The organism is Pseudomonas sp. ICMP 8385 (assembly GCF_002699915.1).
GTDB classification, from domain to species: domain Bacteria; phylum Pseudomonadota; class Gammaproteobacteria; order Pseudomonadales; family Pseudomonadaceae; genus Aquipseudomonas; species Aquipseudomonas gessardii.
The window spans coordinates 1-57671 of the sequence record NZ_LKBY01000107.1; the positions used below are offsets into that span (position 1 = coordinate 1).

Below are 57671 nucleotides of genomic sequence, written 5' to 3' on the forward strand. Positions count from 1 at the left end.
CGAAGCCGTCAATCGGACAGTAGCGAGGATCAATCTACGCCCGCGCAAGCGCTTGGGCTGGAAGACGCCGTACGAAGTGCATACAGGGGTGAGCGTTGCACTTATGTGTTGAATTCAGGCCGGACCAGCGGCTGGCACTCAAGTCCGCCATACTGTTGGCGGCATGCCCGCCAAGACTTACGCCACTGACCAAGATGTCGTTGCCCGTCAATCCATTTGCCTGGGCATAACGCGCAACACTGCCCAGCAACGTGTCAAACGCTTCCCCCACATAGTTCTTTGCAAGACCTTCCACATTTGTGAGCAAGCCCAGGTTATAGACCCAGTCAGCAGGATCATTAGTGCCATGAAACATCACACCCAACCCGGTCAACTTACCTGAAGCATCATACTTCCCAAGTACCTCAGCTTCAGCCGTTGCGTAACCGGCTTTTTCCCCGGTGAACGCGCCCCTTGAACTTAAGGAGCCATCGTAGCCCAAGGTACTACCACTCAACGGCGTCCACCCGGCTTCTCGCACTACACTTGCGATTATCTCATTACTCTGCTCGGATATACCGGAGGTGCTTATAAGGGCAAGTGCATCAACACTCAATGCTCTTGATTCATCATCACCAAGATCTTTGTAATTATAAACGCCCATAGGTCCAGCCTCTTTTTTCGCTTTATGAAGAGAGTACAAACGTAAAGTAGCGCTAAAAAAACAAATCAAGCTTGGCGTAAGGATAATCAGCGCCACCCACTACAGAACGGATTGCCGTCGCATCGGCACACCTGCGCAAAAGCACAGCAGAATTGTTAATCAATCAATGCGGCTGTTACTTTCAGTATTTCTGTAGCGGATATTAAAAAGACTTCAGTGCTGGGTACACCATCAAAAATGAGAAGCACATTCACAGGGTTGAGCGTCTTGTCACGCGGGCTGTCACTGGATTTCAGTGGCTCATAAAAGAAGCCAGGGCGTCTATTGCGTAAATGACAGGCAAAAAAAAGCCACTCTATTGAGTGGCTTTTTCTTTGAATTGGAGCGGGAAACGAGACTCGAACTCGCGACCCCGACCTTGGCAAGGTCGTGCTCTACCAACTGAGCTATTCCCGCAAATGGCGTCCCCTAGGGGACTCGAACCCCTGTTACCGCCGTGAAAGGGCGGTGTCCTAGGCCACTAGACGAAGGGGACACGCTAACTGAAACACATGGTGTGTATTCCAGTGCCCAGACCCTTATCCGAAGACTTGGTCCTGGTTTCACTCAGTGCCGCCCGAAAGCCACACTGTTTAAAAATGGAGCGGGAAACGAGACTCGAACTCGCGACCCCGACCTTGGCAAGGTCGTGCTCTACCAACTGAGCTATTCCCGCAATGGCGTCCCCTAGGGGACTCGAACCCCTGTTACCGCCGTGAAAGGGCGGTGTCCTAGGCCACTAGACGAAGGGGACACACGTACAACATTCACTCCCTACCGCGTTTCGCTGTGTGCTTTACGCTGTAAGTGGCGCGCATTCTATGGATGGATTGAAAGGTCGTCAACCCCCAAGGATAAATTTATTTAAATCAATGACTTCGCCCTGCTTTAGAGGCCTTGCCCAGGTTTCTCGCCGTCCAGGCTTTGGCGCCTATATTCTGACACCCGACAAGGCGTTATAGTCCCCACCGGCAAATGATGGCAATGTGCATCTACACAGACAAAGCCTACATATAAAGATGAAAGCACTGACTCATCTTGTCGAAGAGTCCTATCCGCAGCATGCGCCAATCACTACACTTCAACGTACATCCCATAAAGAGGTCACACCGGTGACACCACTCATGATCACCCTGCTGGTAATAGCCGGGATCGTAATACTGATCGCCATTGGCTACATGAACCACGTGGTGGAAAACAACAAACTGGAAAAGGCCCGGGCCCAGATTGAGCTCAACGATCGGCTGCGCCGCTGTGGCGAGATCACCGAGACGTTCCCCGGCCAACTGATGACGCCGCCGCTCAAGCTGCTGCTGACCCGCCTGGAACTGAACGTCAACCAACGCATGCTCCACCTCAACAAGTCCAGCTCAACCATCAAGGCCCGTATTGCCGAGTTGGAAGCCCTGGTGGGCCAGGGCGAATCGATCCCGGTGAATAACCCCCCAGGACCGATCCTGACCGAAGCCAAGGCCAAGGATGTGCGCTTCCTATTGGAAGCCCTGCACGGCCAAGTCACCCGTGCCGCCCAGGACGGTTTTTTGCCGACCAATGAAGCCAAGTACTGGATCAAGGAAATCCGTCACCTGCTGGTGCTGCTGCACATCGAGTTCTTCAACAACCTTGGCCAGCACGCGTTGCAACAGGCACAACCCGGCCAGGCACGCCTGGCGTTCGAGCGCGGCGTTCAGTACCTGCGCAAGCAGCCTGAGCCAGCCGCCTATAGCCAACACTTGCAACTGCTGGAGAAACAATTGGCGCGCGCCAACTCCATGGTGCTGACTAACAGCCAGCAAACTGCAGAAGAGGCCAGTGAGCTGACTGAAGGCTTGAAAGCCGATGACGCTGATGCCGAGTGGAAAAAGAAGGCCATCTACGATTAACCCCCTCCTGCCTTGAGTCACCGGGTGCAGCTTTGCACCCGGAGCCATCATCCTGCCTCTACCTCCCGCCGCTGTAATTCGCGTACAAAAGTGCACTTCATTCCTTTCACGAAAGAGGCCCCCATGCCAACTGTCGTCATTGATGACCAGCCCTTGCACTACGTGGACCAGGGCGCAGGCCCGGTTGTCCTGCTCGGCCAGAGCTACCTGTGGGACCGGCAGATGTGGGCCCCGCAGATTGCCGCCCTGTCGCAAAAATACCGGGTCATCGTGCCCGAGCTGTGGGGCCACGGCGAGTCTGGCCCGCTGCCGGCGCAGACCAGGACCCTGGACGACCTGGCACGCCAGGCCCTGGCGCTGCTGGACCACCTGGAGATTGCCAAGGTCAACCTGGTGGGTTTATCCGTCGGCGGCATGTGGGGCGCGCCGCTAGCGCTGCTGGCGCCTGAGCGGGTCAACAGCCTGGTGCTGATGGACACCTACCTGGGCGCAGAACCCGAGGCGACCCGCGAAAAATATTTCGCCCTGCTCAGCGCGATCGAGGCTACGGGGACTATCTCTGATCCGCTGCTGGATATCATCGTGCCGATCTTCTTCCGCCCTGGCATCGACCGCGAATCGGCGCTGTATCAGGACTTCCGCCAGTCCCTGCGCAACCTCCCCAAGGATCGCCTGCTGCAAAGCATCGTGCCCCTGGGGCGCCTGATTTTCGGTCGAAGCGATGCGATGGAAGGCTTATCCGACCTGAACGCCGAGACAACATTGGTGATGTGCGGTCGCGAGGACCAACCGCGCCCACCCGCAGAGGCGCAGGAAATGGCTGATCGGATCGGCTGCGATCTGATCTTGATCCCGGATGCAGGGCATATCTCCAGCCGGGAAAACCCGGATTTCGTCAATGAGGCGCTGCTTACCTTTTTGGCTAATCACGCTTGATCACGGCTTGAGTATCGCCAATGCTCCTGGGGGCCAATGCCGAGGCGTGGAGCTACACTCCCACAGGGCCTGAATAGGATCACAGGCGAAAATGCCCCACCATCCCCTTGAGCTGCACCCCCAGTTGCGCCAACTCGATACTCGACGCGGCGTTACCTTGCATGCTCAGTGCCGATTGATCGGCACTGGCGCGAATGCTGGTGACGCTGCGGTTGATCTCTTCGGCCACCGAGCTCTGCTGCTCGGCCGCCGCCGCGATCTGCTGGTTCATCTGCTGGATCAGCGAGACCGCCGCAGCAATGCTGCCCAAGGCGCTTTCGGTTTCCAGGGCATCGCTGACGGCCAGTTTCACCAGCTCGCCACTGTGCTGGATATCCCGGACTGAAGACTGCGCGGCACTGCGCAAGGTGTTGACCAGGCGTTCGATTTCCTCCGTCGATTGCTGGGTGCGCCTGGCCAGGGCGCGCACTTCATCGGCGACCACCGCAAAGCCGCGCCCTTGCTCGCCGGCGCGTGCCGCCTCGATGGCCGCGTTGAGCGCCAGCAGGTTGGTCTGCTCGGCGACGCTTTTGATCACGTCCAATACGCTGCCGATATTCTGGATTTCGGCGCTCAGGCTCTCGATGCTGGTGCTGGCGGAGGTCGCCGAACTGGCCAGCAACTCGATGCGTTGCAGGCTCTGGCGGACCACCTGCTGGCCGCTGTCGACCTTGCCGTCGGCGGTCTGCGCCGCTTGTGCGGCCTGCTCGGCATTGCGCGCCACATCGTGCACCGTGGCGGCCATCTGGTTCATGGCCGTGGCGACTTGCTCGGTTTCTTCTTTCTGGCTGCTGACTTCGAAATGGGTCTGCTCGGTCACGCTGGACAACGACTGGGCCGAGCTGGCCAATTGCTCAATACCCGCCTGCAACCCGCTGACCATGCTGCTCAGGCCGCTGCCCATCTGCTGCATCGCCTGCATCAACTGGCCCATCTCGTCCTGTCGGCTTACGTCCATGCGCCCACTGAGGTCCCCGGCGGCAATCTGCCGGGCCACAGTGATCACACTGCGCAGCGGCAGGACGATCAAGCGAGTGATAAGCCACGCGGCAATCACCCCGACCAACAAGGCCAGGGCCGAGGAAACCATGATCAGCCAGCTGCTCTTGGCCAACTGCGCCTGCATCGACTGGTCCTGCGCGGCATAGGCCTGGTTGACCTGCGCCACCACCTGCGCCGCCCGCGCATGCAACTGCTGGTAGACGACCTTCTCCTGGGCCAGCAGGCCCGTGTATTCGGTGAGTTTTTCGCTGAAGGCGCCGATATGCCCGACCACTTCATTGAGCACGGTCTGATAACCAGGGTCCTTGACCAGGGTCTTCAGTTGCTCGGCCTGGGCCAGGGCCTGATCGGCCTGTTCGATGCGGCCTTGCCCGGCACTGTCTTCATCGCCCTTGCGGCTTTGATCCAGGCGCACCCGCGCTTCGTTCATGGCCTGCAACATCAGGCGCGAGACCTGCGCCACCTGCCCGGCCTGCTCGATAAACTCGGCCCCCTCCCGACCCTGGCTTTCCTTGAGGCCATAGGCCCCGTCGTCGGCCAGGCCGGCCTGCAATACATCAAGGTTATTGGCCACGCTGGACACCGACCAGCTGGCCATTTCCAGCGCCAGATCCTTGGCCTGGGTCAGCTCGACGAACTCGTCAAACGCCTTGCGATAGGCGCCCAGCGCCTGTTCGACCTCGCTCATGTTCAGCGCCTGGGCCTCGGCCAACAGGCTATCGACCCGTTGGTGCAGGGCCTCGACCGACTTGGCGTCGGTGCGCAACGCATACGCCTGCTCGATCAGGCGCACGTTCAGCAGCCCTTCATTGAGCGAAGACATGCCCTTGAGCCCCACAAAGCGCTGGCCAACGGTTTGCAGGGACCACACGCCAATCGCCGCCACCAGGGCCGTCAACAGCAATACCAGGGCAAACCCCAGCCCCAGTTTCCTGGCCAGCCCAAGGTTGGCAAATCGTCGTTGCACGGCCCAAATCATTGCGCAAAATCCTCTTGGCGTGGCGAATGCCAGCAAGCCCGGTATCCATGCAACGAGATTCGCAACGACAGGCCCCAGAACACAAGTCGTTGCCAGCACAATACTGGCAAAAAGCTACACGCCCGTCGTTTTCAGAATGGTGGAGGTCGATCCTGCAGGCCCCATGGCCTTGAACAACGCCAGGGCCCGATGATCGCAGGCATAAGCCACATTGATCCGCAGCCAGTCAGCGTGTTCGCCGGTCGGGCTGAACAACTCCCCCGAAGACAGCAAGACCCCGAGCTGTCGAGCCCTGGCGTGCAGCCTTGAGCCATCCCCTGCCCCCGGGCGCGCCCAAATGAACATGCCACCTGCCGGCACTGCAAACACCTCCCACTCTTCGTCCTCCAGCACCTGCAGGGTCTTGGCCATCTCCGCGCTCAAGCGGCGGCGCAGGCGTTGCACCCATTTGCGGTAGGTGCCGTTGGCCAGCAGGCTGGCCACCATCGCTTCGGCGAAGCGTGAGGTGCCCATGCCGGTGAAGGTCTTGAGCTTGAGCACTTGGTTGATAAGGGCCGTGCTGGCGGTGAGGTAGCCGACCCGCAGGGCGCTGCTCAGGGTCTTGGAAAAACTCGAGATATAGATGACCCGATCATCATGGGCCAACGCCGCCAGCCGGATACAGGAGGCATGTTGCAGGTCACCGTAGACATCCTCCTCGACAATCAGGAAGTCCTGGGTACGGGCCAGGTGCAACAGGCGCTCGGCCACCCCCCGCGAGAGGCTGCTCCCGGTCGGGTTGTGGTAGAGACTGTTGATGAACAGGCATTTGGGCCGGTGGTTGGCCAGCAGCGTTTCCAGCGCCTGGATGTCCGGGCCACTGCGGGTCCTGGGGACCTCCAGCAACGTAACGCCGTGGAAGGCCAATTGACGATAAAGGTTGCCGTAGCCAGGCGTTTCCACCAGCACGGTGTCGCCGGCCTTGAGCAAGGTGCGGATCAGCAGGTCCTGGGCATGGCTGGCCCCATGGGTGGTGAGAATCCGCTCGGCACTGCTGCCCACCTGGATCTGCATCAGGCGCTTGTGCAATTGCTCACGCAATGCCGGCAGCCCCAGGGGCGTGCTGTAGTTGAAGACCCCAGCGGTGTCGGTACGGCTGATTTCGCGAATCGCGTAGCTGATGTCATCGCTTTCACGCCAGGAATCGGGCAACCAGCCGCACCCCAGCTTCAATTCTCCCAACTGGTTATCGGTAAAGGCCCCCCACCTGAGTTCCGCGCCCTCATACCACTGGCACTCCGCCAATGGGCTGCTGGCCACCGTTTGCGCCGCGACAACAAACCCCGAGCCGGCCCTGGAGGCCAGCACCCCGTCGGCCACCATGCGCTCAAGGGCCTCGATCACACTGGATTGGCTGAGCAGGTTGTCATGGGCCAGTTGCCGGATGGAAGGCAGGCGCGTTCCAGGGCTGGCCCCACTCTCCCGGATCCATGCGGCAATGGCGCTGACAATTTGCTGAACCACCGGTACAAGGGCTTGTCGATTGATCCCTAAATCCATGAGCCACCCCCTTCAACTGTTTGGCATTTAACTCAAAACAGTTAAGCACAGAAGGCCGGGATCGCCCTGTTCATAAATTTATTAAATCATTGATTTTATTGAATTATTTACCTATTGAAACACAATAGCCTAGGGCATCTTGCCACCTGCGGAAACGCCCCACAGCACTTGAAATCACTTTCTCAGGGAGCACGGAAACAGGTCCTAAATAGCCGTCGCACCACCGTCCACGGCCAATGCATGGCCGGTGGTGAACGCGGCGCCATCGCTACACAGGTAAAGGACCGCACTGGCGATTTCCGCGACCGTGCCAATGCGCCCGACCGGATGCATGGCCGCAGCAAACTCGGCCTTGCGCGGGTCGGCCTCATAGGCGCGGCGGAACATGTCGGTGTCGATCACCGCCGGGCACACCGCGTTGACGCGGATTTTCTTTTTCGCGTACTCGATGGCCGCCGACTTGGTCAGGCCAATCACCGCATGCTTGGACGCCGCATAAATACTCATCTTCGGCGCAGCCCCCAACCCGGCCACCGACGCGGTATTGACGATCGCCCCACCGCCCTGGGCCAGCAGCAATGGCAACTGGTACTTCATGCACAACCACACGCCCTTGACGTTGACGCCCATGATCGCGTCGAACTCATCCAGGGTGCCGTCGGCCAGCCTGCCCTGTTCAATCTCGATGCCGGCATTGTTGAACGCATAGTCCAGGCGGCCATAACTGTTCAACACCTGCTGCATCAGATTCTTTACATCCGCCTCCAGGGTGACGTTGCAGCGCACGAACACCGCCTCACCGCCCACCTCGCGGATCAGCGCGACCGTGCCCTCGCCGCCCGCCACATCCAGGTCGGCGACCACCACCTTCAAGCCTTCTCCGGCGAATGCCAGTGCCGTGGCGCGGCCAATGCCGTTGGCGGCACCGGTGACCAGGGCGACCTGGCCGGAAAACGTCATGCTCATAGCTTTTATCCTTGGATGAATACCCGTGCGTCCAGCATAGCCAGTGCCCGGCGCCGCGCGTCAGCACTATCAGAAGGCCGGTTGAGCGCCCATGCACGGCAGTGATAAGTGTGCCGGGCCCACTATCAACCCGGCCTATCGACGGGCATTCGCAGGCATCGGCCGAACTTGCTCCAGGCGCCTGGAAGGTCTATCACTTGAGGTTCATTTACCCAGAGTCCTTGCCATGACTGCCCAGACCAACCGCCAATTCCTGCTTGCCAAACGCCCGGTCGGCGCGGCCACGCGGGACACCTTTACCTATCAGGAAATGCCAGTGGGCAATCTGGCGGACGGCCAGGTACTGGTGCGTAATGAGTACCTGTCCCTCGACCCGGCCATGCGTGGCTGGATGAATGAAGGCAAGTCCTACATCCCGCCGGTGGGCATCGGCGAAGTCATGCGCGCCCTGGGCGTAGGCCAGGTCATCGCCTCGAACACCCCGAACTTCGCCGTAGGCGATTACGTGAATGGCGCCCTGGGCGTGCAGGATTACTTCCTCGGCGAGCCCCGTGGTTTCTACAAGGTCGACCCGAAACTGGCGCCATTGCCGCGCTATCTATCGGCGCTGGGCATGACCGGCATGACCGCCTATTTCGCCCTGCTCGACACCGGCGCGCCCAAGGCCGGCGAAACCGTGGTGATTTCCGGCGCCGCTGGGGCGGTGGGCAGCATTGCCGGGCAGATTGCCAAGATCAAGGGCTGCCGCGTGGTGGGAATTGCCGGCGGCGCCGACAAGTGCAAGTTTTTGCTGGATGAGCTGGGGTTCGACGCGGCCATCGACTACAAGCACGAAGATGTGCCGGCGGCCCTCAAGCGCGAATGCCCGAAAGGCGTGGACGTGTATTTCGATAACGTCGGCGGCGATATTCTCGACGCCGTGCTCAGCCGCCTCGCGCTGAAGGCCCGGGTGGTGATCTGCGGGGCAATCAGCCAGTACAACAACAAAGAAGCCGTGAAGGGACCGGCCAACTACTTGTCGCTGCTGGTCAATCGGGCGCGCATGGAAGGGTTTGTGGTGATGGACCATGCGGCGAACTTTGCCGCCGCCGGGCAGGAAATGGCTGGCTGGATGGCGCAGGGCAAGCTCAAGAGCAAGGAAGATATTGTCGAGGGGTTGCAGACATTCCCGGAGACGCTGATGAAGCTGTTCAATGGCGAGAACTTTGGCAAGTTGGTGCTGAAGGTCAACTGACACACCACACACCAATGTAGGAGCTGGCTTGCCTGCGATGCAGACGCCTCGGTTTTGCAGTAACGCCGAGGTGATGCTATCGCAGGCAAGCCAGCTCCTACATTTTTAGCGCCAGGGCATCAGGCGATTTCAGCGACCACCGCCGCCAGGGCCTTGGCCGGGTCAGCCGCCTGGCTGATCGGGCGACCAATCACCAGGTAATCAGAACCGGCATCCAGCGCCTGACGCGGCGTGAGGATACGGCGCTGGTCGTCCTGGGCACTGCCCGCCGGACGAATCCCCGGGGTCACCAGTTGCAGTGCCGGATGGGCGGCCTTCAACGCCTGGGCTTCCAGCGCCGAGCACACCAGGCCATCGAGGCCGGCCTTCTGCGCCAGGGCCGCCAGGCGCAGCACTTGTTCCTGGGGTTCGATATCCAGGCCGATAGCGGCCAGGTCTTCACGTTCCATGCTGGTCAGCACGGTCACGCCGATCAGCAACGGCTTGGGACCGCTGCGTTGCTCCAACACTTCACGGCACGCAGCCATCATGCGCAGGCCGCCGGAACAATGAACGTTGACCATCCACACGCCCATCTCGGCGGCGGCCTTGACCGCCATCGCGGTGGTGTTGGGGATATCGTGGAATTTCAGGTCGAGGAACACCTCGAAGCCCTTGTCACGCAGGGTGCCGACGATTTCAGCAGCGCAACTGGTGAACAGTTCCTTGCCGACCTTGACCCGGCAGAGCCTGGGGTCCAACTGGTCAGCCAGCTTCAGTGCGGCGTCACGGGTGGGGTAATCCAGGGCGACGATGATAGGAGTCTGGCAGACGGACATTGGAATGGGCTCTCAGGCAAGTCGAAATCGGCGCGGATTGTAGCGCAAGCAGCGGCTTTGCGGGATCCGATGATCGGTAAATCCTCGGCAAGCGCCTCTTTTTCTGGGAGAACCGGCTAATATTTCAAAGTCGATACATTTACGACACGCCTGCAACATACCCCGGCAGTAGCCTCGTCCACACGCCCCGACACGGCGCCGATGCTCAACGCAATAACCCCGCCGCCGCCCCTGGGCCTGGCGGCCAACCAGGCAGATGACCGCCCCATGCATACTCCTTGCGCCCTGCACCCTGAGCCCGACACCGAGGACAAGCGCTGGAACACCCGCGCGCTGATCGTCGACGACGATGTGCCGATCCGCGAACTGCTGATTGATTACCTGGCACGTTTCAATATCCGCGCCATTGGCGTGACCGATGGCGCGGCCATGCGCCAGGCCATGCTGGCCGAAACCTTTGATGTGGTGGTGCTCGACCTGATGTTGCCCGGCGAAGACGGTTTGTCGATTTGCCGCTGGCTGCGGGCTGAATCGGATATCCCGATCCTGATGCTGACCGCCCGCTGCGAGCCCACCGACCGCATTATCGGCCTGGAACTGGGAGCTGACGATTACATGTCCAAACCGTTCGAGCCCCGGGAACTGGTGGCGCGGATCCAGACCATCCTGCGCCGGGTACGCGATGACCGCAACGAGCAACGCACCCAAATCCGCTTCGATAATTGGCGCCTTAACAGCGTGCTGCGCCAGCTGGTGGCCGACAATGGCCTGGTAGTGCCGCTGTCCAACGCCGAATTCCGTTTGCTGTGGGTCTTTATCGAACGCCCGCGAAGGGTTCTGAGCCGTGAACAACTGCTGGATGCCGCCCGTGGGCGCTCGATCGAAGCCTTTGATCGCAGCATCGACCTGCTGGTCTCGCGCCTGCGCCAGAAACTGGGAGACGACCCCAGGGCCCCGCAACTGATCAAGACCGTGCGCGGCGAAGGCTACCTGTTCGATGCGCGGGATATCGGCTGATGCGCAACGCCTTCAACACGTTGTTTGGCCGCCTGTTCGGGGTATTGCTGGTGGCCATTGTGCTGGCCCATGTGCTGGCGGTCCTGTGGTTCCTGCATTACGGCCCGCCGCCGCCACCGCCTGTCGCAACGCTGACCGAACAATCGGACGGCACCTTGCAGCCGGCAGAGCCCCAGGCCTATAGCCGTCCCAGGCTCAGAGGCGCGGTGGTACTGCTGTCCTTCCAATGTATCTCGCTGATCATCGCCGCGTGGTTCGGCGCCAAGCTGCTCAGCCGCCCGATCCAGCGCTTGAGCGCGGCTGCTGAGCGCCTGAGCCTGGACCTGGACAGCCCGCCCCTGGACGAATCCGGCCCACGCGAAGCCCGCCAGGCCGCCTCCACCTTCAACCTGATGCAGCGGCGCATCCGCGAACAAGTCAGCCAACGCGCCCGCATGCTCGGCGCCGTGTCCCACGACCTGCGTACCCCGCTGTCGCGGCTCAAACTGCGCCTGGAGCAGATCGACGACATGCGCTTGCAGGGCCAGATGCGCCAGGACCTGGACGACATGATCGGCATGCTCGACGCCACCTTGAGCTACCTGCACGAACAACGCACCGGCGAAAGCCGGCAGTGGCTGGACGTACAGGCGCTGGTGCAGTCCTTGAGCGAAAACGCCCAGGACCAGGGCACGGATGTACAGTGCCAGGGCCAAAGCGCCCCACTGCAGGTGCAACCCATGGCCTTGCGCTCGTGCCTGAACAACCTGATCGACAACGCCCTGCGCTATGCCGGCACGGCGCGCATTGAACTGCAGGACAGCCCCCAGGCGCTGCTGATCAGGGTGATCGACCATGGCCCGGGGATTGCTGCCGAGCAGCGTGAGGCGGTGTTCGAGCCGTTTTTCCGCCTGGAAGGCTCGCGCAACCGCAATTCCGGGGGCGTGGGGTTGGGGATGACCATTGCCAAGGAGGCGGTGGAGCGGTTGGGGGGCCGGTTGAGCCTGGAGGAAACACCAGGCGGTGGGTTGACGGCGAAAATATGGCTCCCCAGGGCTTCGTCGTAACTACCAACCCCTCACTGCAGAATCGGAGCGTGCCAGAGCTAGCTGGCCTTATCCTCGCGACGCACCTGCGCCTGGCTCGCACTCCAATCCGTCAACAGGCTATACGCCACCGCCAGCAATGTCGGCCCGATAAACAAGCCGATAAAGCCAAACGCAATCAACCCACCGAACACCCCCAGCAACACGATCACCAGCGGCAAGTTGCCGCCGCGGCTGATCAGGTAGGGCTTGAGCACGTTGTCCACGCCGCTGATGATGAATGTGCCCCACACGCCGAGGAACACCGCGTAGGTGTAATCGCCCTTCCACGCCAGCCAGGCCGTGGCCGGGATCCAGACCAGGGGCGGGCCCATGGGGATCAGGCTGAGCAGGAAGGTGACCACCCCCAGCACCAGTGCCCCGGGCACGCCGGCGATCAGGAAGCCAATCAGTGCCAGCAATGCCTGGGCGGCGGCGGTGCCGATCACGCCGTTGACCACCCGCTGCACCGTTCCGGCCACCAGGTCGATGTAGTAGCCGGCACGCTCGCCGATCAAGCGCTCCAGCAAGCGGTGGACGAACATCGCCAGGCGCGGGCCGTCGCGGTAGAAAAAGAACACAAACACCAGGCTCAGGGTCAGTTCCAGGATGCCGCCGCCAATCTGTGCGCTGCGGGCCAGTAACCAGTTGCCAACCTGCCCCAGGTACGGCTTGAGAGTGACCATCAAGGCCGCACCTTGCTGGTCGATGCTGTCCCACATGCCTACCAGCCGTTCCCCTACAAACGGGATGGAGCCCAGCCAGTTGGGCGCCTCGGGCAGGCCGTCGACCTGGATGTCCTTGATCAACGCCACGGCGTCGCGCACATGGTCGGCCAGGTTGAAGCCCAGCCACACCAATGGCACCGCCACCAGCAACATCCAGCCCAAGGTCAGGATCCCCGCCGCCAGGGACTCGCGGCCACCCAGGGCACGGGTCAACAGGCGCATCAGCGGCCAACTGGCAAACGCCAGCACCGCGCCCCAGAACAGCGCCGACCAGAACGGCGCCATCACCCAGAAACTGGCACCAAACAGCACCAGGAGCAGGATCTGCACCAGCAGGCGATCATTGTTGAGCATGTGGTTTCTCGAAAAGAAGTCTGTTGAAGGAGAGCTTAGGCGAACGGCACGGGTCCGTTCGCCCTGGAACGATCAGCGGATCACTTGCAGGTGCAGGCCCTTGGCCTCGGCGCTGCCGGTTTCCAGGCGCGCCCCACGCACGCCCTTATCGATCAGGCCCTGGCGCCAGGCTTCGGCGTTGGGGCCGCTCACACTGACCCGCAAGGTGGTGTCGAGGTTCAATCCACGGGAAATCAGGGTCAACCACGTGGCGTCGGGGGCAGCGCTCAGCGAGGGGAGATCCAGCTCATCGGTGCTTTTCAGTTCGCGCAGCAGCGTGGCCGAGGTCGGCAGCAACTGCCCCAAGGGCGCGCTGGCGTCCATTTGCTCCACATGCAGGTAGGCCCGGCGATTGCCGCGAGTGATGCCGTACAGCGCCACCAGGGAGTTGTCCTGGGGGGCGGCCAGGCGCAGCAAGAGGAATTCCTGCTGGCCATCGGCGCCGACCAGCTTGGCATTGCCCAGCACTTCGTTGGCCCAGAGGCTGCTTTCGCCGCAATCGCGGGCCTGGCACCAGAACAGCAACTGCGCGCCCTGCCCTTGCAGCGCCTCGCGCGTGGCTTTGAAGGCCGCGCTGGAGCTGTGCTCGGCGGGCAGTTCATAGGTGATGGCGGTCACTTGGCCACGGGCCGTGGCCTGGCCTTCGTAGCGCAACTGGCCGCTGATCTTGCGGATCGCGCCCATGGGGTAGATGCGTTCTTTATCTTCGGCGGGGCGGTAATCGACAATCTGCGCATCCACCTGGCGGGCGACGCTTGGCAGGTCCTGGCTTCCCGGTACATCAGCGGCGAAAACCAACGGGCTGATACAGCACAGCCCAAGCACACGGATAATTCCCTTGGCACTGCTCATCGGATCGGTGCGCCTTGGCCGGTGGATGCCTGCGCGGTATTCGGATTGTTCATGGTTGACTCCCGTTCAATCCGCCCAGCCTCGACAGTTGCCCCCGCCAAGTCAAGGCGCGGTGAAGAACCGATTGAAACAGTCTGCAACAAGAACCGCCCCCGACTCGTCGTTCAAGTGCAAATGATGGCCACCTGCAAGGGTCGTCACGGTGAATGGCAGCTGGGAAAGCAGCTCGGGATGTTTGGCCAGCATGCCCTCCTGCGCGACCACCAACTGCGTAGGGCAAGCCACCCGCCGTACGAAGGCCATGGCCTGGTCTTGCGTCAGGCGCATCGGCGAGGCCAGGGTCAGGCGACTGTCGCTGCGCCAGGTGTACCCCCCCGGCACCGGCATCAAGCCGCGCTGGGCCAGGAGTTCCGCGGCTTCACGGCTGACGGCGACCACGCCTTTCATCCGCGCCTCGACCGCCCGGTCGAGGCTGCCGTACACCGGCTTGCGCTTGTCTTGCAGGTTGATTTGCGCCTGCAAGGCCATGCCCAGGCGCTCGGCGGCGTTCTCGCCGGTGGCGGTTGGCGGGATCACGCCGTCGATCAACCCAAGGTGGGTCACACGCTCCGGCAAGGCCCCGGCCAATACGGTGGAGACAATCGCGCCGAGGGAGTGGCCAAGTAATGCAAAACGTTTCCAGCCCAGTTGTTCGGCCACCTGCAGCACATCAAACACGTAATCCCACAAGGCGTACCCTGCCCCGGGCGGGCGATGAGCCGAGTGACCGTGGCCGGCCAGGTCCAGGGCGACAATGCGCAAGCCGTGCAGCCTGGGCGCCAGGCGCGCAAAGCTGTTGGCGTTATCCAACCAGCCATGCAGGGCGATCACCGGCAGGCCGTCTTCCGGGCCGAACAGATGGGCCGCCAGCTCAATGTGCGGCAGGCTCAGGCGCACTTCTTCGACAGGCGTGCTCATGCGCAACTGCGCTCGCGGGCTTCCCAGCGGGTGAACAGGTTCTTGAGCAGGGTCGCCGTGTCCTGCGGGCGCTCCAGGGGGAACATGTGGCCGCCGGGCATGGTCAGCATCTCGCCCATGGGCAGGCGCGCGACGCCGCTGGCGTGATGGCGCATTACCACCCGGCTCTGGCGGCCGCGCACCACGGCCAATGGCACTTTGAGCTGGCGGGTCTGGCCCGGGCTGGTGTGCGGCACGCCCCGGTAGATGCTGATTTCTGTGGCCGGGTCGAACCGCAGGCGCAGGCGGTCGCCGACCTGGTGCAAACCGTGTTGCAGGTAGGCTTCCAGGCAGTCCGGGTCAAACCCGCGGAACAACGTTTTGCCGGAAAAATACTGGCGCGCCGCGTCCAGGTCGCTGAACTCTTCACGGCGGCCCAGGGTGCGACCGGCGGGGGTCAGGCGATCGATCAGGCCAAAGCGCTTGGCTGCGCGGATCACCCAGCGGTCGGCCAGGGTCAGCACCGGCGAATCGAGCATCACCACCCCGCGATACAACTGCGGGCAGCGCAGGGCTGCGTGCAAATGCAACACCCCGCCCAGTGAGTGGCCGACGCCCCACACCGGCTGCGGCTGCTGCTCCAGGTGGTGGATCAGTTCGTCCACCAGGTTCTGCCAATTGTCATCCACCGGAAACCGCGGATCGTGGCCGTGCTGCGACAGGTGCGCCACTGCGTACTCCGGCGCCAGGGCCTCGAACAATTTGCCGTAGGTCGCCGAAGGGAAGCCATTGGCATGGGTGAAAAACACATGTTGCGACATAACCTGCCCATCTTCAAAAACAGAAATCGATTGTCCTCACCCCCGGCCGCCACAGCAATGACTGTAACTGCCAGGAATGATGACACTCACGCCACGCCTATCGCGCCGGCGGGTTCTCGCCCAGCGGCACCACGGCCATGGTCAGGCGCGACACACAACTGGCCTTGCCTTCGTCACTGCTCAGGCGAATGTCCCAGACATGGGTGGTGCGCCCGATATGGATCGCCCGGGCCACCGCCGTCACCCGCCCCGAACGCAGGCCGCGCAGGTGGTTGGCGTTGATTTCCAGGCCCACGCAGTAGAACTTGCTGGCGTCGATGCACAGGTAGCTGGCCATGGAGCCGACCGTTTCGGCCAACACCACCGAGGCCCCGCCGTGCAACAGCCCATAGGGTTGATGGGTGCGGTGGTCGATCACCATGCTGGCGGTCAGGGATTGCTCGTCGAAGCGCTCGAAACGGATGTCCAGCACTTCACCAATGGTGTTTTTCTGGATGGCATTGAGTTGCTCGATATTGGGAACGGTGCGCCACAGGCTCATTGCAGTGTCCTTGTTGATTTTATTGAAGGCTCAATCCTGCCACAGCACGGCCTCGGCGCGCGCGCTCCAGGCCTGGAACTGTGGGCCGTAGGTTGACTCGATCACGTTGCGCTTGATCTTCAGGGTCGGTGTCAGAAAGCCGTTTTCCACAGCCCAACTGTCTTTCACCACCACCAGTTGACGCAAGCGCTCATGTTTATCCAGCACCTGGTTGACCTCTTCCAGCAGGCGTTCCAGGCTGCCGTGCAAGGCTTGCCGGGCCTCGCTGGCGGCCTCCTGCAGGCCCACCGCAGACAGCACGCACAAGCCCATCGGCGCGCTTAGGCCATCGCCGACCACGCACACCTGCTCGATGCGCCCGTGCACCGCCAGGCGGTTTTCGATGGGAGCCGGGGCGACGTACTTGCCCTTGCTGGTCTTGAAGATCTCCTTGAGCCGCCCAGTCAGGCGCAAGCGGCCTTCGGTATCCTGCTCACCCTTGTCGCCGGTCCGCAGGAAGCCGTCCTCGGTGAGGGTCTCGGCGGTCTTCTGCGGGTCCTTGAAGTAGCCGAGCATGGTCGCGCCGCTGCGCACCTGGACTTCGCCGGCCGGATCGATGCGCACCTCCACGTCCGGGCACGCCAGGCCGATCCAGCCGATCTTCTGCTGGCCGGGGCGACAGATATGGGAATAGCCACAACTTTCGGTCATGCCATACACCTCCAACACATCCAGGCCCAGGCGCAGGTACCAGTGCAGCAACGCCTCGGGCACCGGCGCGGCGCCAGACAGGGCCACGCGCACCGCATCCAGCCCAAGCCCGGCGAGGACTTTGCGCCCGACGCGCTTGCCGATAAACGGCAGGCGCAGCAACAAGTCCAGGCGTTTTTCCGGGATTTTGCCGTACACCCCCATCTGGAACTTGGTCCAGATCCGCGGCACACCGAACAAGGCCGTGGGCCGGGCACGTTGCAGGTCGGTGAGGAAAGTGTCGAGGCTTTCGGCAAAAAATACCGTTTGCCCGGTATAGATCGCGGCCATTTCGACAAACATGCGCTCGGCCACATGGCACAGCGGCAGGTAGGACAGCAGGCGATCGCCCTCCCCCAGGCCAAACAGCTCGGTGGCCCGTGTGGCCGCAAACGCCATGGCGCCGAAGCTGTGCATCACGCCTTTGGGCAGGCCGGTGGTGCCTGAGGTATAGATGATCGTCGCCAGGTCTGTCGGCGCAGGTGCAGGGGTGTCCTGGATCGGCGAGCAGGCTTGCAGGTCGGCCCAGGTGAAGTCGAATGGGCCTTCGGGGCACAACGGCAGGCTGATGGTCGCAAGCCCGGCCTTGACCCCCGGCGCCATGGCCGGCCAGTCGTCGAGCTTGCCGATAAACACCAACGCCGCCTCGGAGTGCTCCAGCACATGGGCCACGGAGTCGGCGGTGAGGTTGGGATACAGCGGGACCGAGACATGCCCGGCCATCCAGATCGCCAGGTCGGCGATGATCCAGTGCGCGCAGTTTTTCGAGATCAGGGCAATGTGCGAGCCCGGGGGCAGTTCCCGTGCGCGCAGCCAATGGGCGGCGCAGCGGACCTGGTGGCCGACCTCGCCCCAGGTGAGGGTCTGCACCTCGCCGCCCCCTATGGGTTGGACCAGGAAGCGCTGGCGCGGATGGCGCGCCTCACGTTCAAAGAAAACCTGCAGCGGCAAACGAAAAGCGTCAGACATGGGGCGCGCTCCTGAGTGTTTTTATTGGGAACCAACCAAGCACTTGCTTGGTAGACTATTCCATGCACAAAGGGCGCTGCAAGTTACTTGCAGGCACAACACAAATAAGTGTGGGAGCGGGCTTGCCCGCGATTGCGGTGGGTCAGTCAATAGAAATGTCGACTGTTACACCGCTATCGCGGGCAAGCCCGCTCCCACAGTTGATTGTGTTGTGCCTGAAAAATCAGGGGTTTTTGACGTTATTGAGGCTCATCAACCCCGCCAACGGAAAGTCCCCTTCCAGCTCCGCCAGGCTGGCGGTGTGCATCGGTTGGGGCTGGCGCTGGTGCCCGTGCTGCAAAAAGCTGATCAGGTTGCCCACCAAAGGTTGATGGCTAACCAGCAGCACATTGTCATCGGTGTTGAGTTTCTCCAGTACTTGCAACGGATTGCCATCCGGCGTCAGCCACGCAACCGTGCGAATGTCTGGGGCAAAACCCAACGCCTCACGCACCAGTTGCGCGGTCTGCTGCGCCCGCGCGTAGGGGCTGGCGATGATGGCCTTGATATCCGCGCCGATCAGGTGGGCAGCACTGTGCAGCACCTCCTGGCGACCGCGCTCGGTCAGATTGCGCTCGGCATCGCAGGCAGCATGGGACTCGGCTTCACCGTGGCGCAACACCCACAGTTTCATAACTTGGGCTCTTCATCGCGCACCGGGTGCGCGGCGGGCGGCACGCTGTGGGCGGCCTCGCCTTCCGGGGCGCGCGGGGCTGGCCAATCGGCGAAGGGCCAGGGCTTCTGCTCGCTGTGGAAGCTGCCAAAACGGCCAATCTGCGCGAGGAACTGGCTGAGGCTGTCGCCAACGTTCATCAGGCTCAGGTTCGGCGCGCCATAGATCAGGCGGTAGATCAATTGCACCACCACCAGCGCCCCAAGGATGAACTGCGCCACTTGCCAGACCAGGGCAAATACCAGCATCCACAGGATGCGCAGGGCAATGGATTCATATTGGGGGGCTGTTTTCGGATCGTTCATCGCGCGTTCCTCAGTTGAAACCACTGGTGGAAATAAAGTCGACATCGGTCTTGGGCTCGGCACGCATCAGCAACTCGATGACCTGATTCAAGGTGCGCCCTTCAAACAGGATAGCGTGCAGCCCGGCAACCAGCGGCATATAGACCCCAGTTTCCTGGGCCTTGGCCTTCAGCACTTTGAGGGTATTGACCCCTTCGGCCACTTCCCCCAGGCGGGTGACGGCGTCTTCCAGGCTCAGGCCCTGGCCCAGGGCAAACCCCACCTGGTAGTTGCGACTTTTCGGCGACGAACAGGTGACGATCAGGTCGCCCACCCCGGCCAGGCCGAGGAAGGTCATGGGGTTGGCCCCCTGGTTGACCGCAAAGCGGGTCATTTCCGCCAGGGCGCGGGTGATCAGCATGCTTTTGGTGTTTTCCCCCATGCCCAGGGCCACGGCCATGCCGGCGATGATGGCGTAGACGTTTTTCAACGCGCCGCCCAGCTCCACGCCAAAGCGGTCGGCACTGGCATAGACACGGAAGGTACGGCCATGCAGCACCGCCTGCACCTGTTCGCACAGGGCCTCGTCTTCACTGGCGACCACGGTCGCGGTCAGGGCGTGTTCGGCCACTTCCCGCGCCAGGTTCGGCCCGGAGAGCACACCGATACGGGCCTGGGGCGCGATTTCTTCGAGGATTTCGCTCATCAGCTTGAAGGTCTGGGCCTCGATGCCTTTGGTCAGGCTGACCAGCATCTTGCCCGCCAGCCGCTCGGCATGGGGCGCCAGCACCGAGCGCAAGGCGCTGGAGGGCAGCGCGACAAAGCACAGGTCGCACTCATCCAGAGTGGCCAGCAGGTCCGTGACCGGCGTGACCGCCGCATGAATCTTGATGCCCTTGAGGTAACGCGGGTTTTCCCGGTTGACCCGGATGGCCTCGGCCTGTTCGGGATCGCGCATCCACTGGCGCACCTGATGACCGTTTTCAGCCAGCAGATTAGCCACGGCGGTACCAAAACTTCCGCCTCCCAGGACCGCAATAGGGCGCTGTTGAGTCATATGCAATCCGTTAATCCATAGCAGTGGCGATGGCGGCATTATACGGGCCGGCCAGACGGCGGCCAGGCCCTTCTGTGATTTCCCGCAATTGTCGGAAAATGCCTGAATAGACCACAGTAATTGCGATAGCACCGACTGGCAAAAGCGCCCGCCTCAGTTAACATGGGCGGCTATCCGCAATTATCAAGGCCGTGCCGTGTATTTGGGCCCTCCTCCTCGTTCATCTCTGTTCCTGGCGCTGTTGGTCAGTACGCCGTTGCTGGCCGACGATCTGTTCCTCGACAACCAGCCGCTGCCCCAGGTCCTGACGGCGACCCGGCTCAAGCAGTCGGCCGCCGCCGTGCCGGGCAGCATGACAGTGATCGACAGCGAATTGATCAAGGCCAGCGGCGCGCGGGATATCGCCGAGCTGCTGCGCCTGGTGCCGGGCATGATGGTGGGCTACACCTCGGGCAACCAGGCCGCCGTCAACTATCACGGCACCAATGCCAGCGAAGCGCGGCGCATGCAGGTGCTGATCGATGGCCGCTCGGTGTACCGTGCCGGCCTGGCCACGGTGGATTGGAGCGATATTCCGGTGGCCATGGAGGATATCGAGCGGATCGAGGTGTTCCGCGGGCCCAATACCGTCAGCTACGGCGCCAACGCGCTGATGGCGGTGGTCAATATCCTTACCCGCTCGCCGGCCAACAGCCAGGGCACCCGGATGAAAATGACCCGGGGCGAGCGCGGGATCAACGATTGGTATGCCAGCCAGGGCCTGGGCTGGGACACCGGCAACCTGCGGCTGTCGCTGTCCGGGCAACAGGATGACGGTTTCGACAGCAACCGGGTCGGCGCCGACTACCGCGACAGCCGCCGGCTCAGCCGCTTCAGCCTGGCGGCCAGCCAGACGCTGAACCCGCAGCAAAGTATCGACTGGCAGATCAATGCCAAGGAAGGGACCAACCAGCGGCCGTACACCTACAAGCCCGTATTTGCCGGGATTACCGACGGTGGTACGGATTCTGATGTCACGGCCAAGGACTACGCCGCGTCCCTGCGCTGGAACTTCGACTTCAACCCCGAGCACAGCCTGTATATCCAGGGTTCGGCGCAGCAATGGGACCGCCGCCAGGTCTGGAAAGCCTGTGACGCCAAGGTCTCGTTCAGCCCGCAGCTGACACAACTGTGGCAAATGAACCCCAACTACGCCGAAAAGCTGGCGCGGCACATGCAGGACTATGCAAGCGGCAGACCTCCGCAAGGCTCCGCCGCCGAGCAGGCGCTGGCCGAAGAAGTCCTGAAACAATGGAATAACGGCGGCAAGGAGAGTGTCTGCGGCAACATCGACCAAAGCACCAAGGAAAGCCGCTACGACCTGGAAGTGCAGGACACCCTGAGCCTGTCCGACAGCCTGCGCCTGGTCAGCGGCATGAATTACCGCTACGACCGCGCCGACTCCGACACCTACTTCGATGGCCAGTTGGACGACATCACTTGGCGCCTGTTCGGCCATCTGGAATGGCGCGCCAGCGAGCACTGGCTGTTGCAGGGCGGGGCGATGTACGAAAACACTCACCTGAGCGGCAACTCGCTGACGCCCAGGGTCGCGGTCAACTACCTGATCAACCCGCGCCACGGGCTGCGGGCGGTGTACTCCGAAGCCATCCGCTCGCCGGACATGTTCGAGAACAACGTCAATTGGAGCTATAAGGTCACTAACCTCAGTTCCCCCGTATACGGACAGAACACCGGCCAGTATTTCGTCAAGACCCGTGGCCCGGGCGACCTCGACAAGGAGTTGATGCGCTCCCGCGAGCTGGGCTACAACGGCTTTTTTGCGGATATCGGGCTGAACCTCGACGTCAAGCTGTTCTATGACGAAATCACCGGCATGATCAGCGAGCCCCTGCGCAATAACCAGTACATCGCCAGCAACAGTAACCGCTCGCGGTTCACCGGCGCCGAAACCCAGCTGGACTGGCACCTGAGTGCCGCCGACCGCCTGCGCCTGACCTATGCTTACGTGGACGCCCACGCCAGCAACCCGCAGGACCAGCAACAAACCGCGCGCAACAGCGGTTCGGCCGGCTGGATGCGCGAATGGGGGCATGGCTGGTCCAGCGCGCTGTTCTATTATGGCAACGATGCACTCAACCAATATCGCTTTGAACGGGTCGATATGCGGGTCGCCAAACGCCTCGCCCTGGGCAAGGCCAACCTGGAGCTGGCCGGCATGCTGCAACAACGCCTCGACCAGCAGCCCACCACCCACGCCGACAACTACTACGACCAGCGCCATGTGCTCTACTTCAGTGCGGAGCTAGAGTTCTGACATGAACCCTGCCCAGTCAAGGATGACCGCCCTCTTTGCCACCAGGTTCTGGCGCCGCTGCCTGCTGCTCGCCAGCCTGGCCTTGGCCATGCCCGCGTGGAGCACCGACATCCTGCTGACCGCCGCCCAGGATGGTCCCGGTGTGCAGGCCTTTACCCAGGCCCTGCAACAACAGCGCCCTGCCGATAGCGTCAGCTTCAAGGCCCTGCAAGACATGCCGGCCCCCGGCCAACTGCCGGCCAGTACCCGCTTGATCCTGCTGGACCTGCCCAGCCTCGACTGGCGCCTGCAGGACACCCAGGGCCCGGCCACCCTGGTGTTGCGCATCAGCCGCCTGCAAGCCCGCGAGCGCCTGGGCAACCATGTGCCCGGCAAGATCAGCCTGCTGTGGAGCGACCCGCCCCTGGACCGGCAGTTGCGCCTGATCGCCAATATCCTGCCCCAGGCTCGGCGCATTGGCGTGCTCTATGGCAGCGACAGCCAATTCCTGCTGCCAGAGCTGCGCCAGCGTGCGACGGCCCTGGGCCTGGAAATCGTCGCCCAGCACTGGGGCAACATCAATGACAGCCGCCCTCTGCTGAGCCTGTTCAAAAACAGCGATGTGTTGCTGGGGCTGGATGATCCCCAGCTGTACAACCCGAAGACCGTGAAAAACCTGCTGTTGAGCAGCTACGCCAGGCAGTTGCCGCTGATCGGGCCCAACGCCGGCTTCGTGCGGGCCGGCAGCCTGGCCAGCACCTACAGCGACCAGGCCGACTGGCTGGATGTGCTTGACCGCCTGCTCGATCACCCGCCAGCCGGCTGGCCGCGCGCGCTGTACCCGGAACACTTCAAAGTCGTGGGCAACCCACAAGTGGCGCGCTCGCTGGGGATCGAACAGGTGGACGAGAGCGCCGTCGCGACCCGATTGGCCGAAGGGGAGAAACAGCCATGACCTTGCGTCGCCGCTGGGATATCAATACCCGCACCCAGATCATCACCCTGGGCCCGGCCCTGTTGCTGACGTTGCTGCTGATCAGCTTCTTTACCTTCGTGCGGATCCAGGACCTGCGCCAGGAACTGGACCACACCGGCCAACTGATCGCCAACCAACTGGCCCCGGCCACCGAGTACGGGGTGATCTCCGGCAACAACGATGTGCTCGACAGCCTGCTGCGGGCAACCCTGGCCACGCCCCATGTGCGCTTCCTGGAAATCCAGGACAGCGCGGAAAACATCCTGGTGTATGTCGAGCAGCCGTCGGAAAAACACGACCGCTCGCTGTCGGTGAAAATCTTCCAGGCGCCGATCCGCCTGCAGCATATCCAGCTGGGCAACGACTTCTTCCAGGACAGCACCGCGCAGCCCAAGGCGCCACGGGCCGACTATCTGGGCCGGGTGATCGTCGGCATGTCCAATGACGCTTTCAGCCAGCGCCAACAGGAAATCCTCTTCAAGGCCGGGATCCTGGCGCTGTTTGCCCTGCTCTTTACCTTCCTGCTGGCACGACGCCTGGCCGCCAGCCTGTCGCAACCGATCAGCGCCATGGGCCATGCCGTCAAGGCGATCCAGCAGGGTGACTACAAGACCCCGCTGCCGATTGTCGATGACTCCGAACTGGGCGACCTGTCCCGCCATATCAACAACCTGGCCGAAGGCCTGCACCACGCCAGCCGCGAACAACAGCAAGCCATGGCGCAGTTGATCCAGACACGGGAGGAAGCCGAGCGCGCCAACAATGCCAAGTCTGACTTCCTGGCGATGATGAGCCATGAACTGCGCACCCCGATGAATGGCGTGCTAGGCATGCTGCAATTGCTCGAAACCACGGACATGACCGAAGAGCAGACCGAGTACGCCGCACTGGCCTCGGAATCCACCGAACACCTGCTCAAGGTCATCAACGATATCCTCGACTTCTCGCGGATCGAACGCGCGGCCCTGGAGCTTGAACATATTCCGTTCAACCTGGTGGACCTGATCAACAGCAGCGCCCAGGCCTTCCAGCACAGTGCCATACAGCGCGGGCTGGTCCTGGAGCTGTCGATCCCAGCGGGCATGGACACGTTGCGCGTACAGGGCGACCCGACGCGGATCCGGCAGATCCTGGTGAACCTGATCGGCAATGCGCTGAAGTTCACCGAGCAGGGCACGGTCAGCATCGAGCCCCATTGGCAAACCCTGGACCATGAACTGCTGTGGTTCACCTGCACCGTGCGCGACACCGGGATTGGCATCTCGGCCGAGCGCCTGGAGCTGATGTTCGACGCCTTTCAACAGGCGGACAGCTCGATCTCCAGGCGTTACGGCGGCACCGGCCTGGGCCTGCCGATTGCCCGCACCCTGGCCGAACGCATGGGGGGCACCTTGCGCGCCCACAGCGAAGAAGGCCTGGGCTCGGTGTTCACCCTGGAAATCCCCCTGGCGATCTACCAGCAGAGCCTACCGCAGATCGCCCCGGACACCCTGCACAAGGCCAGCGCCGGTGAAGGCCGCAATGTGTTGCTGGTGGAGGACAACCCGGTCAACCGCACCGTGGTCGAAGCCATGTTGCGCAGCCTGGGGTTCGAGGTGAGCATCGCCACCGACGGTGCCGAGGCGATTCGCAGTGCCGAAAGCCTGATTTTCACGGCGATCCTGATGGATTGCCGGCTGCCGGTGATCGACGGTTATGAAGCCACCCGCCAGATCCGCCAGTTACCCGGCTGCGCCGATCTGCCGATCATTGCCCTCACGGCCAATGCGCTACAGGGCGATCGGGAGGCGTGCCTGGCCGCCGGAATGAACGATTACCTGGCCAAGCCGTTCAAACGCACGGATTTGCAGCAAATCCTACAGCGCTGGGTGCATTAGATGGGCAGCATCAGCCAACTCCGACTGGCGTGAAAGACGAAAGTGCGGCAGTCTTAGGCACCCGAGCGGGCCTATAAATGAGTCCGGTTTAAAATTTCAGTGCACAAGTGTACATTCATGTCCTTGATGCTGTGACTTTCACTACAACGCAATAGTCTACCTGTAGGCTGCCGACGTGAGGCAAGCACGCTTCAGTCGGTCGGGAAGATTTACCCGGCCCTGCCGCATGGGATTATTGAGGAGCTCGCATGACCAAACAAAACGCCTTTACCCGGGAAGACCTGCTGCGCTGCAGTCGCGGTGAGCTGTTCGGCCCAGGTAACGCGCAACTGCCCGCCCCGAACATGCTGATGGTGGATCGCATCACCCATATCAGCGAAGCGGGTGGCAAGTACGGCAAAGGTGAATTGGTCGCCGAGCTGGATATCAACCCGGACCTGTGGTTCTTCGCCTGCCATTTTGAAGGCGATCCGGTGATGCCGGGCTGCCTGGGCCTTGATGCCATGTGGCAACTGGTCGGCTTCTTCCTCGGCTGGCAAGGCCTGCCAGGTCGCGGTCGTGCCCTGGGTTCGGGCGAAGTGAAGTTCTTTGGCCAGGTCCTGCCGACCGCCAAGAAAGTCACCTACAACATTCAAATCAAGCGCGTCCTCAAGGGCAAGCTGAACCTGGCCATCGCCGATGGTTCGGTGAGCGTCGACGGTCGCGAGATCTATACCGCCGAAGGCCTTCGCGTCGGCGTGTTCACTTCCACTGACAACTTTTAAGGGTTATCCGCATGCGCCGCGTCGTTATCACTGGTCTGGGCATCGTTTCGTGCCTGGGCAATGACAAAGAGACCGTCTCCGCTAACCTGCGTGCAAGTCGCCCTGGCATCCGCTTCAACCCGGAATATGCCGAAATGGGTCTGCGTAGCCAGGTTTCCGGCTCCATCGACCTCCCCCTCGAAGAGCTGATCGATCGCAAGATCTATCGCTTCGTCGGCCACGCCGCCGCTTATGCCTACCTGGCCATGAAAGACGCAATCGCCGACTCCGGCCTGAGCGACGACCAGGTGTCCAACGTACGCACCGGCCTGATCGCCGGCTCCGGCGGCGCGTCGACCTTGAACCAGATGGAAGCGCTGGACATCCTGCGCGAGAAAGGCGTCAAGCGCGTTGGCCCGTACCGCGTCACGCGGACCATGGGCAGCACCGTTTCCGCATGCCTGGCCACGCCATTCCAGATCAAGGGCGTGAACTACTCGATCTCCTCCGCCTGCGCCACCAGTGCCCACTGCATTGGGACCGCGGTCGAGCAGATCCAGTTGGGCAAGCAAGACATCGTGTTTGCCGGTGGCGGTGAAGAAGAGCATTGGAGCCAATCGTTCCTGTTCGACGCCATGGGCGCGCTGTCCACCCAGTACAACGAAACCCCGGAAAAAGCCTCCCGTGCCTACGACGCCAAGCGTGACGGTTTCGTCATCGCCGGCGGTGGCGGCATGGTGGTGGTCGAGGAGCTGGAACACGCCCTGGCCCGTGGCGCGAAGATCTACGCGGAAATCGTCGGCTACGGCGCTACTTCCGACGGCTACGACATGGTTGCGCCAAGCGGCGAAGGTGCCATCCGTTGCATGCAGATGGCCATGGCCACCGTGGATACGCCTATCGATTACCTGAACACCCATGGCACCTCCACTCCGGTGGGCGATGCCAAGGAAATGGAAGGCGTGCGCGCGGTATTCGGCGACAAGGCTCCGGCCATCAGCTCTACCAAGAGCCTGTCGGGTCACTCCCTGGGCGCCGCCGGCGTTCACGAAGCGATCTACTGCCTGCTGATGATGGAAGGCAACTTCATGGCCGGCTCCGCCAACATCGAAGAGCTGGACCCCGCAGTGGCTGATATGCCGATCCTGACCAAGACCCGTGAAGATGCGACCATCAACACGGTCATGAGCAACAGCTTCGGCTTCGGTGGCACCAATGCCACCTTGGTGCTGAAACGCTGGCAGGGCAAGTAAGCCCCGCAGGTTGATCATGTGAAAACGCCCCGACTGGTTCGGGGCGTTTTTTTTGACCGGGTTTACCAGTAGACCGAGTCGCCTTCATCGCGGGCAAGCCCGCTCCCACATTTGAATGCGATCCAATGTGGGAGCTGGCTTGCCTGCGATGGGACCCACCCGGTTTAAAGTCTTACACCGAAAACCGCGCCACCATGGTGTTCAAATCCACCGCCAACCGCGACAACTCATGACTCGCCGCGCTGGTCTGATTAGCTCCCGCCGACGTCTGCATCGCCAGCTCACGAATGTTCATCAGGTTGCGATCCACCTCCCGCGCCACCGCCGCCTGCTGCTCCGAGGCGCTGGCGATCACCAGGTTGCGCTCGTTGATCAGGGTAAACGCCGAGGCAATTGCCTCCAGCGCAGTGCCTGCCGACTTGGCAATGCCCAAGGTCGCCCGTGCGCGGCTGTTGCTTTGCTGCATCGAGTTGACCGCCTGATCAGTACCCTGCTGGATCCCGCCAATCATCTGCTCGATTTCCTCGGTCGATTGCTGGGTGCGATGGGCCAGGGCCCGCACTTCATCGGCCACCACCGCAAAACCACGCCCGGCTTCGCCGGCCCGCGCAGCTTCGATGGCCGCATTGAGCGCCAGCAGGTTGGTTTGTTCGGCAATCGAGCGGATCACATCCAACACCTTACTGATGCCGTATACCTTCTGCGCCAAGTCCTCGACCTGGGAGGCATTGGCGGTCACGTCGTCGGCCAGGGACTCAATCGACAGCACCGTCTGATGCACCTGCTCGCGCCCCTGCTGGGCAATGCGATCGGATTCGCGCGAAGCCTGTGAGGTGGCCACGGCATTACTGGCCACCTCCTCCACGGCGGCTGTCATCTGATTGACTGCGGTGGCGGCCTGCTCGATTTCCTGGCTTTGCTGGTGCAGGCCGCGGGTGGCGTCTTCGGTGACCGAACTGAGCTCCTCGGAAGCAGAGGCCAATTGGCTGGAGGATTGGGAGATACGCTGGATCGTCTCCCGCAGGTTTTCCTGCATGCGCTTGAGTGCCTGTTGCAGACGCGCGGGCTCGTCCTTGCCGCTGACGGTAATCTCGCCGGTCAAATCGCCACTGGCCACCCCCTGGGCGACCCTCACCGACTGCGCCAGCGGCAGCACAATGCTGCGGGTCAACAGCAGGGCCAGGCCGACGGTAATCAGTGCCGTCATGACAATCATGGCGATCACCCAGATTCGCGATTGACTGAACACTTGCTGGGCCAATGTGGCCGCCTGGTTGGCGCTGACCTTATTGAGGGTGACCAGTTCGCCCAGGGTGCCGGCCAGGGTATCGGCCAGATGATTCATCTCGCCGTTGACCACCTTGATCGCGTCTTCCAGCTGATTCTGCCGGGAAAGCGCCATAACCTGCTCCTGGCGTTGCAGGTACTGTTGCTGCTCCACCTTGAAACGGTCGAACAGCACCTGGTCTTCTGGCAGGATGATCAAGGCTTCATACAGCAACTGCGCGGCGTGCAGCTGTTTTTTGATCTCGAGGATTTTCTGCTCATTCTGCGCCACCATCTGAGGGTCGCGGTTGACCAACACGCGCAACGTCAGGGCCCGTATCCGCAGCAGGTCCTGATTCATTTCGCCGGCCGCCATTACGCTGGGCAGCCAGTTGGTCTCCACTTGGTCCGACTGCTCGCGCATATTGGCCATTTGCATCAAGGCGAACCCACCCAATACAAACACCATCAACGCCAACACTCCAAAACCCAGGCCTGCACGGGGAGCGATATTGAGACTTCTGATACTCATTACTCGGGTTCCTTCCAAAAGCGCTGCATCCACCTGCAGCGGGTTGCTCTTGAAAGGTATCGGCGTCTGACAGAAATTGCGTAATACCAAAACGCGATATCAAAACGCCTTTATGCTGCCTGACCCATGCTGTCGCTGCTCAGCGCACGGTGAAGCTCTTCTGTGTCAGCAGGCGATCACCCTGGAACACCATGAATCGCCACTCGCCCGGCACCACTTCGTAGCTTTCGGTGAACTCGTAGGCCATCACGTCCTGGGGCGCACCGGGCACCAATTTCTGGGTCACTTCAAATTTGTCATGTCGCTGGCCATCGGCTGTGCGGATGCCGGGGGTGAAGTAGAGCAAGGTCAGTGGCGTATCTTCGGCGACCTTGCCAAGCAACTGGTAACGCAGGCCAAACTTGGTGCCCAGCCTGGCCGGCACCACAGTAGTGGCCTGGATCTGTTCGTTGCTGCGGCGCAATACGCGCTCGCCCGACTGCAACTGGGCTGTCGGGCCTTCAAACACGCCGAACTCCACCGGGCCTTCGATACGGACTTCGGCGCTAGCCAAGCCGCTGATCATCATCATTGCCGCCAGGGCGCTTAAACGGGTGAGGTGCATAGTGGGCTCCTTGAGTGAGATGGCGCGAGCTTATGACACCGGTATGACGGGACGATGACAAACCCGATCAACGCGCCTTGGGCAAAATCGCGAGGAAATTGTCCCGTGCGACTTTTCGCGCAACGTCTTCAGGCAAGGCATCAAGGAAGGGATTGAAGCTGCGCATTTCCTTACCCAGCTTGTTGAACCGCCCTACCACATCAGACCCCAGCATAAAGCGCTCCGGGAAGCGCTCTACCAGCGCCAGCCATTCCGGCCGGGGCTTTCCCGCCTCGTCCAGCAAGTACGGCGTGAGCACGCTCCAGGACAGGTCGATGTACAGGTTGGGATAGGCCTCCAGCATGCGGCTCACGGTCGGCAACAGGAAGTCCAGCTGCGTCTGGTGCCGGTGGATCTCCATGCTGGTGCCGGCATGGGCCCAGATAAACCGGGTGTGCGGGTGATTGCGCAGCGGCTCTTCGATCTCCGCCAGGTACAGCGGGTTACGCTCGCGCTTGGAGGTGATGTTGGAGTGCACCAGCACCGGCAGGTCATTCTTGGCGGCCAGGTGATAGATGCCCGTCATGGCCTCGTTATTGGCCCGTGGTGTGTCACCGGAGGTCAGCGCGGTCAGGTCATCGTGGCGGGTGAAGACTTCGCCAATGCCCTGCCACAGGCCCGGATAGAGGTCGAGCATGCGCTGGATATGGATCTCGGAGTTCTTGTCGTTGGGGTTGAAGCCGCTGAGGAACGGGTGCAAATACTGACGCTGCTCGGGGGCCAGCTTGCTCACGGCTGCGGCGACGATCACATCGGTGGCGCTGTACCAGTAGGCATCCGCGTCATCTCCGGCGTAATAGCGTGGGCGCTTGGGTTCGTCTTCGTGCCATTTCTTCGCAACCGGGATGCCGGAAATCATCACATGCTCAATGCGATTGTCAGCCATGGCCTTGAGCAGCTTGTCCATGCCGGCCGTCTCCTGGAAGAAGTCGACGTAATGCAGATGCGCGTCGCTGTAGGCATAGTCGCGGGCCTGTACAGTAAGGCTGCTGGCGGCGAGCAACAGGGCAAGACTCAGGCGGATCCAGGGCACGATAAAACCTCAACAGGGATTAAGTCCGGTAGACCTGCGACGGCCTGTCGGGGTTCATCCGATAAAAAATGCGGAACACTCAAGTGCCAGCATGCTCTATAACTGCATGACCTTCATCCTGCCACCTAGTCTAGTGAGGCTTGCCATGCCTGTTATCGTCAATACGCTGAACACCGAGAATTTTCGCCATAGCGTCAACATCAATCAGCATGAACTGTTTACCGACCTGCCCAAGAGCCTGGGCGGCGACGACTCGGCACCCTCGCCCCACGATTACTTCGACGCCGCGCTGGCCTCGTGCAAAGCCCTGACCGTCAAGCTGTATGCACAGAAAAAGAACATCCCCCTGACCGGCGTGACCGTGGAGGTCACCCACGACAGCACCGAGGAGCAAAAAGGCAAGTATAAGCTCAACGTCAAGCTGACCCTCAAGGGCGTACTGACTGATGCCCAGCGCGAAGAACTGCATCGTGTAGCGGACAAGTGCCCGGTACACAAGCTGATGACCACTGCCGAGATCAGCATCGAGACCCGACTTTCGGAAGGCGCCTTCAGCCAATAACACCGATTTCCTGCCGGGCGGGTTATGCTCAAACCCATCGAACCCGCTCAGACAGGGATGCACCATGACTACCGTGATCGTAATTCACCCACGTGCCGAAGATGTCGAGGGCCAGCCTATCCTGCGCCCCCTGCCCTCGCGGGAATGCCGCAGCGTCGGACCTTTCGTGTTCTTCGACCATATGCTCCAGACCCGCTACGCCCCTGGCAGCGGCATGAATATCCGCCAGCATCCGCATATTGGCTTGTCCACCCTCACCTACTTGTTTGAAGGCGAACTCCTGCACAAGGACAGCCTCGGCTCTGATCAGGTGGTCAAGGCCGGTGACGTCAGCTGGATGACCGCCGGCAGCGCCATTGCCCACGTCGAACGCACACCCGAAGCGCTCAAGGCCAAGGGTTTCGAGCTGCATGGCTTGCAGGTGTGGCTGGCCTCGCCCAAGGCACACGAGCAAGGGCCGGGGCATTACAGCCATCACCCCGCCGCCAGCCTGCCGGTCAGTGACAACCTCGGGGTGACGATCCGCCTGATCGCCGGCAGTGGCTTTTGCCTGGAATCACCGGTGCCTGTGCTGTCACCGACGCTGTATGCCGAGGTGCATATGCAAACGGCCACTACCCTGCTGATTCCTGATGAGCATGAGGAACGGGCGGTGTATGTACTCGACGGTGATGCGCAGTTGGAAGGCGACACCTTGGAAGTCCATAGCCTGGTGGTGTTGCCGGCGGGCCAGAGCATGGCGCTGTTTGCCGAGACCGATTGCCACCTGGTGGTCTTCGGCGGCGCGCGGCTGGATGGGCCTCGGCGGATCAACTGGAACTTTGTCGCCAGCGATCCGGCGTTGATCGATCAGGCGCGCCAGCGCTGGGCGGCCGGAGATTGGCCGACGGTGCCGGGGGAAAGCGGGAGAATTGAGTTGCCGCTGAAATAGCTATCGCGGGCAAGCCCACTCCCACATTTATGGTGTTCACAAATCAACATGTGGGAGCGGGCTTGCCCGCGATGAGGCCCTGACAGACGCTGAAGACTCAGCCCTTGAACACTTCATCCAACAAATTGTGCATCGCCTGGAACGCCCGCCCTGCGGTCTTGGCGTCGTACATCATCTTGCCCGGCACATTGGCATGGGGGTCGGTGAACGAATGCACCGCGCCACCGTAGCTCAGCAATTGCCAATCCACCCCGGCCGCGTTCATCTCGTCCTCAAAGGCCGGCAACTGCTCCCTGGGCACCAATGGGTCAGAAGCGCCATGCAGCACCAGTACCGAACCCTTGATGTTCTTCGCGTCCGCCGGGTTGGGCGTGTCGAGGGTGCCATGGAACGACACCGCCGCCTTCAGCGGCGCACCGGTACGTGCCAGCTCCAGGGAGCAGCAACCGCCAAAGCAGAAACCAAAGGTCGCCAGCTTCGAGGTATCGACAGCCGCTTGGGCCTGGCCTTGCAGTTGCGCTAAGGCTGCCTGCATACGTGTGTTCAACAACCCACGGTCATTCTTCAACGGCATCATCGCCGCCCCGGCTTCGTCGCCATTGGATGGGCGCACCTGTTGCCCGTACAGATCAGCGATCAGCACCACATAGCCCTTGGCCACCACGGTCTTGGCGATTTCTTCGGCGCTGGCGCTGACCCCCATCCAGTTCGGTGCCATCAGCAAGCCCGGCAGCGGGCCCTTGTGGCTGGCATCGAAGGCCAGGCGGCTTTCATAAGACTGGCCATCAATCTGATAGACCACGGAACGCACGGTGACTTGGTTCATCATTTTCTCCGGTTGATATCCACAAACGAAAACCCCGCCGAAGCGGGGTTTTCTTGCAGCGTTGTTAAACCGACAGTTCAACCAACAACTTGTTCAGTCGGCGCACGTAGGCGGCCGGGTCTTTCAAGCTGTCCCCTGCGGCCAGGGCCGCCTGGTCGAAGAGGATGTGCGACAGGTCGCCAAAACGCTCTTCGCTCTGCTCGCCGTCGAGTTTCTCGATCAACGGGTGAGCCGGGTTGAACTCGAAGATCGGCTTGGAGTCCGGCACCTTCTGCCCGCTGGCTTCGAGGATCTGGCGCATTTGCATGCCCAGGTCTTGCTCGCCGATGGCCAGGATCGCCGGGGAATCGGTCAGGCGGTGGGAAACCCGTACTTCGCTGACGGCATCGCCCAGGGCGGTCTTGATGCGTTCAACCAGGCCTTCTTTGGACTTGGCCACTTCTTCAGCGGCTTTTTTGTCCTCTTCCGAATCCAGGTTGCCCAGGTCCAGGTCACCACGGGCCACGTCGACGAAGGATTTACCGTCGAACTCGTTGAGGTAGCTCATCAGCCACTCGTCGATACGGTCGGTGAGCAGCAGCACTTCGATGCCTTTCTTGCGGAAGACTTCCAGGTGCGGGCTGTTCTTGACCTGGGCGTAGGTTTCGCCGGTCAGGTAGTAAATCTTGTCCTGGCCTTCCTTGGCGCGTGCCAGGTACTCGGCCAGGGACACCACCTGCTCGCCGTCTTCGCCTTGAGTCGAGGCAAAACGCAGCAGGCCGGCGATTTTTTCCTTGTTGGCGAAATCTTCTGCCGGGCCTTCTTTCATGACCTGGCCGAAGTTTTTCCAGAAGCCCTTGTATTGCTCAGGCTCGTTCTTCGCCAGTTTTTCCAGCATGTCCAACACACGCTTGGTCAGCGCCGTCTTCATCGAATCGATGATCGGGTCTTTCTGCAGGATTTCCCGCGACACGTTCAGCGACAGGTCGTTGGAGTCGACCACACCCTTGATAAAGCGCAGGTACAGGGGCAGGAAGGACTCTGCCTGATCCATCACGAATACGCGCTGCACATACAGCTTCAGGCCTTTGGGCGTTTCACGCTGGTACAGGTCGAACGGAGCACGGGCCGGGACGTACAGCAGCGAGCTGTATTCCAGCTTGCCTTCGACCTTGTTGTGGCTCCAGCTCAGCGGGTTTTCGTAGTCATGGGCGATGTGCTTGTAGAACTCCTGGTATTCCTCGTCCTTGACCTCGGTACGCGGACGGGTCCACAGGGCGCTGGCGCGGTTGACCACTTCCCATTCCTGGGCAGGAGCCTCCTCGCCTTCGGCCGCCGCTTGTTCTTTCGGCAGTTCGATGGGCAACGCGATATGGTCGGAGTACTTCTTGATGATGTTGCGCAGGCGCCAGCCATCGGCGAATTCGTCTTCACCGGACTTGAGGTGCAGCACGATGCGCGTACCGCGGTCTGCCTTGTCGACGGTGGCGATTTCAAATTCGCCCTCGCCTTTGGAAGCCCAGTGCACGCCTTCGCTGGCGTCGAGACCGGCGCGGCGGCTGAACACTTCCACTTTGTCGGCAACGATAAAGGCCGAGTAGAAGCCCACGCCGAACTGGCCGATCAGGTGCGAGTCCTTCTTCTGGTCGCCCGACAGGTTCTTCATGAAATCGGCGGTGCCGGATTTGGCGATGGTGCCCAAATGGGTAATCGCCTCTTCGCGGCTCATGCCGATGCCGTTGTCTTCGAGGGTGACGGTCTTGGCGTCCTTGTCGAAGCTCACACGGATTTTCAGTTCTGCGCCACCTTCCAGCAACTCAGGCTTGGACAGGGCTTCAAAACGTAATTTGTCGACAGCGTCAGAGGCGTTCGAGATCAATTCGCGAAGGAAGATTTCCTTGTTGGAATACAGCGAATGGATCATGAGGTGCAGCAGTTGCTTCACCTCGGTCTGGAAGCCCAGGGTTTCCTTTTGAGTTTCCACACTCATGGTCATCAAACTCCAATTGGATGGCAGTGGCCGCGCCCTAGAGGGTTGGCAGCGGGTTGTCATCAAAGTTGGGGGCTAAGACCAGGATTTCAAGGGTGGCCCTGCTCTTGAATCTTGAAATGCGCGCGAGCAGTGGCAATGGGCTCGGCCGGGGTGCTTTGCCAGGCGGTGATCGCCACATTGGCCACCCGCCGTCCCTGGCGCCACACCTGGCAGGTGGCGTAAGTGTCGCGAAACTGCCCGGCCCGCAGGTAGTCCAGAGAAAAATCGACAATCTTGGGCAGGCCCTTTGCAACCCCCGGGGTGCCCGTGGCCACCCATAAATGAAAGGCCGCCGACAGCTCCATAAAGCCGGCAATCACACCGCCATGGAGGGCCGGCAATATCGGGTTACCAATATTGTCCTTGTTGGCGGGCATGCGAAACAGCAACTCATCCCCCAGGCGCGTGCATTCAACGCCGATCAGTCGGGCATAGGGAATCAGTTCCAGCAGCGCCTTATAGTCGCCCCGGTGATGGGCCTGCTGCATCCGCGTCTTGAATTGGTGGGTCATGCCTGTTCTCCCTTGATACTGCTACCCAGGCCCTTGGTGCCCTTCAGGTGCTTGCCCATGCGCATGAACGTGCCCACCACATGGGCAATCGGCTGCTGGGGGTCATCCTGATACGCAAAGCCACGGGTGAAAATCACATCGGTGGTCACCCGATAGCATTGGGCAAAGCCAAATACGGCCTTGTGCGGCTCGGCCGGGTGCATGTAGTCAATGCGCAAATCCAGGGTGGGGCAGACTTCAAATTCCGGCAGGACGCACAAGGTCGCCATGCCACAGGCCGTGTCCATCAGGGAAGTCAGGGCACCGCCATGGATAATCCCGGTGTGCGGGTCGCCGACGATCTGCGGGCTGTACGGCAAAAGCAAGGTCATGCCGTCCGCGCTCGCATCATGCACCTCAATACCCAGGACCTGGCAGTGACGCAGGGCCGAAACAAAACGTGCGGCACGCTCCAAAAGGGGGCTATCGGTCATTGGATAAAGACTCTTATTAGTAGTGATCCGGTGGAACAAGTACCCCGGAAGAAAGTTCCTTAGCGAAACAGCCTATATATCTGTGAGATTAAAGGAACTAATGCCTGCACCCCATGCTCGAAAGGCCAGTAGATATCTTCAATAAGGAGAAACACCCCATGCGCAAGACTTTCGCCGTTTCCTTGATGTTGGCTGCCACCCTTGGCCTCGCTGCCTGCGATAAAAAATCCGAGGACAAAGCTCAGGATGCAACCCAACACGCTGAACAAGCTCAAGAAAAAATGAGCGAAGCTCAGGATAAAGTGAACGATGCTGCAAAAGAAAACGCTGAAGCCGCCAAAGCCCAAGCTGAATCTGACGCAGCAGCCGCTAAAGAAAATGCTCCTGCTACACCTGCAACCGGTTCTTGATACCACGGTTTAAAAACCATGTTGCAAAAGAAAGCCCGCTTATTAGCGGGCTTTACTTTGGGCGGTATTTTTTGCATAGCCAAACAGCAGGTCGCCAGACTAAGCGGCAATAAACGATCGACTCAGGCGGCTGGCTCTTTATTCGCCTCAGGCAACGGCGCTTCGGTCGGGGTATAGACCATGACTTCCAGCACATCGGAATGAAACTCCCGGCGATACAGCACCAGCACCACCCCGCTGCTCATCAGCATGAACAGCCAGGGGCTGACAAACCAGGCGAGCATGGTCATGCCGAAGTAATAGGAACGCAGGCCGAAGTTGAACTGGTTGGCGGCCATCGATATCACCCGCGCGGCCCGGGAGGCAAAGGCCTTGCGCTCCTGCTCGGAGACATGCCGCTCGCCGACCATGGGCGCCGAGCCGACCAGGATCGCCGCAAAGTTGTACTGGCGCATGCACCAACTGAAGGTAAAAAAGGCATAGACAAACACCAGGGCCAGGCACAACAGCTTGATCTCCGACATGCCCTGGGACGCCTGCTGCACCATGGGAATGTCCGCCAGCAGCGAGACCGCCCGTTCCGAAGCCCCCAGCACGGTCAGGATACCGGCGAGGATGATCAAGGTGCTGGAGGCGAAGAAGGACGCATTGCGCTCCAGGTTACCGATCACACTGGCATCGGCGATGCGGTTGTCGCGCAGCAGCATGCGGCGCATCCAGTCTTCACGATACAGGTGCAGCACACTGGCCAGGCAGGCCGTGTCCCGAGCTTTCCAGCTGGCGTAGCGAGTGTAGCCGCCCCAGCAGATGACGAACCACAGCGCGGCAAGCAAGTGGATCAGGTTGGCTTCGACGAACGACATGCGGGTCCTCTAAACAATAGGGCTGGCTAACTCGGACGATGTGGGAGCTGGCTTGCCTGCGATGGCGTCCCTTCAGTCAGTATCAGGCCGACTGATCTACCGCTATCGCAGGCAAGCCAGCTCCCACACTGACCGTGTTCCTGATCTGCAAAACTCATAACCCCTTCGACGTTAGCCCGCAAAAAAAGACACCGCCGAGCGCCCATAAAAATGCCCCGCACCTGGCGGGGCATTTCGTTGTCAGCGTACAACAGTTCGCTTTAGGCGATGGCTTCGCTGCGCTTGCCCAGCATACGGTCAACCACGACTGCGGCCACCAGGGTGATCACGCAAGGCACCAGCCAGGCCAGGCCTTGCTCGCTCAACGGCAGGTTCGCCATTTGCGCCGGCATCCAGCCCGCCAGGCCCGCGCCCTTGAGGGCGTCGATGGTGCCAAAGATAAACGACACCAGCATCACCGGGCCAAGGATACGGCCATGTTCATGCCAGAAGTCTTTGCAGAAGCTCAGCGCCACCAGCACGATGCACGGCGGGTAGATGGCTGTCAGCACCGGGATCGAGAACGCAATCAGCTTGGTCAGGCCCAGGTTGGACACCAGCAGCGAGAATGCGGCGAGGATCACCACCAGGGTCTTGTAGGACAGTGGCAACACCCGGCTGAAGTACTCGGCGCAGGCACAGGTCAGGCCCACGGCGGTGACCAGGCACGCCAGGGAGATCAGCACCGCGAGGAAGCCGCTGCCCAGGGAGCCAAAGGTGTGTTGTACATAGGCGTGCAATACCGCTGCGCCGTTGGCTGCACCGGCGGCCACTTCATGGCTGCCCGAACCGAGGCGGAACAGGCTGATGTACACCAATGCCAGGCCCAGGCCGGCAATCAGCCCGGCAATGATGGCGTAGCGGGTGATCAACTGTGGCGACTCGACACCCCGGGAGCGGATGGCGTTGACGATCACGATGCCAAACACCAGCGCGCCCAGGGTATCCATGGTCAGGTAACCATTGATAAAACCTTGGGAGAATGGCGCGGCGACGTATTCCGGTGTGGCGACGCCAATATCGCCCGCCGGCAGAGCAAAGGCCGCGATGCCCAGCACCGCCAGCGCAATGATCTTCAGCGGCGCGAGAAAACGCCCGACGGTATCCAACAGGCGCCCTGGGTACAGGGAGATGAAGAACACCAGCAGGAAGTACACCGAGCTGTAGAGGAACAGGGCCAGCGGGCTTTCGCCGGTCAATGGCGCCAGGCCGACTTCAAACGACACCGTCGCGGTACGTGGCGTGGCAAACAGCGGCCCCACGGCCAGGTAGCACGCCGCAGCCAGGATGCCACCGGCGATCTTGCCGATAGGGCTGCTCAATGCATCCATGCCACCGCCGACCTTGGCCAGGGCGATGACCGTGACCACCGGCAGGCCGACGGCAGTGATCAGGAAGCCCAGCGCCGCCATCCAGACATGCGGCCCGGACTGCAAACCAACGATAGGCGGGAAGATGATGTTGCCGGCGCCCACGAACAGGGCAAACGTCATAAAGCCCAGCGCCAGGATATCCTGGCCTTTCAACACTTTCATTTGAGGAAATACCACACTACTGAATCGGAATTTAGAGGGGGATTCCCTATGGATGAGGGAAATACTGCCAGCGCTGATGGGCACCGACTGTTCTAGCGCGCGGCTTCCTTTTGGGAGGCGGACGCATAAAGAGGCCGCAAGAGTACCGAATTTGCCTGACAAACGCACTGTTGCGGGGCGCGCTGTCCGATAAGCGACACGTTGATGTCGCGTTTTCATACTTAACTTGGCAATGCAGTCCACTGTGGGAGCTGGCTTGCCTGCGATGCGGACGGCGCGGTGATCCAGGCAAGCCAAGGTGATGCAATCGCAGGCAAGCCAGCTCCCACAATGGACCGCGTCAATTTCAACAAATGGATATACCCAGAACGCACAAAGGCCACCCGAAGGTGGCCTTTGTGTGGTGAAGCGTCAGTTAAGCGCGAGGCTTACTTGATCGCCCAGCCAGTCAGCTCGGACAAAGCCTTGCCGATGTCTGCCAGCGAACGCACGGTTTTCACGCCTGCGTCTTCCAGGGCAGCAAACTTCTCGTCTGCAGTGCCCTTGCCGCCAGAGATGATTGCGCCAGCATGGCCCATGCGCTTGCCCGCAGGGGCAGTCACACCAGCGATGTAGGAAACAACCGGCTTGGTCACGTGTGCCTTGATGTAGGCAGCCGCTTCTTCTTCAGCCGAACCGCCGATCTCACCGATCATCACGATCGCTTCGGTCTTCGGGTCTTCCTGGAACAGTTTCAGGATGTCGATGAAGTTCGAGCCTGGGATCGGGTCACCGCCGATGCCGACGCAAGTCGACTGACCGAAACCGGCGTCAGTAGTCTGCTTCACAGCTTCGTAGGTCAGGGTGCCGGAACGGGAAACGATACCGACTTTGCCTGGCAAGTGAATGTGACCGGGCATGATGCCGATCTTGCATTCGCCTGGAGTGATCACGCCTGGGCAGTTAGGGCCGATCAGGGTAACACCCAGCTCGTCGCACTTAACTTTAGCGTCCAGCATGTCCAGGGTAGGAATGCCTTCGGTGATGCACACGATCAGCTTGATGCCGCCGAATGCCGCTTCCAGGATGGAATCCTTGCAGAAAGGAGCTGGAACGTAGATCACGCTGGCGGTGGCGCCAGTTTGAGCAACCGCTTCTTTCACGGTGTTGAACACTGGCAGGCCCAGGTGCTCGGTGCCGCCTTTGCCCGGAGTGACGCCACCAACCATCTTGGTGCCGTATTCGAGGGCTTGCTGGGTGTGGAAGCTACCTTGCGAACCGGTAATACCCTGGCAGATAACCTTGGTGTCTTTATTGATCAGGACGCTCATTATTTGCCCTCCGCAGCTTTGACAACTTGTTGAGCAGCGTCGGTCAGGCTGGTAGCAGCGATGATGTTCAAACCGCTTTCTGCCAGTACTTTAGCGCCCAGTTCAGCGTTGTTACCTTCAAGGCGAACAACAACCGGGATTTTCACGCCGACTTCTTTCACTGCACCGATGATGCCTTCGGCAATCATGTCGCAACGAACGATGCCGCCGAAGATGTTGACCAGTACTGCAGCGACGTTGGAGTCGGACAGGATGATCTTGAACGCTTCGGTAACGCGTTCCTTGGTAGCGCCACCACCTACGTCGAGGAAGTTGGCTGGCTTGCCGCCATGCAGGTTGACGATGTCCATGGTACCCATGGCCAGGCCAGCACCGTTGACCATGCAACCGATGTTACCTTCCAGGGCTACGTAGTTCAGCTCGAACTTGGCAGCGTGCGCTTCGCGCGGATCGTCTTGCGACGGATCATGGAAAGTCTTCAGCTTAGGCTGACGGTACATGGCGTTGGCGTCGATGTTGATCTTGGCGTCGAGGCAATGCAGATCGCCGTCAGCCTTGATCACCAGCGGGTTCACTTCCAGCAGGGCCAGATCGTGATCCTGGAACAGTTTGGCCAGACCTACGAAGATCTTGGCGAACTGGGCAACTTGCTTGCCTTCCAGACCCAGCTGGAAAGCCAGCTCGCGACCCTGGAATGGCTGAGCGCCAACCAGTGGATCGATCGTGGCCTTCAGGATTTTTTCTGGGGTTTCGTGAGCGATCTTCTCGATGTCCACGCCACCTTCGGTGGACGCCATGAACACGATGCGACGGCTCGAACGGTCAACGACAGCGCCCAGGTACAGCTCTTTAGCGATATCAGTGCACGATTCAACCAGGATCTTGGTGACTGGCTGGCCATTGGCGTCAGTCTGGTAAGTCACCAGACGCTTGCCCAGCCACTGCTGTGCGAAGGCCTTGGCGTCTTCTTTGCTGCGAACCAGCTTAACGCCGCCCGCTTTACCGCGACCACCAGCGTGGACCTGGGCTTTGACAACCCACTCGCTGCCGCCGATTTTGTCGCAAGCTTCTGCTGCTGCTTCCGGGGTGTCTACTGCGTAACCCTTGGAAACTGGCAGGCCGTATTCAGCGAACAGCTGCTTACCCTGATACTCGTGAAGATTCATGCTTTTTACCGTCTTCGTTAGGTACTGCGCATTCGGCGCTACGCTCATTATGAGTGCCGCGCCACCTGTGACTGCTGCTTGCCCAACTTCACCGCCCTAGGACAGGCAAAGCTGCGCAAGACTGCGTCCAGCGGATATTCCGCGGTGAGTCTTGCGCACAAGGCTCACGACGGGCAACCGCCGTGGTTTCTTATTATCTTGCTTAGCGCTTCTTCTTGTTGGCAATGTGGATGGCATGGCCATTCACTGCCAACGCGGCTTCGTGCAGCGCTTCAGACAGGGTCGGATGGGAGAAGACCATCATGCCGATGTCTTCGGCGCTGGTGCCGAATTCCATACCGATAGCGCCCTGCTGAACCAGCTCTGCTGCGCCTGGGCCAATCACATGCACACCCAGTACGCGGTCGGTCTTGGCATCAGCGATGACTTTGACAAAACCGCCAGTGTCGTTCGCTGCCATGGCACGGCCAGAAGCGGCAAACGGGAAGGTGCCGACGTTAACGTCAACGCCTTCAGCTTTCAACTGCTGTTCGTTCTTACCAACCCATGCAATTTCCGGGTGGGTGTAGATAACCGAAGGGATCAGGTCGTAGTTCATCTGGGTCTTGTGACCCTTGATGCGCTCAACCACCATGATGCCTTCTTCGGACGCCTTGTGCGCCAGCATCATGCCGCGAACCACGTCACCAATGGCGTAGACGCCAGGCACGGTGGTGGCGCAGTGATCGTCAACATGGACAAAGCCACGCTCGTCGATGGTCACGCCGCTGTCAGCTGCCAGCAGATCAGTGGTCACTGGACGGCGACCAACGGCAACGATCAGTTTGTCGAAGGTGATGGTCTGTTCGCCATCCTTGTCGGTGTAGGTCACGACCACTTCTTCGCCGTTGACTTTAGAACCGGTCACACGGGCGCCCAGCTTGATATCCAGACCTTGCTTGGTCAGGGTTTTCAGCGCTTCTTTGGACACGGCGGTGTCGGCAGCCAGCAGGAACGTGTCCAGGGCTTCCAGTACGGTCACTTGCGAACCCAGGCGGGACCAGACCGAACCCAGTTCCAGGCCGATCACGCCAGCGCCGATCACGCCCAGGCGTTTGGGTACCGATTGGAATTCCAGGGCGCCGGTCGAATCAACGATCACGTTCTGGTCGACTGGAGCCGGTGGAATGTCGATTGGACGCGAACCTGGCGCCAGGATCACGTTCTCGGCTTCGATGATTTCGGTCGAACCGTCTGGCTTGGTGATTTCAACTTTCTTGCCGGCCAGCAGTTTGCCGTGACCTTGCAGGGAAGTGACGCCATTGGCCTTGAACAGGGTAGCAACGCCAGAGGTCAGGCCTTTGACGATGTTGGCCTTGCGGCCGACCATGGCTGGCACGTCCATGGTCACGCCAGCGTGGTTGATGCCGTGGATGGCAAAACCGTCCTGGGCTTCGTGGAATTTCCAGGAGCTGTCCAGCAGCGCCTTGGAAGGAATGCAACCAACGTTCAGGCAGGTACCGCCCAGGGCCAGTTTGCCTTCCTTGTCGGTGTATTTTTCGATGCAAGCAGTCGAGAGGCCCAGTTGAGCGGCCTTGATGGCGGCCACGTAGCCGCCAGGGCCCGCACCGATCACTACAACGTCAAATTTCTGTGTCATGAAAATAGATCCTCTATTTGCGACAAGCTTTTAGCTCCAAGCTGCAAGCCAAGCTGATTTTTCCTACAGCTTGTAGCCCGCAACTTGAAGCTGCTTCTATCAGATATCCAGGAGCAGGCGAGCCGGGTCTTCCAGCAGATTCTTGATGGTCACCAGGAACGTAACGGCTTCTTTACCGTCGATCAGGCGGTGATCGTAGGACAGTGCCAGGTACATCATCGGACGGATCACGACCTGGCCGTTGATGGCCATCGGACGCTGGATGATGTTGTGCATGCCCAGGATCGCGGCCTGTGGCGGGTTGACGATCGGGGTCGACATCATCGAACCGAAGGTACCACCGTTGGTGATGGTGAAGGTACCACCGGTCATCTCGTCGATGGTCAGCTTGCCGTCACGGGCTTTCTTGCCGAATCCGGCGATACCGCCTTCGATTTCAGCCAGGCTCATCAGCTCGGCGTTACGCAGGACCGGCACCACCAGGCCACGGTCGCTGGACACGGCAACACCGATGTCAGCGTAGCCGTGGTAAACGATGTCGCTGCCGTCGATGGAAGCGTTGACTGCCGGGAAGCGTTTCAGCGCTTCGGTGGCCGCTTTCACGAAGAACGACATGAAGCCCAGGCGCACGCCGTTGTGGGACTTCTCGAACAGGTCCTTGTACTTCGAGCGCAGGGCCATGACTTCAGTCATGTCTACTTCGTTGAACGTGGTCAGCATGGCCATGTTCGACTGTGCTTCAACCAGGCGCTTGGCCACGGTGGCGCGCACGCGGGTCATCGGCACGCGCTTCTCGGTGCGGTCGCCAGCGGCGAACACAGGCGCAGCGGCCGCCGGGGCAGCAGCCTTGGCAGGCGCGGCAGCCGGCGCGTTTTTCTTGGCTTCAATAGCGGCAACCACGTCTTCCTTGGTCACGCGGCCGTCTTTGCCGGTGCCCTTGATGGAAGCCAGGTTGATGCCGTTTTCCTCGGCCAACTGACGCGCAGCCGGGGCAGCGATCGGGTCTTGTGCATCAGCCGCCGGAGTGGCAGCCGGAGCCGAAGCAGCAGGGGCCGCTGGAGCTGGGGCCGGAGCGGCAGCACCGCCCTCAACGATGGTGCCCAGGACTTCGTCGGACAGGACAGTATCGCCTTCGTTCTTGATGATTTCGCCCACTACGCCGTCAGCGGTGGCCAGCACTTCCAGAACGACTTTGTCGGTTTCGATGTCGACGATCAGTTCGTCACGCTTGACGGCCTCGCCTGGTTTCTTGTGCCAGGTGGCAACGGTGCCATCAGCAACCGATTCCGGGAATGTCGGGGTTTTGATTTCGATAGCCATTATCTGCGGTCCTTAAAATTCGGTTTCAGTCAGCGCGAATACGTTAAACAGTGAACGCATCTTGCAGCAGTTTTTCCTGCTGCTCGGCGTGCATCGACGCATAACCACATGCAGGTGCAGCAGAAGCATCACGACCGGCGTACTCCAGGCCCAGGGCCTTGTTGTGGTTGCCGATGCTGCGACGCAGGTGATGCTGGCTGCTGTACCACGCGCCCTGGTTCATCGGTTCTTCCTGACACCACACCACATGGGTGAGGTTGGTGTAAGGCGCAATGGCCTCCATCAGGTCGTCTTCCGGGAACGGGTAAAGCTGCTCGATACGCACGATGGCGATGTCTTCGCGGCCTTCGGCACGACGTTTTTCCAGCAAGTCGTAGTAAACCTTGCCGCTGCACAGGATCAGGCGAGTGACCTTGGCGGCGTCCAGGGTGTCGATTTCCGAAATAACGGTCTGGAACGAACCGTCGGCCAGGTCTTCCAGGGTCGAGATGGCCAGTTTGTGACGCAACAGCGACTTCGGTGTCAGCACGACCAGCGGCTTGCGCAGCGGGCGGATCACCTGGCGACGCAGCAAGTGGTAGATCTGGGCCGGGGTAGTCGGCACGCACACCTGGATATTGTGCTCGGCGCACAATTGCAGGTAACGCTCCAGACGGGCCGAGGAGTGCTCCGGCCCCTGACCTTCATAACCGTGTGGCAGCAACATGGTCAGACCGCACAGACGGCCCCACTTGTGCTCGCCGCTGGTGATGAACTGGTCGATCACCACCTGGGCACCGTTGGCGAAGTCGCCGAACTGGGCTTCCCAGATCACCAGCGCGTTTGGCGTGGTGGTCGAGTAACCGTATTCAAACGCCAGTACGGCTTCCTCGGACAGGAACGAATCGTACAGGTCGAAACGCGGCTGGCCTTCGTACAGGTGTTGCAGCGGTACGTAGGTGCTGGCGTCTTTCTGGTTGTGCAAGACCGCGTGACGGTGCGAGAACGTACCACGGCCGATGTCCTGGCCGGTCATGCGGATCGGGTGACCTTCAAACGCCAGGGTCGCGTATGCCATGGTTTCGGCATAACCCCAGTTGATCGGCAGGCCGCCGGCCTGCATCTTCTGACGGTCTTCGTAGATCTTCGCAACCTGGCGCTGGACCACGAAGCCATCCGGGATTTCCAGCAGTTTGGCGGACAGTTCCTGCAGGGTCTTCAGATCGAACGAGGTGTCGTGACGTGCAGTCCAGGCATGGCCCAGGTATGGACGCCAGTCCACGAACAGCTCTTTGTTCGGCTCTTTGACCAGGCTTTTTACTACATGCAGACCGTTGTCCAGGGCGTTGCGGTATTCATCGATCTTCGCCTGAACACGCGCTTCGTCCAGCACGCCGGCCTTGGTCAGGCTTTCGGCGTACAGCTCACGGGTGGTGCGCTGCTTGCTGATCTGCTGGTACATCAACGGCTGGGTGCCGCTAGGCTCATCCGCTTCGTTGTGACCGCGACGGCGGTAGCAGACCAGGTCAATCACCACATCGCGCTTGAACTGCATGCGGTAGTCAATGGCCAGCTGGGTCACGAACAGTACGGCTTCCGGGTCATCCCCATTCACATGGAGGATCGGCGCCTGGATCATCTTGGCAACGTCGGTCGCGTACTCGGTAGAGCGCGCGTCCAGCGGGTTGCTGATGGTGAAACCCACCTGGTTGTTGATGACGATGTGGACGGTACCGCCGGTCTTGAAGCCGCGGGTCTGCGACATCTGGAACGTTTCCAGGACCACGCCTTGACCGGCGAATGCCGCGTCACCGTGGATGGAAATCGGCAGTACCTTCTCACCGGTGGCGTCGTTACGACGATCCTGGCGAGCACGTACCGACCCCTCGACCACTGGAGAAACAATTTCCAGGTGGGATGGGTTGAATGCCATGGCCAGGTGGACTTCGCCGCCGGTGGTCATCACGTTGGACGAGAAGCCCTGGTGGTATTTAACGTCACCGGAACCCAACTCGACCTTCTTCTTGCCCTCGAACTCGTCGAACAGTTCACGTGGGTTCTTGCCGAAGGTGTTGACCAACACGTTCAGACGGCCACGGTGAGCCATGCCGATCACGACTTCCTTGGTGCCGTAGGAACCGGAACGCTGGATCAACTCGTCGAGCATCGGAATCAGGCTCTCGCCGCCTTCCAGGCCGAAACGCTTGGTGCCCGGGTATTTGGTGCCCAGGTATTTTTCGAGGCCCTCGGCAGCGGTCACGCGCTCAAGCAGGTGGCCACGCACATCGGCGGACAGCACCGGACGGCCACGCACGCCTTCCAGGCGATGCTGGAACCAGTGGCGCTGCTCGGAATCGGTGATATGCGTGAACTCAGCGCCAATGGTGCGGCAATATGTCTGCTGCAACGCTTCGTGAATTTCGCGTAGGCTCGCTTCCTCTTTGCCGATGAACAGGTCGCCGGCACGGAAGGTCGTATCAAGATCGGCATTGGTCAAGCCGTAGTGATTGATCGACAGGTCTGCAGGTGCAGAGCGCTGCCACAGCCCCAGCGGATCAAGCTGGGCTGCCTGGTGGCCACGCATACGGTAGGCCTGGATCAGTCGCAGTACTTCAACTTGCTTCTTCTCATGCTCACTGCTCACGCTCCCGGCGGAAACCGGTTGGGCGCGGCGCTGGTTCTTTGCCAGCAGCACGAAATGATCGCGAATTGCAGCATGCGATACATCGGTTGCAGCGTTGCCATCTGAAGGCAACTTCTGAAAATAGGTGCGCCATTCTTCTGGCACAGCGTTAGGGTCGTGCAGGTAGAGCTCATAGAGCTCTTCCACATAGGCAGCATTACCACCGTCTAAGGTGCTGCTGTTCCACATGCGCTGCATCACGCTTTCTTGCATGCTTGGTCACCCTCAATTTGGGGACACCACCGGCGAAAACACCGAGTTTGCTTGCAAAAGGCCAAGTGCAGCGACCAAAACAAGCCACTTAGGATCACGCTGATAGTTCGGGTACCAACCCGAATGCCCCTGCTTGTCTCATTTCTTCAAAATAAGAGCTGCGGCTTTGTAAGTCGCTGCTCAAGTTAAAACTACGGCGCCGGTTGAAGCCTGCGCCGTAGCATTTACGGGCACAACGGTCCTGCTTTTACTACAACGTCTTACACGCCGCTTTGCAGCAGCATGTTACGGATATGACCAATGGCCTTAGTCGGGTTCAGGCCTTTGGGACATACGTTGACGCAGTTCATGATCCCGCGGCAGCGGAATACGCTGAACGGGTCATCCAGTGAGGCCAGACGCTCGGACGTCTTGGTGTCACGGCTGTCTGCCAGGAAGCGATAGGCTTGCAGCAGTGCAGCCGGACCCAGGAACTTGTCCGGGTTCCACCAGAAGGACGGGCAAGAGGTCGAGCAGCAAGCGCACAGGATGCACTCGTACAGACCGTCGAGCTTCTCGCGCTCTTCCGGGGACTGCAGACGCTCGATGGCCGGAGCCGGCGTGTCGTTCTGCAGGAATGGCTTAACCTTCTCGTATTGCTTGTAGAAGATGCTCATATCGACGACCAGGTCACGGATAACCGGCAAACCTGGCAGCGGACGGACAACGAGCTTGCCCTTCTTGACCACGGCAGACAGCGGCGTGACACACGCCAGGCCGTTTTTGCCGTTGATGTTCATGCCGTCGGAGCCGCAGACACCTTCACGGCAAGAGCGACGATAGGAGAAACCTTCGTCCTGCTCTTTGATCAGGGCCAGCACATCCAGCACCATCAGGTCTTTACCACCGGTATCGACCTCAAATTCCTGCATGAACGGCGCGGCGTCCTGATCAGGGTTGTAGCGATAAACACTGACTTTCAACATGGCAGCCACCCTTAGTAAGTCCGAATCTTCGGTTCAAACGTCGGAACCGTCTTCGGCGAGAAGTTCACGGCACGCTTGGTTACGCGCTTGTCACCCGGGAAGTACAGGGTGTGGCACAACCAGTTTTCGTCATCGCGATCTTCAAAGTCTTCACGAGCGTGAGCGCCACGGGATTCCTTACGAACCTCGGCGGCAATCGCCGTTGCTTCAGCCACTTCCAGCAGGTTTTGCAGCTCAAGGGCTTCGATACGAGCGGTGTTGAACGCCTGGCTCTTATCGTTGATCTTGACGTTGGCAATCCGCTTGCGCAGGTCGGCCAGCTGGGCAATGCCCTTCTGCATGTATTCGCCAGTACGGAATACACCGAAGTAGTTCTGCATGCAGCTTTGCAGCTCGCGACGCAGGGTTGCCACGTCTTCGCCATCCGTGCGCTCGTTCAGCGCGTTCAGGCGAGCCAGGGCCGCCTCGATGTTGGCGTCGGTGGCATCATCGTATTCGATACCGTCGGTCAGCGCCTTTTCCAGGTGCAGGCCGGCAGCGCGGCCGAATACCACCAGGTCGAGCAGCGAGTTGCCGCCCAGGCGGTTGGCACCGTGAACCGATACGCAAGCCACTTCGCCCACGGCGAACAGACCATGAATGATCTCGTCCACGCCTTCGGCGTTCTGGGTGATCGCCTGGCCATGAATGTTGGTCGGCACGCCGCCCATCATATAGTGGCAAGTTGGAACTACTGGAACCGGAGCAACCACCGGGTCAACGTGGGCGAAAGTCTTGGACAGCTCGCAAATACCTGGCAGGCGGCTGTGCAGCACTTCCTCGCCCAGGTGATCGAGTTTCAACATCACGTGGTCGCCGTTCGGGCCGCAACCGTTGCCGGCGATGATTTCTTTCACCATCGAACGGGCAACCACGTCACGACCGGCAAGGTCCTTGGCGTTCGGAGCATAACGCTCCATGAAACGCTCGCCGTGCTTGTTGATCAGGTAACCGCCTTCACCACGGCAACCTTCTGTAACCAGTACACCGGCGCCGGCGATGCCGGTTGGGTGGAACTGCCACATTTCGATGTCTTGTACCGGCACGCCTGCACGCAGGGCCATGCCAACGCCGTCACCGGTGTTGATCAGGGCGTTGGTGGTCGACGCGTAGATACGACCTGCACCGCCCGTCGCCAGCACGGTAGCCTTGGCGCGAATGTAGGTGGTTTCACCGGTTTCGATGCAAATAGCGATCACGCCGACGAATGCGCCGTCCTGGTTTTTTACCAGGTCAACAGCGTAGTACTCGTTCAGGAACGTGGTGCCGGCTTTCAGGTTGCCCTGATACAGGGTGTGCAGCAGGGCGTGACCGGTACGGTCGGATGCCGCGCAGGTACGGGCAGCCTGGCCGCCTTTACCGTAGTCCTTGGACTGGCCGCCGAATGGACGCTGGTAGATGCGACCCTGTTCGGTGCGGGAGAACGGCAGCCCCATGTGGTCCAGCTCGAACACCGCAGCCGGGCCTTCCTGACACATGTATTCGATAGCGTCCTGGTCACCGATATAGTCGGAACCCTTGACGGTATCGTACATGTGCCAGCGCCAGTCATCGTTCGGGTCGGCAGACGCGATGGCGCAGGTGATGCCGCCCTGGGCCGAGACGGTGTGGGAACGGGTCGGGAACACCTTGGTGATCACGGCTGTCTTGTGACCGCCCTGGGCCAGCTGCAGTGCAGCGCGCATGCCGGCGCCGCCGCCACCAATAATGATGGCGTCAAAAGAAATCGTTGGAATGTTAGCCATGAATCAGATACCCCAGAGAATCTGCACACCCCAGACGAAGTAAGCGAACATCGCGACGCCGCATACTGCCTGGAAAAGGAAACGTACTGCAGTCGCGGACTTGCCCAGCGCCATCGGCGTCAGGTAGTCGGTCGCGATGGTCCACATGCCGACCCAGGCGTGAGCGCCCAGGGCCACAAGGGCGAGCAGACTGAAGATACGCATCCCGTTGTGGGAGAACAGACCGTGCCATTGGGCGTAGCCAATGCCAGGGTTTGCAACGAGGTACCCGATCAGGAAAATGAAATAAGCCGCGAGAACGACCGCAGACACTCGCTGTGCCATCCAGTCATAGAGGCCCGAACGCGATAGGTTCGTAACGCTGGTTACCATATCCAAACTCCTGCCAGAACGATCAGCACCACGGAAATGGCGATGATGATTTTCGAGCCCAGGCGGCCGCCTTCCAGCGTCTCACCGATGCCCATGTCCATGATCAAGTGGCGCACACCGGCTACCAGGTGATACAGCAGAGCGGACAGGAGGCCCCATGCTACGAACTTGGCCAGCGGGCTGGTCAAGCATGCCTTCACCTCGGCGTATCCTTCCTCGGAACCCAGGGATTTGCTCAATGCATAAAGCATGATGCCCAGGCCCAGGAACAGGATGATGCCGGAAACACGGTGCAGGAACGACGTAACGCCGGTGATGGGGAGTTTGATGGTCCTTAGGTCTAGGTTTACAGGTCGTTGGCTATTCACGGCTTTTTTTCACACTGAAGAGCCCCTAACAATCAGGGCAAAGTTGTTGGGGAGTGCACTGGTCAGGTAAGCACCACCCAGGGAGTGCGACCCCCAATGAAAGCAAGCCCAAAAGCCCTTGGCGGTCGGTGGCCGAGTATAGACAGTTAGGCTACTAATGACAACGCGCACTCCTCACCCTAATAGCTGATTGCGCTGACGGGATAAAAGGCGTAAACGGCAGGCAATTTCGAGGAAAAAGTACGGTTAAAGCCTTCTGGAGCAAGACTTTAGGCAAATTGACATTCGGATTTATATCAATATAGTGGTGCGGGCCCTGCGTGGGGGGTCTGTCTGATGATTTGAAGCATAAATAGGAGGCCACATGGCTGACAAAAAAGCGCAGTTGATCATCGAGGGCGCAGCCCCCGTCGAGCTGCCCATTTTAACCGGCACCGTTGGTCCCGATGTTATCGACGTACGGGGCCTGACGGCCACGGGCCGTTTTACTTTCGACCCAGGTTTCATGTCGACCGCCTCTTGCGAGTCGAAGATTACCTATATCGACGGCGATAATGGCATTTTGCTACATCGCGGCTACCCGATCGAACAACTGGCCGAGAAATCGGACTACCTGGAAACCTGCTACCTGCTGCTAAATGGCGAATTGCCAACAGCCGAGCAAAAAGCCCAGTTTGTCAGCACCGTGAAGAACCACACCATGGTTCACGAGCAGTTGAAGACCTTCTTCAACGGCTTCCGTCGCGACGCCCACCCGATGGCCGTCATGTGCGGCGTCGTCGGCGCCCTGTCGGCCTTCTATCACGACTCCCTGGACATCAATAACCCGCAGCATCGCGAAATCTCCGCGATCCGCCTGGTTGCCAAGATGCCCACCCTGGCCGCCATGGTTTACAAGTACTCCATGGGCCAGCCCATGATGTACCCGCGCAACGACCTGACGTACGCGGAAAACTTCCTGCACATGATGTTCAACACCCCGTGCGAGATCAAACCGATCAGCCCGGTGCTGGCCAAGGCCATGGATCGGATCTTCATCCTCCATGCCGACCACGAACAGAACGCCTCGACGTCCACCGTGCGCCTGGCAGGCTCCTCGGGCGCCAATCCGTTCGCCTGTATCGCCGCCGGCATCGCCGCACTGTGGGGCCCTGCCCACGGCGGTGCGAACGAAGCCGTCTTGACTATGCTCGATGAAATCGGCGATGTGTCCAACATCGACAAGTTCATCGCCAAGGCCAAGGACAAGAACGATCCGTTCAAGCTGATGGGCTTCGGTCACCGGGTCTACAAGAACCGCGACCCACGCGCCACCGTGATGAAGCAGACCTGCGACGAAGTGTTGAAGGAACTGGGGATCAACAACGATCCGCAACTCGAACTGGCCATGCGCCTGGAAGAGATCGCGCTGACCGACCCGTACTTCATCGAACGCTCGCTGTACCCGAACGTCGACTTCTACTCGGGGATCATCCTCAAGGCGATCGGCATTCCAACCAGCATGTTCACCGTGATCTTCGCCCTGGCGCGGACCGTGGGCTGGATCTCTCACTGGAAGGAAATGCTCTCCAGCCCGTACAAGATTGGCCGCCCGCGCCAGCTGTACACCGGCTACGAGTCGCGTGACATTACCAAGCTGGAAGACCGCAAGTAAGCATTCAACTGCTTAGCTGCATTGAGAACGGCCTCCCTTAGTGGAGGCCGTTTTTGTTTGTGCTGCCTGACAGGCCGCTTTCGCGAGCAAGCCCGCTCCCACAGTTGACCGCATTTCAAAGGATGAACGCGGCCAACTGTGGGAGATTCTGATCGTTCCCACGCTCCGCGTGGTAACGCCTCCCGTGACGCTCCGCGTCACCTGGCTGAGGGACGCGGAGCGTCCGAGGCTGCATTCCCACGCGGAGCGTGGGAACGATCAAACCCCAGGCAAAAAAATGCCCCGGCCTGTCGACCGGGGCATTTCTTATTGAGCGACAAGCTTAGTGGTTAACCGCCCCGCTCGCCCCCAGGCCAGTCTGCGAACGCACAAACTGCGGGAAGTACAACGCACGCTCCTTCACCGCCGCCGCCGATTTGTCGGTGATGGAGAAGAACCAGATACCCACGAACGCAATGATCATCGAGAACAGCGCCGGGTATTCGTACGGGAAGATCGCTTTTTCATGGTGCAGGATCGAGACCCAGATGGTCGGGCCAAGGACCATCAGGCCCACGGCACTGACCAGGCCCAGCCAGCCGCCAATCATCGCGCCACGGGTGGTGAGGTTTTTCCAGTACATGGAAAGCAGCAGCACCGGGAAGTTACAACTGGCCGCAATGGAGAACGCCAGGCCGACCATGAACGCAATGTTCTGGCTTTCAAACAGGATACCCAAGCCAATCGCCAGGACTGCCAGGGCGATGGTGGTGATCTTCGACACGCGAATCTCATCCTTCTCGTTGGCCTTGCCTTTCTTGATCACGCTGGCATACAGGTCATGGGACACCGCCGAAGCACCCGCCAGGGTCAAGCCGGCAACCACTGCCAGGATAGTGGCAAACGCCACGGCCGAGATGAAGCCCAGGAAGATACTGCCGCCCACCGCGTTGGCCAGGTGCACCGCCGCCATGTTGTTACCGCCCAACAGAGCGCCTGCCGCATCCTTGAACGCCGGGTTGGTGCTGACCAGCAGAATCGCGCCGAAGCCGATGATAAAGGTCAGGATATAGAAGTAGCCGATAAAGCCTGTGGCATACAGCACACTCTTGCGGGCTTCTTTCGCGTCACTCACGGTGAAGAAGCGCATCAGGATGTGTGGCAGGCCAGCGGTACCGAACATCAGGGCCAGGCCGAGAGAGAACGCCGAGATCGGGTCTTTCACCAGGCCGCCGGGGCTCATGATCGCCTCACCTTTAGGGTGAACCTTGACCGCCTCGGAGAACAGCATATTGAAGTCGAAGTTGACGTGCTTCATCACCATCAGCGCCATGAACGAGGCACCGGACAGCAGCAGCACTGCCTTGATGATCTGTACCCAGGTGGTCGCCAGCATGCCACCGAACAACACATAGAGGCACATCAGGATCCCCACCAGGATCACCGCCACATGGTAATCAAGGCCGAACAGCAGTTGGATCAGCTTGCCCGCGCCGACCATCTGCGCGATCAGGTAGAACGCCACCACCACCAGCGAACCACAAGCCGACAGGCTGCGGATCTGGGTTTGCCCGAGGCGATAGGACGCCACGTCGGCAAAGGTGTATTTGCCCAGGTTACGCAGGCGCTCGGCGATCAGGAACAGAATGATCGGCCAGCCCACCAGGAAGCCGATCGAGTAGATCAGGCCGTCGTAGCCGGAGGTGAACACCAGCGCGGAAATCCCCAGGAAGGACGCCGCCGACATGTAGTCGCCAGCAATCGCCAGGCCGTTCTGGAAACCGGTGATCTTGCCGCCAGCGGCATAGTAGTCGGCCGCCGAGTTGTTACGCTTGGACGCCCAGTAGGTAATGCACAAGGTTGCACCGACGAAGGCGACAAACATCACGATCGCCGCGATGTTCAACGGTTGCTTGTGCACTTCACCGGTCAATGCGTCCGCCGCCCAAACGGCAGGTGCAAAAAGCGAAGCGCCGAATACAACCAATAGACGACGGATCATTGCGCAGCCTCCTTGAGAATCGCATTGTTCAGGTCGTCGAATTCGCCATTGGCGCGTCGCACGTAGATGCCTGTGAGCACAAAGGCCGAGACAATCAGCCCGATCCCGATCGGGATTCCCCAGGTGATGGATGATTCAGGGCTGATCTTGGCCCCCAGGACTTGGGGCCCATAGGCGATCAACAGGATGAATCCAGAGTACAGCCCAAGCATGATCGCCGAGAGAATCCAGGCGAACCTTTCCCTTTTTTTCACCAGCTCCTTGAAGCGCGGGCTGTTTTGAATCGAGAGGTAAATGCTGTCGTTCATTGTTTTTATCCTCGCAGCACAGCTTTTTTATTATTGGAACATATCCACTGTATGCGGCTGCGGGAGAGGTTCCAGACGACCTTAGTCTTAGAACCGGTGTAGCGAGGGCTTACGGCGCGACAGAAACAATTGTAGGTGGGAGCGGGCTTGCCCGCGATGGCAGCGTATCAGTCACCGAATGTATCGGCTGAAAAATCGCCATCGCGGGCAAGCCCGCTCCCACACAAAGCCCGTTCCTACAGTTTTTTGGGGGAGGTTATGGAGCAGTCCACTCAGCCACACGCTCAGGGTGCTTGGCCACCCAATCCTTGGCCGCCACATCAGGCTTGGCGCCTTCCTGGATGGCCAGCATCACTGCGCCGATTTCATCCTTGGAGGCCCACTGGAATTTCTTCAGGAACGCCGCCACTTCCGGGGCTTTCTTTTCCAGGCCCTTGCTGCCAATGCTGTTGACGGTCTCGGCGGCGCCATAAATGCCCTTGGGGTCGTCAAGGAAACGCAGTTTCCATTTGGCGAACATCCAGTGTGGCACCCAGCCAGTCACCGCGATGGAGTCCTGCTTGTCTTCGGCACGGGTCAATTCCGCGATCATCGCCGCCCCGGAGCTGGCTTGCAGCTTGTAGTCCAGGCCATATTGCTTGATGACTTCGTCCGTCTTGAGCATCACGCCTGAACCGGCATCGATGCCCACGATCTTGTTCTTGAAGGTGGTGTCGGTCTTCAAGTCCTCGATGGACTTGGCCTTGACGTACTCCGGCACGATCAAGCCGATCTTCGCCTCCTTGAAGTTGGGGCCGTAGTCGACCACCTTGTCCTTGTTCTTGGTCCAATACTCGCCATGGGTCGCTGGCAGCCAGGCCGAGAGCATGGCGTCGAGCTTGCCGGTGGCCACGCCCTGCCACATGATCCCGGTGGCGACCGCCTGCAGTTTCACCTCATAACCGAGCTTTTGCCTGATCACTTCGGCGGCCACATGGGTGGTGGCGACGCTGTCCGACCAACCGTCCACATAGCCGATGCTCAGGGTCTTGCTGTCGGCGCTGGCCAGTGTGGCGCTCATCGCAACTACCAAGGTGGCAGCTGCGCCCAAAAGTCGTCGCATCTTCATAGTGCATCCCCGAAAGTGCTGCGCCCGACGGATGCCGAGCGACGTCAACCTGTTGCTCTGTGGTGCCATTGGATCATCAACCTGCCGCCCCTGCGGACCTGCTCTGGCTACGACCTCGGTTGAGCAAGAAACGACATCACAAAGCCAGCAAGCCGTTTCATCGGAAAAACCGTAAAAATTCCGCCCGGACTTTGCATGTCAAAATTATGCGGTCGCCCTGAAAACCGGCAAATACAGGTAAGATGCGCGGCTTTGCTCCCTGACGGCGTGACCATGACCACGACTGCCCGCTTCCCCTTCCTGCCTTATATATTCGCCCTGTTGCTCGGCCTGTTTGCGCTCGGTGGCTACTGGTACGGCCTCGGCCAACCGATGCTGCTGCCGGATGTGGCCAGCACCAGCCACAAGCTGCAATGCGCGTCCTACACACCCTTCGACAAGGACCAATCGCCGTTCGACCAGCCGTTCAAACTGCGCCCCGCGCGCATGGACGCCGACCTGGCCCTGCTGGCCACACGCTTTGAGTGCATCCGCACCTATTCCCAGGCCGGCCTTGAGGCCTTGCCCGAGCTGGCGCGCAAACACGGCCTGAAGTTGATGATCGGTGCCTGGGTCAACAGCAACCCGGTGGACACCGCCAAGGAAGTCGACCTGCTGATCGCCTCGGCCAATGCCAACCCCGACGTGGTCACATCGGTGATCGTCGGCAATGAAGCCCTGCTGCGCAAGGAAATCACCGCCACCCAGTTGGTGAAGTTGATCGAAAAGGTCAAAAGCCAGATCCAGCAGCCGGTCACCTATGCCGATGTCTGGGAGTTCTGGCTGCAACACCCGGAAATGGCCCCGGCGGTGGATTTCCTGACCATTCACTTATTGCCCTACTGGGAAGATGACCCGGCGGGGATCGACCAGGCCCTGCGCCATGTCGGCGATATCCGCCAGACCTTCGGCAATCGTTTTGCCCCCAAGGACGTGATGATTGGTGAAACCGGCTGGCCCAGCGAGGGTCGCCAGCGGGAAACCGCCGTGCCCAGCCGGGTCAACGAAGCCAAGTTCATTCGCGGCTTCGTCGCCATGGCCGAGGCCAACGGCTGGCACTACAACCTGATCGAAGCCTTTGACCAACCCTGGAAACGCGCCAGCGAAGGCGCGGTCGGCGGCTACTGGGGGCTGTTTGATGCCGATCGCCAGGACAAGGGCATCCTGGCCGGCCCGGTCACCAACGTGCCGTACTGGCCAGTATGGCTGGGCGTTGGCGGGCTGATCCTGCTGGGCACCCTGGTGCTCGGCGGGCGTGTGCGCAGCACCCGCGCCGCGTTGTTGCTGCCGCTGTTGGGCACAGTGGCGGCGGGCTCGATCGGCAGTTGGGCCGAATTGACCCGGGTGACGGCACGCTTTACCGATGAATGGATCTGGGCCGGGCTACTGCTGGCCCTGAACCTGCTGGTGCTGGCCCATGGGGCCTTGGCCTTGAGCGCTCGCCAGGGTTGGCGCGCCCGGGCCTTCGCCTGGCTGGAGCAGCGGGCCGGCTGGCTGATTGCAATGGCCGGGTTCGCTGCGGCGGTGATGATGCTGGCGCTGGTGTTCGACCCACGCTACCGCAGCTTCCCCAGCGCCGCCCTGCTGCTGCCGGCGCTGGTCTACCTGCTGCGCCCGGTCAGCGGGCCACGGCGGGAAATCGCCCTGCTGACCTTCATCATTGGCGCCGGCATTGCACCGCAGCTGTACCAGGAAGGCTTGATGAACCAGCAGGCGCTGGGTTGGGCGCTGGTCAGTGTGTTGATAGTTGCAGCCTTGTGGCGTTGCCTGCGGGTGCGCAAGGCTTGAGATTGCTATCGCGGGCAAGCCCACTCCCACAT

49 protein-coding genes, 4 tRNA genes and 3 pseudogenes are annotated in these 57671 nt (G+C 60.6%); 16 read left to right on the forward strand and 40 right to left on the reverse strand.

From position 1 onward, the window contains the following. Positions 1 to 112 (forward strand): annotated as a pseudogene (locus AO268_RS18625) (IS30 family transposase); the annotation flags it as partial. A 911-nt stretch (positions 113 to 1023) separates the two neighbouring features. Here AO268_RS18625 and AO268_RS18630 read toward each other — a convergent pair. The 4 genes from AO268_RS18630 to AO268_RS18645 all read right to left on the reverse strand — a co-directional run bounded on the left by AO268_RS18630 (position 1024) and on the right by AO268_RS18645 (position 1436). After that, positions 1024 to 1099: transfer RNA gene (locus AO268_RS18630), tRNA-Gly, on the reverse strand. A gap of 3 nt (positions 1100 to 1102) precedes the next feature. After that, positions 1103 to 1178, reverse strand: a tRNA-Glu gene (locus tag AO268_RS18635). A gap of 104 nt (positions 1179 to 1282) precedes the next feature. Then, positions 1283 to 1358 (reverse strand) — tRNA-Gly (locus AO268_RS18640). Between the two features lie 2 nt (positions 1359 to 1360). Next, positions 1361 to 1436, reverse strand: a tRNA-Glu gene (locus tag AO268_RS18645). 358 nt (positions 1437 to 1794) lie between these two features. Between AO268_RS18645 and AO268_RS18650 the strand changes: the two genes are divergently transcribed. Beyond that, positions 1795 to 2565, forward strand: a complete 771-nt coding sequence (locus AO268_RS18650; protein ID WP_099169461.1) for a hypothetical protein — start codon at positions 1795 to 1797, stop codon at positions 2563 to 2565. Positions 2566 to 2688: 123 nt separating this feature from the next. Further along, entirely contained in the window at positions 2689 to 3501 is an 813-nt protein-coding gene (locus AO268_RS18655) for an alpha/beta fold hydrolase (protein ID WP_099169462.1), read from the forward strand. Positions 3502 to 3580: 79 nt separating this feature from the next. Here AO268_RS18655 and AO268_RS33810 read toward each other — a convergent pair whose 3' ends face one another. The 4 genes and pseudogenes from AO268_RS33810 to AO268_RS18670 form a co-directional block, all read right to left on the reverse strand. Next, positions 3581 to 4498, reverse strand: coding sequence for a methyl-accepting chemotaxis protein (locus AO268_RS33810; protein ID WP_373562147.1), 918 nt, complete (start codon positions 4496 to 4498; stop codon positions 3581 to 3583). Beyond that, a pseudogene (locus AO268_RS33815) lies at positions 4493 to 5521 on the reverse strand (methyl-accepting chemotaxis protein); the annotation flags it as partial. The gene AO268_RS33810 and the pseudogene AO268_RS33815, both read right to left, overlap by 6 nt. 114 nt (positions 5522 to 5635) lie before the next feature. Then, the gene (locus AO268_RS18665) at positions 5636 to 7060 is read right to left on the reverse strand and encodes an aminotransferase-like domain-containing protein (RefSeq protein WP_099169464.1); all 1425 of its coding nucleotides are present in this window, start codon (positions 7058 to 7060) and stop codon (positions 5636 to 5638) included. 204 nt (positions 7061 to 7264) lie between these two features. Further along, the gene (locus tag AO268_RS18670; protein ID WP_099169465.1) at positions 7265 to 8026 is read right to left on the reverse strand and encodes an SDR family oxidoreductase; all 762 of its coding nucleotides are present in this window, start codon (positions 8024 to 8026) and stop codon (positions 7265 to 7267) included. 226 nt (positions 8027 to 8252) lie between these two features. Between AO268_RS18670 and AO268_RS18675 the strand changes: the two genes are divergently transcribed. After that, complete coding sequence (locus AO268_RS18675) at positions 8253 to 9260, forward strand: NADP-dependent oxidoreductase (RefSeq protein WP_099169466.1); 1008 nt, start codon at positions 8253 to 8255, stop codon at positions 9258 to 9260. Positions 9261 to 9379: 119 nt separating this feature from the next. Here the strand turns inward: AO268_RS18675 and pyrF are convergent, their stop codons facing one another. Continuing rightward, entirely contained in the window at positions 9380 to 10078 is a 699-nt protein-coding gene (pyrF, locus tag AO268_RS18680; RefSeq protein WP_099169467.1) for an orotidine-5'-phosphate decarboxylase, read from the reverse strand. A gap of 267 nt (positions 10079 to 10345) precedes the next feature. Between pyrF and AO268_RS18685 the strand changes: the two genes are divergently transcribed. Next, positions 10346 to 11095 (forward strand): response regulator, encoded by a 750-nt coding sequence (locus AO268_RS18685; RefSeq protein WP_099169486.1) that lies wholly within the window; start codon positions 10346 to 10348, stop codon positions 11093 to 11095. Then, positions 11095 to 12141, forward strand: coding sequence for a sensor histidine kinase (locus AO268_RS18690; protein ID WP_099169468.1), 1047 nt, complete (start codon positions 11095 to 11097; stop codon positions 12139 to 12141). Before AO268_RS18685 ends, AO268_RS18690 begins: the two co-directional genes overlap by 1 nt. 38 nt (positions 12142 to 12179) lie before the next feature. Here AO268_RS18690 and AO268_RS18695 read toward each other — a convergent pair whose 3' ends face one another. From AO268_RS18695 to AO268_RS18735, 9 genes are all read right to left on the reverse strand, one after another. Beyond that, positions 12180 to 13241: an AI-2E family transporter gene (locus AO268_RS18695; RefSeq protein ID WP_099169469.1), complete on the reverse strand. Its 1062-nt coding sequence runs from the start codon at positions 13239 to 13241 to the stop codon at positions 12180 to 12182. Between the two features lie 72 nt (positions 13242 to 13313). Beyond that, positions 13314 to 14132 carry a DUF4892 domain-containing protein gene (locus tag AO268_RS18700; protein ID WP_099169470.1) on the reverse strand — a complete coding sequence of 273 codons (819 nt, stop codon included), beginning with the start codon at positions 14130 to 14132 and terminating at the stop codon, positions 13314 to 13316. A gap of 102 nt (positions 14133 to 14234) precedes the next feature. Continuing rightward, positions 14235 to 15089, reverse strand: a complete 855-nt coding sequence (locus AO268_RS18705; RefSeq protein WP_099169471.1) for an alpha/beta hydrolase — start codon at positions 15087 to 15089, stop codon at positions 14235 to 14237. Then, positions 15086 to 15889: an alpha/beta fold hydrolase gene (locus AO268_RS18710; protein ID WP_076964831.1), complete on the reverse strand. Its 804-nt coding sequence runs from the start codon at positions 15887 to 15889 to the stop codon at positions 15086 to 15088. The genes AO268_RS18705 and AO268_RS18710 overlap by 4 nt, the downstream gene beginning before the upstream one ends. 97 nt (positions 15890 to 15986) lie before the next feature. Then, a complete protein-coding gene (locus AO268_RS18715) occupies positions 15987 to 16430 on the reverse strand; it encodes a hotdog fold thioesterase (RefSeq protein ID WP_099169472.1) in 444 nt (147 codons plus the stop codon). 30 nt (positions 16431 to 16460) lie between these two features. Next, complete coding sequence (locus tag AO268_RS18720) at positions 16461 to 18128, reverse strand: AMP-binding protein (RefSeq protein WP_076964829.1); 1668 nt, start codon at positions 18126 to 18128, stop codon at positions 16461 to 16463. 223 nt (positions 18129 to 18351) lie between these two features. Then, a complete protein-coding gene (gene sixA, locus AO268_RS18725) occupies positions 18352 to 18801 on the reverse strand; it encodes a phosphohistidine phosphatase SixA (RefSeq protein ID WP_099169473.1) in 450 nt (149 codons plus the stop codon). After that, positions 18798 to 19145, reverse strand: coding sequence for a DUF4389 domain-containing protein (locus AO268_RS18730; protein ID WP_099169474.1), 348 nt, complete (start codon positions 19143 to 19145; stop codon positions 18798 to 18800). Before AO268_RS18730 ends, sixA begins: the two co-directional genes overlap by 4 nt. Before the next feature lie 10 nt (positions 19146 to 19155). Next, a complete protein-coding gene (locus AO268_RS18735; protein ID WP_076964826.1) occupies positions 19156 to 20181 on the reverse strand; it encodes an NAD(P)H-dependent glycerol-3-phosphate dehydrogenase in 1026 nt (341 codons plus the stop codon). A gap of 196 nt (positions 20182 to 20377) precedes the next feature. Here AO268_RS18735 and AO268_RS18740 point away from each other — a divergent pair, with 196 nt between their 5' ends. From AO268_RS18740 to fabB, 5 genes are all read left to right on the forward strand, one after another. Beyond that, positions 20378 to 22498 (forward strand): TonB-dependent receptor plug domain-containing protein, encoded by a 2121-nt coding sequence (locus tag AO268_RS18740; RefSeq protein ID WP_076964825.1) that lies wholly within the window; start codon positions 20378 to 20380, stop codon positions 22496 to 22498. A gap of 22 nt (positions 22499 to 22520) precedes the next feature. After that, a complete protein-coding gene (locus AO268_RS18745) occupies positions 22521 to 23432 on the forward strand; it encodes an ABC transporter substrate-binding protein (RefSeq protein ID WP_141562829.1) in 912 nt (303 codons plus the stop codon). After that, positions 23429 to 25330 (forward strand): ATP-binding protein, encoded by a 1902-nt coding sequence (locus AO268_RS18750; protein ID WP_076964823.1) that lies wholly within the window; start codon positions 23429 to 23431, stop codon positions 25328 to 25330. Before AO268_RS18745 ends, AO268_RS18750 begins: the two co-directional genes overlap by 4 nt. Before the next feature lie 248 nt (positions 25331 to 25578). Further along, a complete protein-coding gene (gene fabA, locus AO268_RS18755) occupies positions 25579 to 26094 on the forward strand; it encodes a 3-hydroxyacyl-[acyl-carrier-protein] dehydratase FabA (RefSeq protein ID WP_099169476.1) in 516 nt (171 codons plus the stop codon). Between the two features lie 11 nt (positions 26095 to 26105). Then, positions 26106 to 27326, forward strand: coding sequence for a beta-ketoacyl-ACP synthase I (gene fabB / locus AO268_RS18760; protein ID WP_076964821.1), 1221 nt, complete (start codon positions 26106 to 26108; stop codon positions 27324 to 27326). A 172-nt stretch (positions 27327 to 27498) separates the two neighbouring features. Here fabB and AO268_RS33820 read toward each other — a convergent pair whose 3' ends face one another. The 4 genes and pseudogenes from AO268_RS33820 to AO268_RS18775 all read right to left on the reverse strand — a co-directional run bounded on the left by AO268_RS33820 (position 27499) and on the right by AO268_RS18775 (position 30800). Then, the gene (locus AO268_RS33820; protein ID WP_373562148.1) at positions 27499 to 28362 is read right to left on the reverse strand and encodes a methyl-accepting chemotaxis protein; all 864 of its coding nucleotides are present in this window, start codon (positions 28360 to 28362) and stop codon (positions 27499 to 27501) included. Continuing rightward, a pseudogene (locus AO268_RS33825) lies at positions 28354 to 29124 on the reverse strand (MCP four helix bundle domain-containing protein); the annotation flags it as partial. The pseudogene AO268_RS33825 and the gene AO268_RS33820, both read right to left, overlap by 9 nt. A gap of 139 nt (positions 29125 to 29263) precedes the next feature. Beyond that, a complete protein-coding gene (locus AO268_RS18770) occupies positions 29264 to 29728 on the reverse strand; it encodes a DUF3859 domain-containing protein (RefSeq protein WP_076964819.1) in 465 nt (154 codons plus the stop codon). 67 nt (positions 29729 to 29795) lie between these two features. After that, positions 29796 to 30800: an amidohydrolase family protein gene (locus AO268_RS18775; RefSeq protein ID WP_076964818.1), complete on the reverse strand. Its 1005-nt coding sequence runs from the start codon at positions 30798 to 30800 to the stop codon at positions 29796 to 29798. A 145-nt stretch (positions 30801 to 30945) separates the two neighbouring features. Between AO268_RS18775 and AO268_RS18780 the strand changes: the two genes are divergently transcribed. Both AO268_RS18780 and AO268_RS18785 read left to right on the forward strand, forming a co-directional pair. Continuing rightward, positions 30946 to 31362, forward strand: coding sequence for an OsmC family protein (locus AO268_RS18780; protein ID WP_076964817.1), 417 nt, complete (start codon positions 30946 to 30948; stop codon positions 31360 to 31362). A 64-nt stretch (positions 31363 to 31426) separates the two neighbouring features. Further along, entirely contained in the window at positions 31427 to 32293 is an 867-nt protein-coding gene (locus AO268_RS18785; protein WP_099169477.1) for a pirin family protein, read from the forward strand. 97 nt (positions 32294 to 32390) lie between these two features. Here AO268_RS18785 and AO268_RS18790 read toward each other — a convergent pair whose 3' ends face one another. The 4 genes from AO268_RS18790 to AO268_RS18805 form a co-directional block, all read right to left on the reverse strand. After that, a complete protein-coding gene (locus AO268_RS18790) occupies positions 32391 to 33119 on the reverse strand; it encodes a dienelactone hydrolase family protein (protein WP_099169478.1) in 729 nt (242 codons plus the stop codon). 64 nt (positions 33120 to 33183) lie between these two features. Further along, positions 33184 to 35088: a molecular chaperone HtpG gene (gene htpG / locus AO268_RS18795; protein WP_099169487.1), complete on the reverse strand. Its 1905-nt coding sequence runs from the start codon at positions 35086 to 35088 to the stop codon at positions 33184 to 33186. Between the two features lie 89 nt (positions 35089 to 35177). Further along, positions 35178 to 35642, reverse strand: a complete 465-nt coding sequence (locus tag AO268_RS18800) for a PaaI family thioesterase (RefSeq protein ID WP_076964814.1) — start codon at positions 35640 to 35642, stop codon at positions 35178 to 35180. Continuing rightward, positions 35639 to 36115, reverse strand: a complete 477-nt coding sequence (locus tag AO268_RS18805) for a PaaI family thioesterase (RefSeq protein WP_076964813.1) — start codon at positions 36113 to 36115, stop codon at positions 35639 to 35641. The genes AO268_RS18800 and AO268_RS18805 overlap by 4 nt, the downstream gene beginning before the upstream one ends. Before the next feature lie 158 nt (positions 36116 to 36273). On the opposite strand from AO268_RS18805, the gene AO268_RS18810 reads away from it, so the two are divergent. Continuing rightward, positions 36274 to 36525 carry a hypothetical protein gene (locus tag AO268_RS18810; RefSeq protein ID WP_076964845.1) on the forward strand — a complete coding sequence of 84 codons (252 nt, stop codon included), beginning with the start codon at positions 36274 to 36276 and terminating at the stop codon, positions 36523 to 36525. 122 nt (positions 36526 to 36647) lie between these two features. On the opposite strand, the gene AO268_RS18815 is transcribed toward AO268_RS18810, so the two are convergent. The 11 genes from AO268_RS18815 to sdhC form a co-directional block, all read right to left on the reverse strand. Further along, positions 36648 to 37388: a DUF599 domain-containing protein gene (locus AO268_RS18815; RefSeq protein ID WP_076963911.1), complete on the reverse strand. Its 741-nt coding sequence runs from the start codon at positions 37386 to 37388 to the stop codon at positions 36648 to 36650. Positions 37389 to 37648: 260 nt separating this feature from the next. Then, positions 37649 to 38962 carry a branched-chain amino acid transport system II carrier protein gene (gene brnQ / locus AO268_RS18820; protein WP_076963912.1) on the reverse strand — a complete coding sequence of 438 codons (1314 nt, stop codon included), beginning with the start codon at positions 38960 to 38962 and terminating at the stop codon, positions 37649 to 37651. 428 nt (positions 38963 to 39390) lie between these two features. Further along, the gene (sucD, locus tag AO268_RS18825) at positions 39391 to 40272 is read right to left on the reverse strand and encodes a succinate--CoA ligase subunit alpha (RefSeq protein ID WP_057438865.1); all 882 of its coding nucleotides are present in this window, start codon (positions 40270 to 40272) and stop codon (positions 39391 to 39393) included. After that, positions 40272 to 41438, reverse strand: a complete 1167-nt coding sequence (gene sucC / locus AO268_RS18830) for an ADP-forming succinate--CoA ligase subunit beta (RefSeq protein WP_003190011.1) — start codon at positions 41436 to 41438, stop codon at positions 40272 to 40274. The genes sucD and sucC overlap by 1 nt, the downstream gene beginning before the upstream one ends. 202 nt (positions 41439 to 41640) lie before the next feature. Then, on the reverse strand, positions 41641 to 43077 hold the full coding sequence (lpdA, locus tag AO268_RS18835) for a dihydrolipoyl dehydrogenase (protein WP_076963913.1): 1437 nt from the start codon (positions 43075 to 43077) through the stop codon (positions 41641 to 41643). Positions 43078 to 43176: 99 nt separating this feature from the next. Next, entirely contained in the window at positions 43177 to 44397 is a 1221-nt protein-coding gene (odhB, locus tag AO268_RS18840) for a 2-oxoglutarate dehydrogenase complex dihydrolipoyllysine-residue succinyltransferase (protein WP_099169479.1), read from the reverse strand. Positions 44398 to 44440: 43 nt separating this feature from the next. Beyond that, the gene (locus tag AO268_RS18845) at positions 44441 to 47272 is read right to left on the reverse strand and encodes a 2-oxoglutarate dehydrogenase E1 component (protein ID WP_076963915.1); all 2832 of its coding nucleotides are present in this window, start codon (positions 47270 to 47272) and stop codon (positions 44441 to 44443) included. A 260-nt stretch (positions 47273 to 47532) separates the two neighbouring features. Beyond that, positions 47533 to 48237: a succinate dehydrogenase iron-sulfur subunit gene (locus AO268_RS18850; protein ID WP_029292674.1), complete on the reverse strand. Its 705-nt coding sequence runs from the start codon at positions 48235 to 48237 to the stop codon at positions 47533 to 47535. 11 nt (positions 48238 to 48248) lie between these two features. Further along, on the reverse strand, positions 48249 to 50021 hold the full coding sequence (gene sdhA / locus AO268_RS18855; RefSeq protein ID WP_076963916.1) for a succinate dehydrogenase flavoprotein subunit: 1773 nt from the start codon (positions 50019 to 50021) through the stop codon (positions 48249 to 48251). Positions 50022 to 50024: 3 nt separating this feature from the next. After that, positions 50025 to 50393 (reverse strand): succinate dehydrogenase, hydrophobic membrane anchor protein, encoded by a 369-nt coding sequence (sdhD, locus tag AO268_RS18860; protein WP_029292670.1) that lies wholly within the window; start codon positions 50391 to 50393, stop codon positions 50025 to 50027. Then, positions 50387 to 50761 carry a succinate dehydrogenase, cytochrome b556 subunit gene (gene sdhC / locus AO268_RS18865; RefSeq protein ID WP_003172804.1) on the reverse strand — a complete coding sequence of 125 codons (375 nt, stop codon included), beginning with the start codon at positions 50759 to 50761 and terminating at the stop codon, positions 50387 to 50389. The genes sdhD and sdhC overlap by 7 nt, the downstream gene beginning before the upstream one ends. 364 nt (positions 50762 to 51125) lie before the next feature. Here sdhC and gltA point away from each other — a divergent pair, with 364 nt between their 5' ends. Beyond that, positions 51126 to 52415, forward strand: a complete 1290-nt coding sequence (gltA, locus tag AO268_RS18870) for a citrate synthase (RefSeq protein WP_003222994.1) — start codon at positions 51126 to 51128, stop codon at positions 52413 to 52415. A gap of 322 nt (positions 52416 to 52737) precedes the next feature. Here gltA and AO268_RS18880 read toward each other — a convergent pair whose 3' ends face one another. From AO268_RS18880 to AO268_RS18890, 3 genes are all read right to left on the reverse strand, one after another. Continuing rightward, positions 52738 to 54396, reverse strand: coding sequence for a cation acetate symporter (locus AO268_RS18880; RefSeq protein WP_099169480.1), 1659 nt, complete (start codon positions 54394 to 54396; stop codon positions 52738 to 52740). After that, positions 54393 to 54704 (reverse strand): DUF485 domain-containing protein, encoded by a 312-nt coding sequence (locus tag AO268_RS18885; RefSeq protein ID WP_076963919.1) that lies wholly within the window; start codon positions 54702 to 54704, stop codon positions 54393 to 54395. Before AO268_RS18885 ends, AO268_RS18880 begins: the two co-directional genes overlap by 4 nt. A 256-nt stretch (positions 54705 to 54960) precedes the next feature. After that, entirely contained in the window at positions 54961 to 55812 is an 852-nt protein-coding gene (locus AO268_RS18890; protein WP_099169481.1) for a glycine betaine ABC transporter substrate-binding protein, read from the reverse strand. A 273-nt stretch (positions 55813 to 56085) separates the two neighbouring features. On the opposite strand from AO268_RS18890, the gene AO268_RS18895 reads away from it, so the two are divergent. Beyond that, the gene (locus tag AO268_RS18895) at positions 56086 to 57639 is read left to right on the forward strand and encodes a glycoside hydrolase family 17 protein (protein WP_099169482.1); all 1554 of its coding nucleotides are present in this window, start codon (positions 56086 to 56088) and stop codon (positions 57637 to 57639) included. Positions 57640 to 57671 lie beyond the last annotated feature (32 nt).

Coding starts and splice junctions, on each gene's coding strand:
- AO268_RS18655 (WP_099169462.1), top strand. CDS start 2,689: ATGCCAACTGTCGTCATTGATGACCAGCCCTTGCACTACGTGGACCAG.
- AO268_RS33810 (WP_373562147.1), bottom strand. CDS start 4,498: ATGGACGTAAGCCGACAGGACGAGATGGGCCAGTTGATGCAGGCGATG.
- AO268_RS18665 (WP_099169464.1), bottom strand. CDS start 7,060: ATGGATTTAGGGATCAATCGACAAGCCCTTGTACCGGTGGTTCAGCAA.
- AO268_RS18670 (WP_099169465.1), bottom strand. CDS start 8,026: ATGAGCATGACGTTTTCCGGCCAGGTCGCCCTGGTCACCGGTGCCGCC.
- AO268_RS18675 (WP_099169466.1), top strand. CDS start 8,253: ATGACTGCCCAGACCAACCGCCAATTCCTGCTTGCCAAACGCCCGGTC.
- pyrF (WP_099169467.1), bottom strand. CDS start 10,078: ATGTCCGTCTGCCAGACTCCTATCATCGTCGCCCTGGATTACCCCACC.
- AO268_RS18685 (WP_099169486.1), top strand. CDS start 10,346: ATGCATACTCCTTGCGCCCTGCACCCTGAGCCCGACACCGAGGACAAG.
- AO268_RS18690 (WP_099169468.1), top strand. CDS start 11,095: ATGCGCAACGCCTTCAACACGTTGTTTGGCCGCCTGTTCGGGGTATTG.
- AO268_RS18695 (WP_099169469.1), bottom strand. CDS start 13,241: ATGCTCAACAATGATCGCCTGCTGGTGCAGATCCTGCTCCTGGTGCTG.
- AO268_RS18700 (WP_099169470.1), bottom strand. CDS start 14,132: ATGAGCAGTGCCAAGGGAATTATCCGTGTGCTTGGGCTGTGCTGTATC.
- AO268_RS18705 (WP_099169471.1), bottom strand. CDS start 15,089: ATGAGCACGCCTGTCGAAGAAGTGCGCCTGAGCCTGCCGCACATTGAG.
- AO268_RS18710 (WP_076964831.1), bottom strand. CDS start 15,889: ATGTCGCAACATGTGTTTTTCACCCATGCCAATGGCTTCCCTTCGGCG.
- AO268_RS18715 (WP_099169472.1), bottom strand. CDS start 16,430: ATGAGCCTGTGGCGCACCGTTCCCAATATCGAGCAACTCAATGCCATC.
- AO268_RS18720 (WP_076964829.1), bottom strand. CDS start 18,128: ATGTCTGACGCTTTTCGTTTGCCGCTGCAGGTTTTCTTTGAACGTGAG.
- sixA (WP_099169473.1), bottom strand. CDS start 18,801: ATGAAACTGTGGGTGTTGCGCCACGGTGAAGCCGAGTCCCATGCTGCC.
- AO268_RS18730 (WP_099169474.1), bottom strand. CDS start 19,145: ATGAACGATCCGAAAACAGCCCCCCAATATGAATCCATTGCCCTGCGC.
- AO268_RS18735 (WP_076964826.1), bottom strand. CDS start 20,181: ATGACTCAACAGCGCCCTATTGCGGTCCTGGGAGGCGGAAGTTTTGGT.
- AO268_RS18745 (WP_141562829.1), top strand. CDS start 22,521: ATGACCGCCCTCTTTGCCACCAGGTTCTGGCGCCGCTGCCTGCTGCTC.
- AO268_RS18750 (WP_076964823.1), top strand. CDS start 23,429: ATGACCTTGCGTCGCCGCTGGGATATCAATACCCGCACCCAGATCATC.
- fabA (WP_099169476.1), top strand. CDS start 25,579: ATGACCAAACAAAACGCCTTTACCCGGGAAGACCTGCTGCGCTGCAGT.
- fabB (WP_076964821.1), top strand. CDS start 26,106: ATGCGCCGCGTCGTTATCACTGGTCTGGGCATCGTTTCGTGCCTGGGC.
- AO268_RS33820 (WP_373562148.1), bottom strand. CDS start 28,362: ATGCAGGAAAACCTGCGGGAGACGATCCAGCGTATCTCCCAATCCTCC.
- AO268_RS18770 (WP_076964819.1), bottom strand. CDS start 29,728: ATGCACCTCACCCGTTTAAGCGCCCTGGCGGCAATGATGATGATCAGC.
- AO268_RS18780 (WP_076964817.1), top strand. CDS start 30,946: ATGCCTGTTATCGTCAATACGCTGAACACCGAGAATTTTCGCCATAGC.
- AO268_RS18785 (WP_099169477.1), top strand. CDS start 31,427: ATGACTACCGTGATCGTAATTCACCCACGTGCCGAAGATGTCGAGGGC.
- AO268_RS18790 (WP_099169478.1), bottom strand. CDS start 33,119: ATGAACCAAGTCACCGTGCGTTCCGTGGTCTATCAGATTGATGGCCAG.
- htpG (WP_099169487.1), bottom strand. CDS start 35,088: ATGAGTGTGGAAACTCAAAAGGAAACCCTGGGCTTCCAGACCGAGGTG.
- AO268_RS18800 (WP_076964814.1), bottom strand. CDS start 35,642: ATGACCCACCAATTCAAGACGCGGATGCAGCAGGCCCATCACCGGGGC.
- AO268_RS18805 (WP_076964813.1), bottom strand. CDS start 36,115: ATGACCGATAGCCCCCTTTTGGAGCGTGCCGCACGTTTTGTTTCGGCC.
- AO268_RS18810 (WP_076964845.1), top strand. CDS start 36,274: ATGCGCAAGACTTTCGCCGTTTCCTTGATGTTGGCTGCCACCCTTGGC.
- AO268_RS18815 (WP_076963911.1), bottom strand. CDS start 37,388: ATGTCGTTCGTCGAAGCCAACCTGATCCACTTGCTTGCCGCGCTGTGG.
- brnQ (WP_076963912.1), bottom strand. CDS start 38,962: ATGAAAGTGTTGAAAGGCCAGGATATCCTGGCGCTGGGCTTTATGACG.
- sucD (WP_057438865.1), bottom strand. CDS start 40,272: ATGAGCGTCCTGATCAATAAAGACACCAAGGTTATCTGCCAGGGTATT.
- sucC (WP_003190011.1), bottom strand. CDS start 41,438: ATGAATCTTCACGAGTATCAGGGTAAGCAGCTGTTCGCTGAATACGGC.
- lpdA (WP_076963913.1), bottom strand. CDS start 43,077: ATGACACAGAAATTTGACGTTGTAGTGATCGGTGCGGGCCCTGGCGGC.
- odhB (WP_099169479.1), bottom strand. CDS start 44,397: ATGGCTATCGAAATCAAAACCCCGACATTCCCGGAATCGGTTGCTGAT.
- AO268_RS18845 (WP_076963915.1), bottom strand. CDS start 47,272: ATGCAAGAAAGCGTGATGCAGCGCATGTGGAACAGCAGCACCTTAGAC.
- AO268_RS18850 (WP_029292674.1), bottom strand. CDS start 48,237: ATGTTGAAAGTCAGTGTTTATCGCTACAACCCTGATCAGGACGCCGCG.
- sdhA (WP_076963916.1), bottom strand. CDS start 50,021: ATGGCTAACATTCCAACGATTTCTTTTGACGCCATCATTATTGGTGGC.
- sdhD (WP_029292670.1), bottom strand. CDS start 50,393: ATGGTAACCAGCGTTACGAACCTATCGCGTTCGGGCCTCTATGACTGG.
- gltA (WP_003222994.1), top strand. CDS start 51,126: ATGGCTGACAAAAAAGCGCAGTTGATCATCGAGGGCGCAGCCCCCGTC.
- AO268_RS18880 (WP_099169480.1), bottom strand. CDS start 54,396: ATGATCCGTCGTCTATTGGTTGTATTCGGCGCTTCGCTTTTTGCACCT.
- AO268_RS18885 (WP_076963919.1), bottom strand. CDS start 54,704: ATGAACGACAGCATTTACCTCTCGATTCAAAACAGCCCGCGCTTCAAG.
- AO268_RS18890 (WP_099169481.1), bottom strand. CDS start 55,812: ATGAAGATGCGACGACTTTTGGGCGCAGCTGCCACCTTGGTAGTTGCG.
- AO268_RS18895 (WP_099169482.1), top strand. CDS start 56,086: ATGACCACGACTGCCCGCTTCCCCTTCCTGCCTTATATATTCGCCCTG.